The 57,671-nt window shown below is 56.5% G+C and carries 46 protein-coding genes and 1 tRNA gene (2 of these 47 cut by a window edge); 22 read left to right on the top strand and 25 right to left on the bottom strand.

The genetic code is table 11. The annotated features are described in order from the left end of the window. Together menC and menE are read left to right on the top strand one after the other, a co-directional pair. Positions 1 to 792: the 3' portion of an o-succinylbenzoate synthase gene (gene menC, locus AX755_RS20130; protein ID WP_038983967.1), read on the top strand. 174 nt of this gene lie to the left of the window's left edge; only the last 792 of its 966 coding nucleotides appear in the window; its start codon lies off the left edge, out of view; the stop codon is at positions 790 to 792. Continuing rightward, on the top strand, positions 789 to 2,150 hold the full coding sequence (gene menE / locus AX755_RS20125) for an o-succinylbenzoate--CoA ligase (RefSeq protein WP_062857316.1): 1,362 nt from the start codon (positions 789 to 791) through the stop codon (positions 2,148 to 2,150). Before menC ends, menE begins: the two co-directional genes overlap by 4 nt. On the opposite strand, the gene AX755_RS20120 is transcribed toward menE, so the two are convergent. The 3 genes from AX755_RS20120 to AX755_RS20110 are packed head-to-tail and all read right to left on the bottom strand — an operon-like array spanning position 2,151 to position 5,097. After that, positions 2,151 to 3,662, bottom strand: a complete 1,512-nt coding sequence (locus AX755_RS20120; protein WP_062857315.1) for a tripartite tricarboxylate transporter permease — start codon at positions 3,660 to 3,662, stop codon at positions 2,151 to 2,153. It abuts the gene before it with no gap. A gap of 11 nt (positions 3,663 to 3,673) precedes the next feature. Continuing rightward, positions 3,674 to 4,105 carry a tripartite tricarboxylate transporter TctB family protein gene (locus AX755_RS20115; protein WP_013098089.1) on the bottom strand — a complete coding sequence of 144 codons (432 nt, stop codon included), beginning with the start codon at positions 4,103 to 4,105 and terminating at the stop codon, positions 3,674 to 3,676. 11 nt (positions 4,106 to 4,116) lie between these two features. After that, the gene (locus AX755_RS20110) at positions 4,117 to 5,097 is read right to left on the bottom strand and encodes a Bug family tripartite tricarboxylate transporter substrate binding protein (RefSeq protein ID WP_013098088.1); all 981 of its coding nucleotides are present in this window, start codon (positions 5,095 to 5,097) and stop codon (positions 4,117 to 4,119) included. Positions 5,098 to 5,246: 149 nt separating this feature from the next. Here AX755_RS20110 and tctD point away from each other — a divergent pair, with 149 nt between their 5' ends. The 4 genes from tctD (at position 5,247) to AX755_RS20090 (ending at position 9,282) form a co-directional block, all read left to right on the top strand. Continuing rightward, complete coding sequence (tctD, locus tag AX755_RS20105) at positions 5,247 to 5,921, top strand: transcriptional regulator TctD (RefSeq protein WP_013098025.1); 675 nt, start codon at positions 5,247 to 5,249, stop codon at positions 5,919 to 5,921. Then, entirely contained in the window at positions 5,908 to 7,317 is a 1,410-nt protein-coding gene (locus tag AX755_RS20100; protein WP_062857314.1) for a sensor histidine kinase, read from the top strand. The genes tctD and AX755_RS20100 overlap by 14 nt, the downstream gene beginning before the upstream one ends. Positions 7,318 to 7,449: 132 nt before the next feature. Continuing rightward, a complete protein-coding gene (locus tag AX755_RS20095) occupies positions 7,450 to 7,989 on the top strand; it encodes a YfaZ family outer membrane protein (RefSeq protein WP_062857313.1) in 540 nt (179 codons plus the stop codon). Between the two features lie 93 nt (positions 7,990 to 8,082). Further along, on the top strand, positions 8,083 to 9,282 hold the full coding sequence (locus tag AX755_RS20090) for a nicotinamide mononucleotide deamidase-related protein YfaY (RefSeq protein ID WP_058662046.1): 1,200 nt from the start codon (positions 8,083 to 8,085) through the stop codon (positions 9,280 to 9,282). 32 nt (positions 9,283 to 9,314) lie between these two features. On the opposite strand, the gene glpC is transcribed toward AX755_RS20090, so the two are convergent. Genes glpC through glpA form a run of 3 tightly spaced genes read right to left on the bottom strand, consistent with a single transcriptional unit; the run spans position 9,315 to position 13,337 of the window. Further along, positions 9,315 to 10,505 (bottom strand): anaerobic glycerol-3-phosphate dehydrogenase subunit GlpC, encoded by a 1,191-nt coding sequence (glpC, locus tag AX755_RS20085; protein ID WP_020690658.1) that lies wholly within the window; start codon positions 10,503 to 10,505, stop codon positions 9,315 to 9,317. Next, on the bottom strand, positions 10,502 to 11,719 hold the full coding sequence (gene glpB, locus AX755_RS20080) for a glycerol-3-phosphate dehydrogenase subunit GlpB (protein ID WP_040022395.1): 1,218 nt from the start codon (positions 11,717 to 11,719) through the stop codon (positions 10,502 to 10,504). Before glpB ends, glpC begins: the two co-directional genes overlap by 4 nt. After that, positions 11,709 to 13,337, bottom strand: a complete 1,629-nt coding sequence (gene glpA / locus AX755_RS20075) for an anaerobic glycerol-3-phosphate dehydrogenase subunit A (protein WP_013098019.1) — start codon at positions 13,335 to 13,337, stop codon at positions 11,709 to 11,711. Before glpA ends, glpB begins: the two co-directional genes overlap by 11 nt. 255 nt (positions 13,338 to 13,592) lie before the next feature. Between glpA and glpT the strand changes: the two genes are divergently transcribed. Together glpT and glpQ are read left to right on the top strand one after the other, a co-directional pair. After that, positions 13,593 to 14,945: a glycerol-3-phosphate transporter gene (gene glpT / locus AX755_RS20070; RefSeq protein ID WP_013098018.1), complete on the top strand. Its 1,353-nt coding sequence runs from the start codon at positions 13,593 to 13,595 to the stop codon at positions 14,943 to 14,945. 11 nt (positions 14,946 to 14,956) lie between these two features. Next, positions 14,957 to 16,015 carry a glycerophosphodiester phosphodiesterase gene (glpQ, locus tag AX755_RS20065; RefSeq protein ID WP_062857312.1) on the top strand — a complete coding sequence of 353 codons (1,059 nt, stop codon included), beginning with the start codon at positions 14,957 to 14,959 and terminating at the stop codon, positions 16,013 to 16,015. 24 nt (positions 16,016 to 16,039) lie between these two features. Here glpQ and AX755_RS20060 read toward each other — a convergent pair whose 3' ends face one another. The 7 genes from AX755_RS20060 to ubiG all read right to left on the bottom strand — a co-directional run bounded on the left by AX755_RS20060 (position 16,040) and on the right by ubiG (position 25,116). After that, entirely contained in the window at positions 16,040 to 16,969 is a 930-nt protein-coding gene (locus AX755_RS20060; RefSeq protein ID WP_013098016.1) for a LysR family transcriptional regulator, read from the bottom strand. Between the two features lie 31 nt (positions 16,970 to 17,000). Continuing rightward, the gene (locus AX755_RS20055) at positions 17,001 to 18,557 is read right to left on the bottom strand and encodes a GMC family oxidoreductase (protein ID WP_062857311.1); all 1,557 of its coding nucleotides are present in this window, start codon (positions 18,555 to 18,557) and stop codon (positions 17,001 to 17,003) included. Then, the gene (locus AX755_RS20050; RefSeq protein ID WP_062857310.1) at positions 18,451 to 20,142 is read right to left on the bottom strand and encodes a GMC family oxidoreductase; all 1,692 of its coding nucleotides are present in this window, start codon (positions 20,140 to 20,142) and stop codon (positions 18,451 to 18,453) included. The genes AX755_RS20055 and AX755_RS20050 overlap by 107 nt, the downstream gene beginning before the upstream one ends. A gap of 119 nt (positions 20,143 to 20,261) precedes the next feature. Continuing rightward, entirely contained in the window at positions 20,262 to 20,516 is a 255-nt protein-coding gene (gene yfaE, locus AX755_RS20045) for a class I ribonucleotide reductase maintenance protein YfaE (RefSeq protein ID WP_013098013.1), read from the bottom strand. Continuing rightward, entirely contained in the window at positions 20,516 to 21,646 is a 1,131-nt protein-coding gene (nrdB, locus tag AX755_RS20040) for a class Ia ribonucleoside-diphosphate reductase subunit beta (protein WP_062857309.1), read from the bottom strand. Before nrdB ends, yfaE begins: the two co-directional genes overlap by 1 nt. Positions 21,647 to 21,753: 107 nt before the next feature. After that, a complete protein-coding gene (nrdA, locus tag AX755_RS20035) occupies positions 21,754 to 24,039 on the bottom strand; it encodes a class 1a ribonucleoside-diphosphate reductase subunit alpha (RefSeq protein WP_020690664.1) in 2,286 nt (761 codons plus the stop codon). Between the two features lie 348 nt (positions 24,040 to 24,387). Next, positions 24,388 to 25,116, bottom strand: a complete 729-nt coding sequence (gene ubiG, locus AX755_RS20030) for a bifunctional 2-polyprenyl-6-hydroxyphenol methylase/3-demethylubiquinol 3-O-methyltransferase UbiG (protein WP_020690665.1) — start codon at positions 25,114 to 25,116, stop codon at positions 24,388 to 24,390. Positions 25,117 to 25,262: 146 nt separating this feature from the next. On the opposite strand from ubiG, the gene gyrA reads away from it, so the two are divergent. Continuing rightward, on the top strand, positions 25,263 to 27,899 hold the full coding sequence (gyrA, locus tag AX755_RS20025; RefSeq protein ID WP_013098009.1) for a DNA topoisomerase (ATP-hydrolyzing) subunit A: 2,637 nt from the start codon (positions 25,263 to 25,265) through the stop codon (positions 27,897 to 27,899). Positions 27,900 to 28,034: 135 nt separating this feature from the next. Further along, positions 28,035 to 30,881 (top strand): two-component system sensor histidine kinase RcsC, encoded by a 2,847-nt coding sequence (rcsC, locus tag AX755_RS20020; protein WP_048972308.1) that lies wholly within the window; start codon positions 28,035 to 28,037, stop codon positions 30,879 to 30,881. A gap of 88 nt (positions 30,882 to 30,969) precedes the next feature. On the opposite strand, the gene rcsB is transcribed toward rcsC, so the two are convergent. Continuing rightward, the gene (gene rcsB, locus AX755_RS20015) at positions 30,970 to 31,620 is read right to left on the bottom strand and encodes a response regulator transcription factor RcsB (RefSeq protein ID WP_003859405.1); all 651 of its coding nucleotides are present in this window, start codon (positions 31,618 to 31,620) and stop codon (positions 30,970 to 30,972) included. 16 nt (positions 31,621 to 31,636) lie between these two features. After that, the gene (gene rcsD / locus AX755_RS20010; RefSeq protein WP_023619743.1) at positions 31,637 to 34,309 is read right to left on the bottom strand and encodes a phosphotransferase RcsD; all 2,673 of its coding nucleotides are present in this window, start codon (positions 34,307 to 34,309) and stop codon (positions 31,637 to 31,639) included. A gap of 740 nt (positions 34,310 to 35,049) precedes the next feature. On the opposite strand from rcsD, the gene AX755_RS20005 reads away from it, so the two are divergent. The 6 genes from AX755_RS20005 to mgtE all read left to right on the top strand — a co-directional run bounded on the left by AX755_RS20005 (position 35,050) and on the right by mgtE (position 42,421). Next, a complete protein-coding gene (locus AX755_RS20005) occupies positions 35,050 to 36,165 on the top strand; it encodes a porin OmpC (RefSeq protein ID WP_023619744.1) in 1,116 nt (371 codons plus the stop codon). 115 nt (positions 36,166 to 36,280) lie between these two features. Beyond that, positions 36,281 to 37,336 (top strand): FAD:protein FMN transferase ApbE, encoded by a 1,056-nt coding sequence (gene apbE, locus AX755_RS20000; protein WP_013098005.1) that lies wholly within the window; start codon positions 36,281 to 36,283, stop codon positions 37,334 to 37,336. A gap of 72 nt (positions 37,337 to 37,408) precedes the next feature. After that, the gene (gene ada, locus AX755_RS19995) at positions 37,409 to 38,467 is read left to right on the top strand and encodes a bifunctional DNA-binding transcriptional regulator/O6-methylguanine-DNA methyltransferase Ada (RefSeq protein ID WP_062857308.1); all 1,059 of its coding nucleotides are present in this window, start codon (positions 37,409 to 37,411) and stop codon (positions 38,465 to 38,467) included. Beyond that, a complete protein-coding gene (gene alkB / locus AX755_RS19990; protein ID WP_062857307.1) occupies positions 38,467 to 39,123 on the top strand; it encodes a DNA oxidative demethylase AlkB in 657 nt (218 codons plus the stop codon). The genes ada and alkB overlap by 1 nt, the downstream gene beginning before the upstream one ends. Before the next feature lie 69 nt (positions 39,124 to 39,192). After that, positions 39,193 to 40,836: a multidrug ABC transporter permease/ATP-binding protein gene (locus tag AX755_RS19985; RefSeq protein ID WP_062857306.1), complete on the top strand. Its 1,644-nt coding sequence runs from the start codon at positions 39,193 to 39,195 to the stop codon at positions 40,834 to 40,836. 148 nt (positions 40,837 to 40,984) lie between these two features. Further along, a complete protein-coding gene (gene mgtE, locus AX755_RS19980; RefSeq protein ID WP_013098001.1) occupies positions 40,985 to 42,421 on the top strand; it encodes a magnesium transporter in 1,437 nt (478 codons plus the stop codon). Here the strand turns inward: mgtE and AX755_RS19975 are convergent. Further along, complete coding sequence (locus AX755_RS19975) at positions 42,384 to 43,673, bottom strand: SulP family inorganic anion transporter (protein WP_062857305.1); 1,290 nt, start codon at positions 43,671 to 43,673, stop codon at positions 42,384 to 42,386. The genes mgtE and AX755_RS19975 overlap by 38 nt on opposite strands. A 188-nt stretch (positions 43,674 to 43,861) precedes the next feature. Between AX755_RS19975 and mqo the strand changes: the two genes are divergently transcribed. Beyond that, positions 43,862 to 45,511: a malate dehydrogenase (quinone) gene (gene mqo / locus AX755_RS19970; RefSeq protein WP_020690675.1), complete on the top strand. Its 1,650-nt coding sequence runs from the start codon at positions 43,862 to 43,864 to the stop codon at positions 45,509 to 45,511. Between the two features lie 135 nt (positions 45,512 to 45,646). Here mqo and eco read toward each other — a convergent pair whose 3' ends face one another. Further along, positions 45,647 to 46,156, bottom strand: coding sequence for a serine protease inhibitor ecotin (gene eco, locus AX755_RS19965; protein ID WP_029883097.1), 510 nt, complete (start codon positions 46,154 to 46,156; stop codon positions 45,647 to 45,649). Positions 46,157 to 46,358: 202 nt separating this feature from the next. Between eco and AX755_RS19960 the strand changes: the two genes are divergently transcribed. Then, positions 46,359 to 46,619, top strand: a complete 261-nt coding sequence (locus tag AX755_RS19960) for a DUF2534 family protein (RefSeq protein WP_013097997.1) — start codon at positions 46,359 to 46,361, stop codon at positions 46,617 to 46,619. Positions 46,620 to 46,709: 90 nt separating this feature from the next. Here the strand turns inward: AX755_RS19960 and AX755_RS19955 are convergent. From AX755_RS19955 to AX755_RS19945, 3 genes are all read right to left on the bottom strand, one after another. Next, positions 46,710 to 46,786 (bottom strand) — tRNA-Pro (locus tag AX755_RS19955). A 72-nt stretch (positions 46,787 to 46,858) separates the two neighbouring features. Beyond that, complete coding sequence (gene yejM, locus AX755_RS19950; RefSeq protein WP_062857304.1) at positions 46,859 to 48,619, bottom strand: LPS biosynthesis-modulating metalloenzyme YejM; 1,761 nt, start codon at positions 48,617 to 48,619, stop codon at positions 46,859 to 46,861. A 19-nt stretch (positions 48,620 to 48,638) separates the two neighbouring features. Beyond that, complete coding sequence (locus AX755_RS19945) at positions 48,639 to 48,866, bottom strand: YejL family protein (RefSeq protein WP_001135586.1); 228 nt, start codon at positions 48,864 to 48,866, stop codon at positions 48,639 to 48,641. A gap of 134 nt (positions 48,867 to 49,000) precedes the next feature. Here AX755_RS19945 and yejK point away from each other — a divergent pair, with 134 nt between their 5' ends. Then, positions 49,001 to 50,008 carry a nucleoid-associated protein YejK gene (yejK, locus tag AX755_RS19940; protein WP_062857303.1) on the top strand — a complete coding sequence of 336 codons (1,008 nt, stop codon included), beginning with the start codon at positions 49,001 to 49,003 and terminating at the stop codon, positions 50,006 to 50,008. 52 nt (positions 50,009 to 50,060) lie between these two features. Here yejK and rplY read toward each other — a convergent pair whose 3' ends face one another. The 4 genes from rplY to AX755_RS19920 form a co-directional block, all read right to left on the bottom strand. Then, positions 50,061 to 50,345: a 50S ribosomal protein L25 gene (gene rplY / locus AX755_RS19935; protein ID WP_013097994.1), complete on the bottom strand. Its 285-nt coding sequence runs from the start codon at positions 50,343 to 50,345 to the stop codon at positions 50,061 to 50,063. Positions 50,346 to 50,463: 118 nt separating this feature from the next. Further along, positions 50,464 to 51,336: an alpha/beta fold hydrolase gene (locus AX755_RS19930; RefSeq protein ID WP_062857302.1), complete on the bottom strand. Its 873-nt coding sequence runs from the start codon at positions 51,334 to 51,336 to the stop codon at positions 50,464 to 50,466. Positions 51,337 to 51,388: 52 nt separating this feature from the next. After that, a complete protein-coding gene (locus AX755_RS19925; RefSeq protein ID WP_013097992.1) occupies positions 51,389 to 51,982 on the bottom strand; it encodes a TetR/AcrR family transcriptional regulator in 594 nt (197 codons plus the stop codon). A gap of 71 nt (positions 51,983 to 52,053) precedes the next feature. Next, positions 52,054 to 53,811, bottom strand: coding sequence for a DEAD/DEAH box helicase (locus AX755_RS19920; protein WP_062857301.1), 1,758 nt, complete (start codon positions 53,809 to 53,811; stop codon positions 52,054 to 52,056). Between the two features lie 151 nt (positions 53,812 to 53,962). On the opposite strand from AX755_RS19920, the gene rsuA reads away from it, so the two are divergent. From rsuA to AX755_RS19905, 3 genes are all read left to right on the top strand, one after another. Then, positions 53,963 to 54,670, top strand: coding sequence for a 16S rRNA pseudouridine(516) synthase RsuA (gene rsuA, locus AX755_RS19915; RefSeq protein WP_013097990.1), 708 nt, complete (start codon positions 53,963 to 53,965; stop codon positions 54,668 to 54,670). Between the two features lie 15 nt (positions 54,671 to 54,685). Next, entirely contained in the window at positions 54,686 to 55,882 is a 1,197-nt protein-coding gene (locus AX755_RS19910; RefSeq protein WP_013097989.1) for a Bcr/CflA family multidrug efflux MFS transporter, read from the top strand. Positions 55,883 to 56,160: 278 nt separating this feature from the next. Further along, positions 56,161 to 56,505: a YejG family protein gene (locus AX755_RS19905; protein ID WP_013097988.1), complete on the top strand. Its 345-nt coding sequence runs from the start codon at positions 56,161 to 56,163 to the stop codon at positions 56,503 to 56,505. Positions 56,506 to 56,508: 3 nt separating this feature from the next. Here the strand turns inward: AX755_RS19905 and yejF are convergent, their stop codons facing one another. Continuing rightward, positions 56,509 to 57,671: the 3' portion of a microcin C ABC transporter ATP-binding protein YejF gene (gene yejF, locus AX755_RS19900; RefSeq protein WP_062857300.1), read on the bottom strand. 427 nt of this gene lie beyond the right edge of the window; the window shows 1,163 of its 1,590 coding nt (coding positions 428-1,590); the start codon falls outside the window, past its right edge — the gene reads right to left on this strand; the stop codon is at positions 56,509 to 56,511.

The following is a 57,671-nucleotide window of genomic DNA, read 5'->3' as shown; positions in this document are numbered from 1 at the left end:
GCGCAGGCTGCGCTGATGGCATGGGTAGAGGAATGGCGTACAGGCCTGAATCCGCCGCTGCCCGATCTCCCTTCCGCCGCGTTTGGCATCAGCTGCGCGCTCGCGGAGCTCGACGGCAGCCTGCCTGATGAGGCCGATTACCGTGCCGCGCCGCTTTGCACGGGCGATCCGGACGAGCTGTTTGCCTTGCTCAGCGCAATGCCCGGCGAGAAAGTGGCGAAAATCAAAGTCGGTCTTTACGAAGCGGTACGCGACGGCATGGTCGCTAACCTCTTGCTGGAGGCGATCCCCGATCTGCGCCTGCGTCTGGATGCCAATCGCGCCTGGACGCCGCTTAAGGCGCAGCAGTTCGCGAAGTACGTCAACCCGGCGTACCGCAGCCGCATCGCTTTTCTGGAAGAGCCGTGCAAAACCCGTGAGGATTCACGCGCTTTTGCCCGAGAAACCGGCATTGCCATCGCCTGGGATGAAAGCCTGCGCGAGGCGGACTTTGCCTTTAGCGCCGAGCCTGGCGTCAGCGCCGTGGTCATAAAACCGACGCTAACGGGCAGTCTGGCGAAGGTGCGCGAACAGGTGGCGGCAGCGCATGAGGCAGGGCTGACGGCGGTGATCAGCTCCTCCATCGAATCCAGCCTTGGGCTGACGCAGCTGGCGCGCATTGCCGCCTGGTTAACGCCCGACACCATCCCGGGGCTGGATACGTTAAACCTGATGCAAACCCAGCTCATTCGCCCGTGGCCGGGGAGCGCGCTGCCGTGCGCGGGCGTTGAGGCGCTGGAGCCGTTGCAATGAGTTTTAGCGACTGGCCGTGGCGGCACTGGCGCGAGCAGCGTGCTGATAAACCGGCTCTGCGTCTCAACGACGAGGTGCTGAGCTGGCAACAGCTCTGCACCCGTATCGACAATCTGGCTGCAGGGTTTCATCAGCAGGGCGTGGAGGCGGGTGACGGCGTGCTGCTGCTCGCCCATAATCACCCGCAGACCCTGCTGGCATGGCTGGCGCTGCTCCAGTGCGGCGCGCGAATTCTTCCGGTTAATCCCCAGCTCCCGCATCCCCTGCTGGAGGTATTACTTCCTCAGATGACGCTGCGTTTTGCGCTGGTGCTGGACGGTCACTATGACGGGCTCGCCGCGCTTAGCATGCATGCTCCGTCCGGCGAATACCGCGTGGCATGGCAGCCTGAGCGGCTGGCCTCGATGACGCTCACCTCCGGCTCCACCGGGCTGCCGAAAGCGGCCGTTCATACCTGCGGGGCGCATCTTGCCAGCGCTGAGGGCGTCCTCGCGCTGATGCCCTACGGCGAGGATGACGACTGGCTGCTTTCGCTGCCGCTGTTTCATGTCTCCGGGCAGGGGATCTTATGGCGCTGGCTGCAGGCTGGCGCGCGCTTAACCGTACGCGAGAAGCAGCCGCTGGAGCAGGCCTTGCAGGGGTGTACGCATGCCTCGCTGGTGCCAACCCAGCTCTGGCGTCTGCTCAATACCCACCAGCGGATCGCGCTGAAAGCGGTACTGCTGGGCGGGGCCGCCATCCCCGTTGAGTTGACGCAACAGGCGCGCGCGCAGGGTATTTCTACGTTTTGTGGCTATGGCCTGACGGAGTTTGCCTCTACCGTCTGCGCGAAAGAGGCTGACGGTGAGCCGGACGTGGGCAGCGCATTGCCGGGCAGGGAGGTGCAGGTCGTTAACGGTGAAGTGTGGATCAAGGCGCAAAGCATGGCCTCAGGCTACTGGCGCGACTGCGCGTTGCTGCCGCTCACGAATTCAGAGGGCTGGTTTGCCACCCGCGATCGCGGCGAACTGCATGACGGTCGCCTGACGATCCTCGGTCGGATGGATAACCTCTTTTTCAGCGGAGGCGAGGGCATTCAGCCGGAGAGTCTTGAGCGGATTATCGCGACCCATCCGCACATCAGCCAGGTCTTCATTGTTCCGCTGAATGATGCCGAATTTGGTCAGCGTCCGGTAGCGGTGGTGGAGTGTGAACCGGGAACGGATATTACCCGCTTGCCGGAATGGGTACAGGGCAAACTGGCGCGATTTGAGCAGCCCGTGCACTGGCTGGTACTGCCTGCGGAGTTAAAAAATGGCGGGATTAAGATCTCCCGCCAGGCGTTAAAACAGTGGGTGAATGCCCAGCTGTCAGGTTAATTAGCCGACATCGGGCTGCGGCTTACGCTGACGACGCAGCAGGCGCAGCACCGGTGGCACGACCAACACCACAATAGCCAGCGCCAGCAGGATCTTCGCCACATTGCTGTCCCACAGAATGGCGACATCGCCATTGCTGATGGACAGGGCGCGGCGCAGGTTCTGTTCCAGCATCTCACCCAGCACAAAGCCCAGAATCAGCGGCGACATCGGGAAGTGCATTTTACGCAAGATGTAGCCGAACACCCCCAGCACCACCATCAGAATCAGGTCGAAGGTGGTGCTGTGTACCGCATACACCCCCACCGCCGAGACGGCCGCGATTGCGGGTACCAGGAACCACAGCGGAATGGTCAGCATACGGGTGAACAGGCCAATCAGCGGGATGTTCATGACCAGCAACATCACGTTGGCAATCAGCAGTGCCGCAATCAGCCCCCAGACGATGTCCGGCTGTTCGGTGAACATCGCCGGTCCTGGCGTGATGTTATAGAGCGTCAGCGCCCCCATCATCACCGCCGTGGTACCGGAGCCGGGCACGCCGAGCGTCAGCATGGGAATAAACGAGCCACAGGCCGAGGCATTGTTGGCCGCTTCGGGTGCGGCAACGCCGCGAATATCGCCTTTACCAAAGCTGTCGCTGTTACCGCTGATTTTTTTCTCCGTCATGTAGGTGATGGCGCTGGCGATGGTCGCCCCGGCGCCCGGCAGAATACCGACGAAGAAACCGATCACCGACGAACGCAGCGTGGCACCGATACACTGCGCGCCCTCTTTGGCGTTAAAGAGCATCCGGCCGGTTTTACGCACCAGCGTCTGCCCGCTGCTGGTATGTTCCAGCATCAGTAAGATCTCAGAGACAGAGAACAGACCAATCACGACCACGATAAACTGCACGCCGTCGGACAGGTGAACGCTGTCGAAGGTAAAGCGATAGACCCCGGTGTTGGCATCCACGCCGACGGTGGCTAACCCTAAGCCAATCAGCGCAGACAAAAACGATTTCAGTGGGTTTTGCGCCATCATGCTGCCGAGACAGGCAATGGCGAAGACCATCAGGGCAAAATACTCTGCCGGACCAAACGCCAGCGACCACTGGGCCAGCGCAGGCGCAAACAGAATGATGCCGCCAATGGCAATCAGCGAGCCAAAGAACGAACTGACGGCGGAAATAGACAGCGCCACGCCGCCGCGCCCCTGCCGCGCCATCGGGTAACCATCCAGCGCGGTCATAATGGCCGCCGCATCTCCGGGCACGTTGAGCAGTATTGACGAGATTCGGCCGCCATATTCACAGCCGATGTAGACCGTCGCCAGCAGGATCAGCGCTGATTCCGCAGGCAGATGCAGGGCAAACGCCAGCGGGAGCAAAATAGCGACCCCGTTGATGGGCCCAAGCCCAGGCAACAGACCGACGATCGTCCCGACGAAGCAGCCGATCAGGGCGATCACCAGGTTTTCCGGGGTCATCGCCACAGCGAACCCCTGTGAGAGGTAAATCCAGGTATCCATAGCGTGCTCCGTTAATTAAGCCAGGCGCCAAGCGGCAACGTCACATCCAGCAGGCGGTCAAAGGCGTACCACAGGAAAATGCCCATCACCACGCCAGAGATCCCCGCCGCAGGCAGGCTGGCGTTAAACAGCGTGCCGATCACCATCGTCAGGATTGCGGTCGCCACCGGGAAGCCGAGCCATTCAAAGCCCCAGGCATACATCAGCAGCACAATGACCATCACCAGCAGCCGCTGCAAAATGCGCTTAGGCGGCCACTCTACGGTATCCGGGTGGCGTAACAGCATGGCCACCGAGCAAAGCAGCATCAGGCCGACAATGCCCATTGGAAAGGGGCGTGGCCCCACGGGTTCATAGCTGTATTCGCTGTGGATCTGCCAGGCGACGAACATCCCGCCAATACAGAGCAACAACCAGATCCCGGCAAAAATGCGATCGCTCATAGCGCCTCCGGTTATTTGGCCAGGCCAAACGCTTTTGCTTTCTCGCGGTAGTCATTCACCTGTTTTTTGACATACTCGTCCAGCTGCTTACCGTTCAGGTTGAACTCAAACAGCCCGCGCAGATCGCGTTGCTTTTTAAATTCGTCTGTCTGCTGCAATTTGTTAAAGGTGTCGACCCACCACTGGTATTCGGCATCGGTCACTTTTGGCCCGACAAAGAAGCCGCGGATAATCGGCCAGACGAGGTCATAACCCTGCTCTTTTGCAGTCGGCACATTTGCCAGCTGTCCCGGCAGACGGTTTTCGGAGAAGACCGCCAGCACGCGGATTTTATCGCCGCTCAGGTAAGGCACCATTTCACTGAGGTCACCCGAAACTGCCTGCACGTGGTTGCCCATCAGCGCCGTCACCGGTTCACCGCCGCCCTCAAACGCCACGTAACGCATTTTGTGCGGATCCACTTTCGCCTGCTGCGCCAGCAGGGCGGCTTTCATCCAGTCCTGGCTGCCGATGGAGGCGCCTGCACCAATCACCACGCTGTTAGGGTCTTTTTCCATGGCGGTGAGCAAATCTTTCAGGGATTTCCACGGGGAATCTGCTCGCACGGCAATCATGCCGTAGTCGGTACCGACGGTGGCCAGCCAGCGCACGTCATCCACGCCGTAGCGGCCAAACTTGCCCTGGGAGAGGTTAAGCAGCGAGCCGCCGGAGAAGGCCACCACTGTGCCGGCTTCCGCCGGACGTTGCGCGACAATCGCGTTATAGGCTACCGCGCCCACGCCGCCTGGCATGTAGGTCACGCGCATCGGTTTTTCAATGGCCTTCGTCTCCAGCAGGCTGACCTGAATCAGCTTGCAGGTGAGATCGAAACCGCCGCCCGGTTTGGCCGGAGCGATACATTCGGTGCGGGACGGGGCGTCCTGCGCCTGGACAACAGAGGCACTCAACATTAATACGCTTGCAGCAATCGTTGAAAGTAATTGTTTTTTCATCGTTTATCCTCACGCCGGCGATCCGGGGGTACGGGTACGGGTTTTTTTCTGATTATGTGAACCACCTTGTAGCGGTTCCGTTGCGTGATTGTTAAAACAATAACCTTTCATTTCCCTTTCAACGCGACACCAACTTTACAGGATGTGATATGCGTCTCTTACTGGCGGAAGATAATCGTGAGCTGGCTCACTGGCTGGAGAAAGCGCTGGTGCAGGAGGGCTTTGCCGTAGACTGCGTTTCTGACGGGCGCGCGGCCGATCATCTGCTGCAGGGGGAAAACTACGCGGTAGCGATACTGGACATCGGTATGCCCGGTTTTGACGGCCTGGAGGTGGTGCACCGTTTACGTAAACGCGGCCAGACCTTGCCGGTGTTGTTTCTCACCGCACGCAGCAACGTGGCTGATCGGGTAAAAGGCCTGAACGCCGGGGCGGATGATTATCTGCCAAAACCGTTTGAGCTGGAGGAGCTGGACGCCAGGCTTCGCGCCCTGCTGCGCAGAAGCGAGGGGAGAACCCAGGAACGCCAGCGCCTTGGGGAGCTGGAGTATGACGACGACGGTTTTTTCCTGCTGCGCGACGAGCCGCTCTCGCTCACCCCGCGCGAACTGTCGCTGCTGAAGGTGCTGATGCATCGTCGCACCCGCCCCGTTTCCCGGCAGCAGTTGTTCGATCAGGTGTTTAGCCTGAACGACGACGTCAGCCCGGAGAGTCTCGATCTTTACATTCATCGCCTGCGCAAAAAGCTGAGCGGCAGCGGCGTGCGGATCACCACCCTGCGCGGACTGGGCTATGTGCTGGAGTGCGGCGATGAAGTGGGTTAAGCCTCAGTCGCTTTATCTGCAACTGCTGCTTTTTCTCGGCCTGCCGCTGCTGTTGTTGTGGGGATTATCGGCTTTTAACAGTTACGTCAGCGCCCTGCAGGCGGCGACCCAGGCGTACGACCGCACGCTGTTATCTTCGGCGCGTACCGTCTCTGAGCGGCTGGAGGTGCACAACGGCAAGCTGCTGGTTGATGTTCCCTGGGTGGTGCTCGACAGCTTTGAACTGAACATGAACGATCGCCTCTATTACAAGGTGGTTGACCCGGAGGGGAGGGTGATCTCCGGCTATGACGATCTGCCGAACATGCCCCCTTCCACGTCGCGCACCACGCACTATCCCGCGCTGGCCTGGTTTTATCATACCGAGTATCGCGGTCAGGCGATCCGCGTGGCGAAGCTGCTCCAGCCAGTTAACGAAGAAAATGTTTCCGGTATGGCGGAGATCTACGTCGCCGAAACCTTGCAGTCGCGGCGCTATCTGGCCACTCAGCTTCTGTTTTCATCGCTCGTTTCGCAGGGGCTGCTGGTGCTGCTGACGCTGGTCTTAACCGCCTGGCTGCTGCGCCGCGTGCTGCGCCCGATGCGTCAGCTTTCCTCGCTGATGGTGCGCCGTGAGCCAGGGCTGCTGGCCCCACTGCCGGAGCTGCTGCCCTGGTCGGAAACGCGGCTGCTGATCGTGGCCTTTAACCGTTATATCGACAGGTTACGCGGCGTACTTTCCCGCCAGGAGCGCTTCAACGCCGATGCGTCTCATCAGCTCAAAACGCCGCTGGCGGTGCTCAAAACCCAGGTTTCCGTTGCCCTGACGCGAAACGATCCGGCCCTGTGGCAGGAGAGTTTACGTGCCATGAACGTGACGCTGGATAACACCATCGTCCTCACCGAACGGCTGCTGCAACTCTCCACGGTGAGGCGCAAAGAGCAGGGGGATCGCCAGTTTGCGCCGGTGGACCTGGTTCAGGTGGTGCAGAACTGCTGTTTCTCGAGACTGACGCAGGCGCGCAGCAAGGCGATCGATTTGGGTTATGACGGCATTCAGCAACCCGTCTTGATAGACGGTGATGAGGTGCTGCTGGGGGAGCTGTGCGCCAACCTGCTTGAGAACGCGATCAAGTACACCCCGGCAGGCGGCATCGTCACCGTGTTCCTGCACACCGACGCGGGCGGCGTTGAGCTCAGCGTGGAGGATAGCGGGCCCGGCATCGAAGACAGTCAGATTCATCAGGCAGTACTGCCTTTCCATCGGCTGGACAACGTCGGGGACGCCAGCGGATCGGGTATCGGGCTGGCGCTGGCGAGCGATATCGCCCGGCTTCACCGAAGCCACCTGCAGCTTTCCCGCAGTGAGGCACTGGGAGGGCTGAGCGTAAAAATGCGCTTTCTGTTGCTGACGTAAAAAAAAACGCGCGTATCAAATCGTTACAATCTACTTGCCCGCCGCACGCAGAGTGCTTGATCGCCAGGCGTCTCAGGTTAAAATCTCGCGGTTTTTTTGGGACTTTTCTATAAATTGCGCGGGAACACGATAATGAAAAAAGTGGCATTGATGGGCTTAGGCCTGATATTCGTTTCGGCGGGGGCTAACGCCATCAGCTTTAACGGCTCAGCGGGTCAGGATTACACCCACCTGGGCTTTGGCCTGGGTACCGAGACCGCCGGTCTGGCGATGACCGGCGGCTGGACGCATAACGACGACGATGGCGATGCGGCAAGCCTCGGCCTGGGTCTGAATATTCCTCTTGGCCCGTTCCTGGCCACCGTCGGCGGTAAAGGCATCTACACCAACCCGAACGACGGCGACGAAGGGTACGCGGCAGCGGTGGGCGGCGGTCTGCAGTGGAAAATTGGCGACAGCTTCGGCCTGTTTGGTGAGTACTACTACTCTCCGGACTCCCTCTCCAGCGGTATCGACAGCTATGAAGAAGCCAACGCGGGTGCGCGCTGGACCATCATGCGCCCAATTACCATTGAAGCGGGTTATCGTTATCTGAATCTGGCGGGCAAAGACGGCAACCGCGACAACGCGCTGGCTGACGGCCCGTACGTGGGCGTCAGCGCAGGCTTCTAACTCCTCCGGCGCGGCGTCCGTCGCGCCAGTTTCTCTCCTCTCCATGCCGGTGATTGCGCTATAGTGTTTTCACCATATAAGCGGGAGAACACAATGATTAACGTGGAGATGTTATCCACCGGCGACGAAGTGCTGCATGGACAGATTATTGATACCAATGCTGCCTGGCTTGCCGATCTTTTCTTTGAGCAAGGATTACCGTTAACGCGCCGCAATACCGTAGGCGACAATCTTGAGTCGCTGGTGACCGTTCTGCGCGAGCGTAGCGAACACTGCGACGTGCTGATTGTGAACGGTGGGCTCGGCCCCACCAGCGACGATCTCAGCGCGCTGGCTGCCGCGACCGCCAAAGGCGAAGGGCTGGTATTGCACGAGGAGTGGCTGGCCCACATGGAGCGTTTCTTCTCCGAACGTGGCCGCGTGATGGCACCCAGCAACCGCAAACAGGCTGAAATCCCGGCCAGCGCCGAACTGGTCGATAACCCGGTGGGTACCGCCTGCGGTTTCGCCGTTCAACTGAACCGCTGCCTGATGTTCTTCACGCCGGGTGTCCCGTCTGAATTTAAAGTGATGGTCGAACAGCAGATCCTGCCGCGCCTTCGTCAACGTTTTACCCTGCCTGAACCGCCAGTCTGCCTGCGCCTGACCACCTTTGGCCGTTCGGAAAGCGATCTGGCGCAGAGCCTCGATCACCTGCCGCTGCCGCCGGGGGTATCCATGGGCTATCGCTCTTCCATGCCGATCATTGAACTCAAGCTCACCGGGCCTGCCACGCAGAAAGCGGCGATGCTGGCGCTCTGGCCGGAAGTGCAGCGCGTGGCGGGCGAAAGCCTGATTTTCGAGGGTACGGAAGGGCTACCGGCGCAGATTGCGAAGCATCTGCAGTCGCGCCAGCTGAGCGTCACCCTCAGCGAGCAGTTCACCGGCGGCCTGCTGGCGCTGCAACTGTCGCGCGTTAATGCTCCGCTGCTGGCCAGCGAGGTGGTGCCGTTCCAGCAGGAGACGCTGGCGCAGACGGCGCGCTGGGCGTCAGAACGCCGGGTCAACCATTTTGCCGGGCTGGCGCTGTTTGTCGGGGGGATGGATGAGGAATATCTCAACTTTGCGCTGGCTACGCCGGAAGGGACGCATGCCTTAAGAGTCAAAATGAGTATCACCCGCCACAGCCTGGCGGTGCGTCAGGACGTCTGCGCCATGATGGCGCTGAACATGCTGCGTCGCTGGCTGGCAGGTAAAGAGGTGGCCAGCGAGCACGGCTGGATCAACGTGGTGGAATCGCTGTTCGTTGAGTGACCGGTTTGCCGGGGCGGCGGCCCCGGCGATACCTAACCCAGGGCCTTCGCCAGCAACGTGATCGGATGCTCGCAGCGCTTGCTGGTGGACATCTCTATCTGCCACTTGCAGGTTTCGCAGTCGGTCACCACGATATCCGCGCCGCTCTCCTCAATCTGGCGGAACAGCGGCGCGCCAATTGCCTGTGATGTCTCGTAATTTTCACGCTTAAAGCCGTACGTCCCCGCAATGCCGCAGCAGCGCGAATCCAGCACCGTCAGCTCCAGCCCCGGAATTAACCGCAACAGTTCCAGCGTGTAAAGCGCCCAGCCCATTTTTTCCATATGGCACGGCGTGTGGTAGACCACTTTCAGGGGTAAATTTTTCAGCGGTAGCGTCTGCCCGCTGTCCAGCTTGCGCCACAGGAAACGGGTTGCCAGCTCGATATGTTCGCGCAGGCCGGTATTGTCCACGTCCAACAGGTGCGGATACTCATCGCGCAGCGTGAAGGTACAGGTCGAGGAGGTGGCCAGCACCGGAATGCCTTTATCGACGATGGCCTCGCGCAGCGACGAGACGTTGCTTCTGGCCTGTTTGCGCGCTTTATCGGTAAACCCGTTGGCGATCAGCGGCACGCCGCAGCATTTCTCCTTGTTCAGTAACTGCACGCCTGTACCCATGGCGTTCAGCACTTTCAGCAGATCTTTACCCAGCTGCGGATGGTTGTAGTTCACGTAGCAGCCATGGAAGAACGCGACCTGGTCGGCATACCGCGCCTGGTCTGCCGCTACGGATTTGTACCAGCGGCGGAAAGTGCCGTGGGAATATTTGGGCAGACTGCGGTGATGGTCGATCTTAAGCGTGGCATCCAGCAGCTGGCGCACCGGTTTCAGCGAGGTCGCGGCGTTCACCAGCGGGGCAAATGGCGTAGAGACGCTGCCCATCAGATCGGTATGGCTAAGAATGGCATCGCGCAGCGACGGTTTTTGCGTGCTATAGCGTGCCCGGGCGCGCTGAATAATGTCGCCGATTTTCACATCCGACGGACAGGCGACTTCACAACGTTTGCAGTTGATGCAGTATTTCAGCGCGTCATCGTACAGCGCGCCGTCCTTCAGACGCAGGCGCTCGCCGTCCGGCCCGGCCTGTTTCGGCCCGGGATAGCGCGGGTTAACGCCGCTGACCGGGCAGACGGTGGTGCAGACCGTGCATTTGATGCAGCTTTCAAAGCGGGTATCGTTCATTGTTCAGCCTCCGTGCGCTGGCAAATCTGCTCTGCCACATAGAGCGCCGTTATGGCGCAGACGCCGCCGCCGCAGCCCTGGGCGATAGGATCGTATCCGCCCAAAAGCGAGCCGATGGCGTAGAGATTCGGTACTGACTTTCCTGAAAGTTGCGGATGCAGCTGGTTATCCACGATTACGCCGAACTGCTGCCACGGCTGCGGGGCAAAGAAATCGCTCTGATACCAGTCCGCGCGAGAGGCGCTCTGGCGGACGTCCAGCCCCATAATCGCCTCGCGAATGCCGTCCCGGCTGCTCAGCAGACCGTTGCTGAAGAAACTGCCGCTTGCCAGCACCGCGTAACGCGTACGAAGCGGAATATCGTCGTGGTTGCGGGTCCAGATTTCGCTCACCGAGCCGTCAGTCAGGGTGATTTTTTTCACTTCATCACCCGCCATCCACACGCCTCCCTGGGCCACAAACTGGCGCTGAAGCTGGGTATGCAGGCGAATGCCGGGCACCGACGGAGGAAGCGTTGGCAGCAGGCCGAGCGAGCAGGGCAGGCGGTCGGACAGCCAGCGCCACAGCCGGTTGTCCTGTAAGCCAAAGCAGGCGGGCATAAACAGCGCATCGCATCCCTCTGCAAGCGGTTTGAGCGCCTCATACAGCAGCGGCCATTTCTCTTCGTTATCGAGCAAACGGGCAATATTCACCGCGCGGAACTCGCTGGGGTTGTCGCGCAGGACATCCAGCTCAGGAAGGTCAATCTCTGCCGTTTCAGCGTTGACCCCCTGGCGACTGAGCGAGGCCGCTGCCAGATGGGGCTGAAAATCCAGAAAACCGCTAATGCCCACCACCCGCACGCGCGTGGCCTTGAACGGGGCAACGGGGACCTCCTCCGGGCTGAGCCAGGCGGAACGCAGGGTGCCAAGCGGCGTGACGCGCGCGTGGTTTTGCCTGGCGCTCCCCTGCATACGTGCGCCGCAATCAGCCAGCAGCGCCTCGGTCTCCAGGGCAAAGCGGTCAATGTGCTGCGCGCCAGTCAGGTGATAAGGATGCTCTGCCGGCAGTTTTTCGCGGTACGTTTCGTCCACCAGATCCAGCGAGCCCGACGAGAAGTGCAGGGCGCTCTGGCCCCGGGTGATAATGGCGCAGCGCAGTCCCTGCTTCGTGAGTTTGATGCCACAGAGCAGACCCGCCAGCCCGCCGCCGACGATCACCGTATCAAATTTCATCGCGTTGCTCCTTCTCAAGACCGCAAAGCCCCTGGTACACCCAGCGGGTAAATTCGCTTTCACGCAGGGCATCACCCCAGGCGACAGGCTGAATGCCTTTCCAGCGCTCGTTCAGAAAATCGCTGAGCTGATCGAGCGACTGGGTGGCGGTGGTGGTATGAAAACGCTGCAGCAGCCCGGCGGCACGGCAGGCACACAGCTCCCCCTGACAGGTGCCCATCCCGACGCGGGTGCGGCGGCGGAGATCGAGCAGGCTATTCACCGTCAGATTCTCCACCGCGTATTGCACTTCCCCGGCGGTAACGGCCTCGCACTCGCATACCAGACTGCGGCTCAGCCGCCCTTCACCCAGCCAGACCGGTGTTCTGTCGCCATGGCGATAGACAGCCGAACCACGCAGGGGGGCAGGCAGGGAGATAATTTTTTGCAGCGTTTTCTCGGTGGACTGGCGCGAGCCGGGCAGGGGCTGTTCTGCGGTCACGCACGGTTCGCTATTGCCCAGTTTGCGGCAGACAGCATCCGTCGCCCATTCGGCCATCAGGCGGTAGGTCATCAATTTACCGCCGGTGATGGTGATGAAGCCGTCCAGCCCGTCGCGCGCGGCATGGTCAAGCAGCACAATGCCGCGGCTGACATTGCGTCCGCTCGGGTCGTTATCGCTGGCGACAAGCGGGCGCACACCCGCATAGGCGCGCAGGATGCGGGTCTGGGCCATCACCGGCGCCAGTTTTTCTCCTTCGCGCAGCAGGATGTCGACCTCTTCTGCGGTGACCCGATTGTAGTCGATCTCGCTGTAGTCAACGTGGGTGGAGGTGGTCCCGATTAACGAAATGGTATCGCCGGGGACAAGGATGTCTGCGTCAGACGGTTTACGGCAGCGGTTGATGACATGGTTATTAATGCGGTGGTCGAGGATCAGCAGCGAGCCTTTGGCCGGGAACATGCGCACAGATAAATCGGCGTATTCTGCGATGCGTTGCCCCCAGATCCCCGCCGCGTTGACCACCACGGCGGCATACAGCTCGCTGTGTTCGTTGTACTGCGTATCCAGGACCCGCACGCCCACGATGCGATGCCCCTCACGGATAAGCCCGGTGACCTGATGGCCGGTCAGGATCCGCGCGCTGTGCTCGCGGGCATCCAGCATGTTGGCCGCCGTCAGACGAAACGGATCCACGGTGCCGTCCGGGACTTTTACTGCACCCGTCAGTGCCGGATTAACCGAAGGTTCGATGCGGCGTGCAAGGGCCGGGTCAATGGCTTGCGCCTGAATTCCCGCGGCCTGGCAGGCGGTAATGAAAGTTGACTGAAAGGCGAGATCGTCTTCGGGAAGCGTAATAAACAGGCCGTCGGTCGGTTCAATACAGTGGCGGGCGATACGTCGCAGGATCTGATTTTCGGCGATACATTCGCGTGCCGATTCGCCGTCGGTAACGGCGTAGCGGGCGCCGCTGTGCAGCAGGCCATGATTGCGTCCGGTAGCGCCGGTCGCAATATCATGGCGCTCCAGGAGCGTGACGCTCAGCCCTCTGAGCGCACAGTCGCGTGCGATGCCAGCGCCGGTCGCGCCCCCGCCAATGATAATCACATCGCTGTAGCGTGGATCGTGAATTGTCATTGTCATCCCTCTGTGTTCGTTTTTTATCATTTAGCCACATGAAAACTGTGGTTTGTTTGATTTCGAACACAAACGAGCGAAATTCGAAAGTGAAACGTGATTCCATGCGCTTTTTTGCGCATGTTGTCATATTTCTGTAACAATTTGTGCGTTGATTCACAGTAACAATCACCGTGATTTCTTAACATCCCCGCCTTGCTGGAGTTTGGGGCAGTTAAACCCCTGTAAATTCAATACATGGCCACGGAGGCTGTCATGCTCAGTATCTTTAAACCTGCGCCGCACCGGGCGCGTCTGCCTGAGGCAGAAATAGATCCGCTTTACCGCCGCCTGCGCTGGCAAATTTTCCTGGGGATCTTCTTCGGGTATGCGGCGTATTACCTTGTGCGTAAAAACTTTGCCCTCGCCATGCCTTATCTGGTTGAGCAGGGCTTTTCGCGTGGCGATCTCGGGTTCGCGCTGTCGGGGATCTCCATCGCCTACGGCTTTTCGAAATTCATCATGGGATCGGTGTCGGATCGCTCGAATCCGCGCGTGTTCCTGCCAGCCGGTCTGATCCTGGCGGCGGCGGTGATGCTGTTTATGGGTTTTGTGCCATGGGCAACGTCCAGCATCGCCATTATGTTTGTGCTGCTGTTCCTGTGCGGCTGGTTCCAGGGGATGGGATGGCCGCCATGCGGGCGTACCATGGTGCACTGGTGGTCGCAAAAGGAGCGTGGCGGTATCGTGTCGGTGTGGAACTGCGCGCATAACGTGGGTGGTGGCATTCCGCCTCTGCTGTTCCTGCTGGGGATGGCCTGGTTTAACGACTGGCACGCTGCGCTCTATATGCCTGCCTTTGGCGCCATTCTGGTGGCGATTATCGCCTTTGCGCTGATGCGCGATACACCGCAGTCCTGCGGCCTGCCGCCGATTGAGGAGTACAAAAACGACTATCCGGATGATTACAGCGAGAAGCACGAAGAAGAGCTGACGGCAAAGCAGATCTTCATGAAGTACGTGTTGCCGAACAAACTGCTGTGGTACATCGCGGTTGCGAACGTGTTTGTTTACCTGCTGCGTTACGGCATCCTCGACTGGTCACCGACCTACCTGAAAGAGGTGAAGCATTTCGCGCTGGATAAATCCTCCTGGGCCTACTTCCTGTACGAATACGCGGGGATCCCGGGGACGCTGATTTGCGGCTGGATGTCGGACAAAGTATTTAAGGGCAACCGTGGCGCAACGGGCGTCTTCTTTATGACGCTCGTGACCATTGCCACCGTCGTCTACTGGCTCAACCCGCCGGGTAACCCGGGCGTGGATATGACCTGTATGATCGTCATCGGCTTCCTGATTTATGGTCCTGTTATGTTGATCGGTCTGCATGCGCTGGAACTGGCACCGAAAAAAGCAGCCGGTACGGCGGCAGGCTTTACCGGTCTGTTCGGCTACCTGGGCGGTTCGGTCGCGGCGAGCGCCATCGTGGGCTATACCGTTGACTTCTTCGGCTGGGACGGCGGCTTTATGGTGATGATCGGCGGCAGCGTGCTGGCGGTACTGCTGCTGATTGTTGTGATGATCGGTGAAAAACGTCACCACGCGGACGTGCTGGCGCGTCGTCAATAAGGAGCATTGCCATGAAATTAACTCAATTAGCGACCGGTCTGCTGCTGGCGGGCCTGATGACCGGCTCCGCACTGGCGGCGGATAAAATCGTTATTGCTCATCGCGGCGCAAGCGGCTATCTGCCGGAGCATACGCTGCCGGCGAAAGCGATGGCCTACGCGCAGGGGGCCGATTATCTTGAGCAGGATCTGGTGATGACAAAGGACGACCAGCTGGTCGTCCTGCATGACCACTATCTTGATCGCGTGACCGATGTGGCGGAGCGTTTCCCGGACCGCGCCCGTAAAGATGGTCGTTTTTACGCCATCGATTTTACTCTGGATGAAATCCGCTCTCTGAAGTTTACCGAAGGCTTCGAGATTGAAAACGGCAAGAAGGTGCAGGTTTATCCGGGACGTTTCCCGATGGGTAAATCTGACTTCCGTATCCATACCTTCCAGGAAGAGATTGAGTTTGTTCAGGGGCTGAACCACTCGACAGGCAAAAATATCGGTATCTATCCGGAAATTAAAGCCCCGTGGTTCCATCACCAGGAAGGGAAGGATATTGCCGCGAAGACGCTGGAGGTGCTGAAGCAATACGGCTACACCAGCAAGAAGGACAAAGTTTATCTCCAGTGTTTTGACGCCGCAGAACTGAAGCGCATCAAAAGCGAGCTGGAGCCTAAGATGGGGATGGATCTCAATCTGGTCCAGCTGATTGCCTATACCGACTGGAACGAAACCCAGGAGAAGCAGGCAGACGGCAAGTGGGTAAACTACAACTACGACTGGATGTTCAAACCGGGCGCCATGAAGCAGATCGCGCAGTACGCCGACGGGATCGGGCCGGATTACCACATGCTGGTGGCGGAAGGTTCAACCCCGGGCCACGTGAAGCTGACGGCGATGGTAAAAGAGGCACACGCCAGCAAGATGCAGGTGCATCCGTATACGGTGCGTGCTGACCAGTTACCGCCGTACGCCACGGACGTGAATCAGCTTTACGGGGTGTTGTATAAGCAGGCGGACGTAGACGGGTTGTTTACGGATTTCCCGGATAAAGCAGTTTCATTCCTGCATAACAAGTAATACAAGGGGCCGTAAGGCCCTTTTTTATTCGGGCAGTAGGCCGGCCAGCCTTAGCTTTTTTTCCCATTCTGGCTCTGGCCCTAGCTGTTCTGCGACCAGGTTGACCAGCGCCTGGATCACCGGCGAGGCGCGACGCGTCTGGCGATACAGGGCCACAATGTTGCCACCATCCGGTTGCCAGCCGGGTAAAATAATATTCAGTTCTCCGCGCAATATCGCATCAGCACCTAAAAATAACGGCATGACCACAATCCCAAGCCCTGCTTTGGCGGCTTCCAGCAGGCTGAATGCATTATCCGAACGCAGACGATTTCTGACGCGCCAGTTCTGGCGCTGCCCGTTATGCAGTAGCTGCCAGCAACCGCCTGGCGCACGGTGGGTATATAACAGTCCGTCATGCTGCTCCAGCTCAACGGGGTGCACAGGCGTGCCCCGTTGCGCCAGATAGTCCGGGCTCGCGCACAGCCAGGTCAGATTGCGCGCCAGCGTGCGGGCGATGAGCGTAGAGTCCGGGACGAGACCGAGGCGGATGGCGATATCAAAGTCGGGCTGATGCATATTAATCTGCCGATCTTCTGTCGAGATATCGAGAGACAGCCCCGGATGAGCGCCAATAAATCCGGCCAGGATCGTCGACAGATGGGTGGTCATAAAGGTATGCGAGGTGGCGATACGCAGCTCGCCGTGAAGCTCGCTGCGTGAGGGTGCCACGGCTTCTTCCGCCTGTGTGACTTCGTCAAGGATACGCACGCACTCCTGATAAAAAAGCAGACCCGCTTCCGTCAGGCTAAGGCGGGGCCCACGCTCCAGCAAGCTTGCGCCAAGCCGTTTCTCCAGCATCTTGACGCGCTGGCTGACCACCGATTTTGATGTTCCCAGCTTTGCCGCCGCGCCAACAAAGCTTTGCGACTCAACAACCGAAACAAACGTGCTCATCTCCACGAACTTGTTCACACAGGCGCTCCTTTATGGCTTATTCGGTTTACTATGCGCCGTTCAGGGAGCCGGAAAAACGGCTGGCGAGATATTCTGCCGCCATGATCACATCCGGGTTAGTCGCCTGAGAGGGAACGTCCGGGAACAGCGAGGCATCGACGACAAACAGCCCGTTAATGCCGAAGACGTTGCCGCACGCGTCCACGACTGCTGCCGGATCGCTTTCTTTACCCATCGGTGCTGTCGCGCTGAGGTGTAGATTGCTTTTCACCGTCGCACGCTGCTCCTCAGCTATCTGCTGGTCTGTTTTGGCGAGTTTACCGCCTTTAACTGCCGGGACTTCGCCAGTAACCAGTGCCTGCAATGGACCTTCCTGCACCAGTGCCCGGGACAACTTCACCGCTTCGACCATCCGCATGACGTCGCGCTCGTCGCCCAGCAGATTGAGATCGATGCTGGGGGCGAGCAGCGGATTGCGGCTCGTCAGTGTCAGGCGCCCACGGGCACAGGGGCGAGCCACGGTGAAAAAGAGCTGGAAACCCGCCCCGTGTGGAAACAGTCCCGGATCGACGAAGTGGTTATTGCTGATATACAGATCCAGTTCGTCGGCTGCGGCCAGCGAAGATTGCGTCCAGAGCGTTGCACCTATTGGGGGATAGCTGGCATGTTCTGCAGAGGTCGCCAGCATGATCCCGTTCACGGGTTGTTCCTGCAAATTGCGGCCAACGGGGAGATCCTGTTTTAGCGGGATTTCCAGACGGCGTAAATCGTCAGCAGGACCAATGCCGGAGCGTAACAGAATGGCTGGCGTACCGGCCGCACCGGCACAAAGGAACACGCAGTCGGCAGCGATCCGTGTCCCATCCGCAAGCTGTATGCCGTTCACCCGCGAATTGTCTATCAGCGCTTTATCCACAACCGTCATGCCGACAATTGACAGATTCTTGCGCGCCCGAACCTCCGCCGTCAGGTAGACCATGCCAGTGTTTTGCCGGATGCCGTTGACAACATTCAGTGGATAGATGGCGACGCCGTGTTGTTGTTCGCCGTTAATATCGTCAATGGCGGCAAAGCCGTGAGCGCGACAGGCGTGATAAAACGCCTGACTTGCCGGACTGAGTGTCTCCAGCGCAGGTAATCGCACCGGAACGGGACCGTGGCGGCCATGCCAGCGATCGTCGCCATAGTCGGCATTTTCAAGCCGTTTGAACCACGGTAAGACCTTATCAAACGACCAGTCGCTCAGGCCGCGCTTTACCCAGCGGTCAAAATCGAATTTAGGGGCGCGAACAAACGCGCCTGCGTTGATCGTGGAGCCGCCACCGAGCACTTTGGCCCGCAGATGACCAGAGGTATGATCGGTTCCCGTCGCCGCGCCGTGTTCCCAGACGTAATCACCGCCGCCAACAGAGTGACTTTGCGTCAGTTCGTCCGGCCAGCCATCGGGGGCAAAGACGGGGCCGCCCTCCAGCAGCAATACCTGGCAGTCAGGGTTCTCGCTAAGACGTGCGGCGAGAACCGCACCCGCTGAACCACCGCCTGCGACTATGACGTCGTACGATTGTTTCATTATTCTGGCGCTGTTTTCCGGCTTGATGGATACCATTTTTCCTCTCCTCATGAATATCGTTACGCAGCGCATCAGCCAGTTTTTCTGCCATCATGATGATGGTCGGATTGAGGTTGATGAGCGGGATTTCGGGCAAGATCGATGCGTCTATGACCCGTAAGTCATGCAGACCATAGAGGCACCCGTTTTCATCCACCACGGCACAGGGGTCATCAGGGGGCCCCATCGGTGCGGTGGAGCAGGGATGCTGGAGGGTGCTAACCCCCTGCGCCAGAGCCTGGCGAATGTCAGATTCATCATCCCCGACCGAGGCTCCCGGGCTGATTTCGTACTCAATGAGCTGGCGCAGCGGCGGCATATCCGCCAGCAGGCGTGCCAGACGAAAACACTCGACCATCCGGCGCATGTCATCTTCTGTCGTCAGGTGATTAAGCGCTATTTCCGGTGCATCGTGAGGGTCACGGCTCTTCAGGCGGATGTAGCCTGTGGAGCTGCAATGCATGAGTTCCAGCCCGAGGGAGAAGGCGACGCCGGTTGGGCTGATGTCTGCAGGTAACAGATGCGAAGGGGAAATGGCAATGTCCATTTCGCGGGCTGATTTGGCAAAGCTTGAATTCGTCCAGATCTGGGCGGCGACAACCGGATGCTCGTGGCCCTTAAGTTCGGCTTTTCCGGCGAAGTTGATCCAGTAGAAGGCGTGATCCCGCAGACGCTCACCCACCGGGGCCTCTTTCACGACGGGGATAGACAGCGATTCCAGATGGTGGCGTGGGCCGATGCCTGAGCGCAGCAATATCGCGGCGGAACCATAGGCGCCGGCGCTGAGGATTGTCTGGCGGGCAAAGCACTGTTTCCCGTCGGCAAGCTGCACGCCTTTGACCCGGTTCCCCTCAACGATCAGCTTGTCCGTGAGCGCCCCATACACGATGGTCAGGTTCGGGCGCTGGCGCACCTTGCGGGTAAGCCATGCCATTCCGGTATTCACCCGAACGCCGTTAATGATATTCATCGGATTGGGCCCGGCGCCGTTGTTGGCTTCTGGGTGGTTAAAGTCTTCAACCCGCGCAAAACCCAGCTGCCACGCCGCTTCCAGGGTGGCCCGCTGAACTGGGGTGATCTCCTCTAACGTCATCTGATGGATCGGAAGTGGACCTTCACGACCATGATATTTATCCTCACCCAAAGGGTAGGTTTCCATCTTTTTGTAGTAGGGCAGCACATCCTCATATTTCCAGCCCTTGAGCCCTTTTGCCGTGATGCGTTCGAAATCCCAGGGGAGCGCCCGGCAGGCGACGGCGGCGTTAATGGCTGAACTTCCGCCGAGGGTTTTGCCGCGCGGAGTATAGACGGGATCGGGCTGGCTGACCGGGTTGGCGTAATAGCCCCATTCATATCGCTGATCGCCATTCGCCGCGATAATATTGCCGCTGTAAAGCAGTTCCGGATAGCCATCGGGATCAAAAGACGGACCATATTCCAGCAGCAGAACACGTGTCTGCTCATCTTCGCTAAGACGTGCTGCCAGCACTGCCCCGGCAGAGCCCGCGCCAACGATAATAATATCGTAGGGCATCTGCTCAGGGGATGTGGTCATGAACTGTTCTAAGGATAAAACGGACATTGCTGATGGCCTCCTCAGGTGGATATACCGTTAGAGTAAGCGGCATGAGGAGGGGTGAACAGGTGAGGAAAGGCGAATCACGGGTTCGTAAATCACGAACCCGAAAGGAGGGGTTGGCGCTATATTTCTATTTCAATATCACCTTTTGCCCGGCAGCAGCAGGGCAAAATTTCCCCTTCATTGATAAAGGCCAGCGGTTCGGTCAGCCAGTCCACCTGGCCGGTGACCAGGCGGCAGCGGCAGGAGCCGCAATAGCCTTCACGACACTGATACTCTACCGTCACCTGATTCGCCTCAAGGGCTGCCAGCAGGGAAGGGTGCTCTTCCTGGCACAGCACTTCTGTGCCCGAAAGACTCAGCGTTACGCGCGTCATCAGAGCTGGAAATTGCTCAGGTCGTCAGTGTTGACTTCAGAATCAATCTGACCGACCAGGTAAGAACTGACTTCCACTTCTTGTGGCGCCACCTGCACGTTATCGGACACCAGCCAGGTGTTGATCCACGGGATCGGGTTGGAACGCGTCTGGAATGGCAGATCGAGACCGACCGCCTGCATACGGATGTTGGTGATGTACTCAACGTACTGGCACAGAATGTCTTTGTTCAGGCCAATCATGGAGCCGTCGCGGAACAGGTAGTCTGCCCACTCTTTCTCCTGCTGTGCGGCCAGCACGAACAGGTCGTAGCACTCCTGCTTGCACTCTTCAGCGATTTCCGCCATCTCCGGGTCGTCTGTGCCGCTGCGCAACAGGTTCAGCATGTGCTGGGTACCAGTCAGGTGCAGGGCTTCGTCACGGGCGATCAGACGGATGATTTTGGCGTTACCTTCCATCAGCTTGCGCTCGGCAAACGCAAAGGAGCAGGCAAAGCTCACGTAGAAGCGGATGGCTTCCAGGGCGTTAACGCTCATCAGGCACAGGTACAGCTGCTTTTTCAGCGCGCGCAGGTTCACGGTGACGGTTTTGCCGTTCACGTTGTGGGTCCCTTCGCCCAGCAGGTGCCAGTAGCTGGTCATCTCGATCAGCTTGTCGTAGTAGTGGGCAATCCCTTCCGCGCGTTTCTGAATCTGCTCGTTGGTGACGATATCGTCAAACACCACCGCCGGATCGTTAACGATATTGCGGATAATGTGGGTGTAAGAGCGGGAGTGGATCGTCTCCGAGAACGCCCAGGTTTCCACCCAGGTTTCCAGTTCCGGAATGGAGATCAGCGGCAGCAGGGCAACGTTCGGGCTGCGGCCCTGAATGGAGTCCAGCAGCGTCTGGTACTTCAGGTTGCTGATGAAAATGTGTTTTTCATGCTCCGGTAACGCCTGGAAATCGATACGATCGCGGGAAACGTCAACTTCTTCCGGACGCCAGAAGAAGGAGAGTTGCTTTTCAATCAGCTTTTCGAAGATGTCATATTTTTGCTGATCGTAGCGTGCCACATTGACCGGCTGGCCGAAGAACATCGGCTCTTTGAGCTGGTCGTTTTTCGTCTGTGAAAAGGTGGTATATGCCATGAGTGTGTCCTGTGGTGTTATTTTCCCCTCATCCCGGCCCTCTCCCACAGGGAGAGGGGGAAAGAGTTCCCTCTCTCTGTGGGAGAGGGTTAGGATGAGGGGATTTATTAGATCTTACATGCGCCGCTTTCGCAGCCATCATCCTGAATTGACGGTGCCAGATCGTCCTGCGCGTCTTCTGCACCATCACGGGTGTTGTGATAATACAGAGTTTTCACGCCAAATTTGTAGGCGGTGAGCAGGTCTTTCAGCAGTTGCTGCATTGGCACTTTACCAGACGGGAAACGCGTCGGGTCGTAGTTGGTATTGGCAGAGATCGACTGATCGATGAATTTCTGCATGATACCCACCAGCTGCAGATAGCCGTCATTGTTTGGCATTTCCCACAGCAGCTCGTAGTTGTCTTTCAGCAGCTCGTAATCCGGCACCACCTGGCGCAGGATACCGTCTTTCGACGCTTTAATGCTGACGTGACCGCGCGGCGGCTCGATACCGTTGGTGGCGTTAGAGATCTGCGAAGAGGTCTCAGACGGCATCAGGGCAGAGAGCGTGGAGTTGCGCAGGCCGTGAGTCTTAATGGACTCACGCAGTGCTTCCCAGTCCAGATGCAGCGGCGCGTTTGCAATCGCATCCAGGTCTTTCTTGTAGGTGTCGATTGGCAGAATGCCTTTCGCATAGGTGGTTTCGTTAAACCACGGGCATGCGCCTTGCTCTTTCGCCAGCTCGTTAGACGCTTTCAGCAGGTAATACTGGATCGCTTCGAACGTTTCGTGGGTCAGGTTGTTCGCGCTGCCGTCGGAGTAACGCTTACCGTGTTTCGCCAGCCAGTAGGCGAAGTTGATGACGCCGATACCCAGCGTACGACGGCCCATTGCGCCGCGTTTCGCCGCCGGGATTGGGTAATCCTGGTAGTCCAGCAGGGCGTCGAGCGCACGGACGGCCAGCACTGCCAGCTCTTCCAGTTCGTCCAGGCTCTTAATCGCGCCCAGGTTGAACGCAGACAGCGTACACAGCGCGATTTCGCCGTTTTCGTCGTTCACGTCTTCCAGCGGTTTGGTCGGCAGGGCGATCTCCAGGCACAGGTTAGACTGGCGCACTGGCGCAACAACCGGATCAAACGGGCTGTGGGTGTTGCAGTGGTCAACGTTCTGGATGTAGATACGGCCGGTAGAGGCACGTTCCTGCATCATCAGGGAGAACAGATCGACCGCCTTCACGCGCTGTTTACGGATGCTGTCGTCTTTTTCGTATTTTGTGTACAGACGTTCAAACTCGTCCTGATCGGCGAAGAACGCGTCATACAGACCCGGGACATCGGACGGGCTGAACAGGGTAATGTCTTCACCTTTCAGCAGACGGGTGTACATCAGTTTGTTGATCTGTACGCCGTAGTCCATGTGACGCACGCGGTTACCTTCAACACCACGGTTGTTTTTCAGTACCAGCAGGCTTTCGACTTCCAGGTGCCACATTGGGTAGAACAGGGTTGCCGCACCACCGCGCACGCCGCCCTGAGAGCAGGATTTTACTGCGGTCTGGAAGTGCTTGTAGAACGGGATACAACCGGTATGGAAGGCTTCACCGCCGCGAATTGGGCTGCCCAGGGCGCGAATGCGACCGGCGTTGATACCGATACCGGCACGCTGGGAGACGTATTTGACAATCGCGCTGGAGGTCGCGTTGATGGAATCCAGGCTGTCACCGCACTCGATCAGTACGCAGGAGCTGAACTGACGGGTTGGGGTACGCACGCCAGACATAATCGGCGTCGGCAGAGAAATCTTGAACGTAGAGACCGCATCATAGAAACGCTTAACGTATTCCAGACGGGTGTCACGCGGGTAGTTAGAGAACAGGCAGGCGGCTACAAGAATATAGAGGAACTGGGCGCTCTCGTAGATTTCGCCCGTGACACGGTTCTGGACCAGGTATTTGCCTTCGAGCTGTTTCACCGCTGCGTAGGAGAAGTTCATATCACGCCAGTGATCGATAAACCCGTTCATCTGCTCGAACTCTTCTTCCGTATAGTCTTCCAGCAGATGCGTGTCGTATTTACCCAGCTCAACCATTTTCACCACGTGGTCGTAAAGCGCAGGCGGCTCGAACTGGCCGTAGGCTTTTTTACGCAGGTGGAAAATCGCCAGACGTGCAGCGAGGTACTGATAATCCGGCGCTTCGCGGGAGATCAGATCCGCCGCCGCTTTGATGATGGTTTCGTGGATATCAGACGTTTTGATGCCGTCGTAGAACTGAATATGGGAACGCAGTTCAACCTGGGAGATAGATACGTTGTTCAGGCCTTCTGCTGCCCAGTCGAGAACTCGATGGATTTTGTCCAGATTGATACGCTCGGTAGTACCGTCGCGCTTTGTCACCAGCAGACTCTGATTCATGTGGGTTTTACCTGTCCGTGAAATAAAAAAATATCCCCCGTTTATCCACAGATCCGCCTTGTGACTAACTCTGTGGATAAATACTACATATAGGGGGTTTGCGATAAGAGAAACGCTATATGGTGAGTATTCTAGTAAGGATTCTTTTCAGTACAAGGGTTGATTTTGACGTTAAATTGAGGTTGTGAAAGGGTAAAAAAGGCTAAGTCCTCATGCTGTAAGGCCTGGAAGAGATGTCAATAATTAAGAAAAAAAATTCAAAATTTGATCGAGTGCTGATTTCTTCAACGGGAGGTCAGAATTGCGCAACATGATGTCGCGCAATCTTTATAAGAATAATGGATGACGTTAGTCGTTTTTGGCGGTGGTGTGCAACATATAGTTAACATCCACGCCCGGGGCGAGTTTGAATTTATCGGTCAGCGGATTGTAGTGCAGACCGGTGATGTGCTGCTCCTTGAGCCACGTCTGGTCAACCCAGCCCAGTAACTCGGCAGGCTTGATGAATTTCTTCACGTCGTGTGTACCTTTGGGCACCATGCGCAGTACATACTCTGCGCCGACGACGGCCATCAGCCAGGCTTTGCCGTTACGGTTGATGGTGGAGAAGAAGACCTGGCCGCCCGGTTTCACCAGTTTTGCGCAGGCGTTGACGACGGACTGCGGGTCGGGAACGTGCTCCAGCATCTCCATGCAGGTAACCACGTCGTACTGGTGCGCATGTTTTGCCGCGTGTTCCTCAACGGTTTCCTGTACGTACTCCACCTGAATCCCGGACTCCAGCGCATGCAGACGGGCAACCTGCAACGGTTCAAAACCCATATCCAGGCCGGTGACGGTGGCCCCTTCGCGCGCCATGCTCTCTGCCAGGATGCCGCCGCCGCAACCGACATCGAGCACTTTTTTACCGAACAGACCGCCGGAACGCTCCGCGATATAGCCCAGACGCAGCGGGTTGATGCGATGCAGAGGTTTGAACTCACCTTCGAGATCCCACCAGCGGGACGCCACCGCTTCAAATTTGGCAATCTCTTCGTGGTCTACGTTGTGAGCCACCGGGGATTTTTCGGCATTCATGGGCGCTTTTACTCCTTATTTAGCAAGACGAATGAGTATATCAGGCAATCCCTGTGAATAAAGCGTATAGGTTTACCTGTATCACCGCGGCTGTGTTATAATTTGCGACCTTTGAATCCGGGATACAGTAGAGGGATAGCGGTTAGATGAGCGACCTTGCGAGAGAAATTACACCGGTTAACATCGAGGAAGAGCTGAAGAGCTCCTATCTGGACTATGCGATGTCGGTCATTGTTGGCCGTGCGCTGCCGGACGTCCGCGATGGCCTGAAGCCGGTACACCGTCGCGTACTATACGCCATGAACGTATTGGGCAATGACTGGAATAAAGCCTACAAAAAATCTGCCCGTGTCGTTGGTGACGTAATCGGTAAATACCATCCCCATGGTGATTCCGCGGTGTACGACACCATCGTTCGTATGGCGCAGCCTTTCTCGCTGCGTTACATGCTGGTAGATGGTCAGGGTAACTTTGGTTCTATCGACGGCGACTCCGCCGCGGCAATGCGTTATACGGAAATCCGTCTGGCGAAAATTGCCCATGAGCTGATGGCCGACCTGGAAAAAGAGACGGTTGATTTCGTTGATAACTACGATGGCACGGAAAAAATTCCTGACGTCATGCCAACGAAGATCCCTAACCTGCTGGTGAACGGTTCGTCCGGTATCGCCGTAGGGATGGCGACCAACATTCCGCCGCACAACATCACCGAAGTGATCAACGGCTGCCTGGCCTATATCGACGATGAAGACATCAGCATTGAAGGGCTGATGGAACACATCCCGGGCCCGGACTTCCCGACGGCGGCCATCATCAACGGTCGTCGTGGTATTGAAGAAGCGTACCGCACCGGTCGCGGCAAGATTTATATCCGTGCCCGCGCCGAAGTGGAAGCAGATGCCAAAACCGGCCGTGAAACCATCATTGTTCACGAGATCCCGTATCAGGTGAACAAAGCGCGACTGATTGAAAAAATCGCCGAGCTGGTAAAAGAAAAACGTGTTGAAGGCATCAGCGCGCTGCGTGACGAGTCTGATAAAGACGGTATGCGCATCGTGATTGAAATCAAACGTGACGCGGTGGGCGAGGTTGTGCTGAACAACCTGTACTCCCAGACTCAGCTGCAGGTCTCCTTCGGTATCAACATGGTTGCACTGCACCATGGTCAGCCGAAGATCATGAACCTGAAAGAGATCCTGAGCGCGTTTGTCCGTCACCGCCGCGAAGTGGTGACCCGTCGTACCATTTTCGAACTGCGTAAAGCGCGTGACCGTGCCCACATCCTTGAGGCACTGGCTGTGGCGCTGGCCAACATCGACCCGATCATCGAGCTGATCCGTCGCGCGCCAACCCCGGCGGAAGCGAAAACCGCGCTGATTTCCCGTCCGTGGGATCTTGGCAACGTTGCGGCAATGCTGGAGCGTGCCGGTGATGACGCCGCGCGTCCTGAGTGGCTGGAACCTGAATTCGGCGTGCGTGATGGTCAGTACTACCTGACTGAACAGCAGGCCCAGGCGATTCTGGATCTGCGTCTGCAGAAACTGACCGGCCTTGAGCATGAAAAACTGCTCGACGAATATAAAGAGCTGCTGGAGCAGATCGCTGAACTGCTGCACATCCTGGGCAGCGCAGAGCGCCTGATGGAAGTGATCCGCGAAGAGCTGGAGCTGATCCGCGATCAGTTCGGCGATGAGCGTCGCACCGAAATCACCGCCAACTCCGCAGATATCAACATCGAAGACCTGATCAACCAGGAAGACGTTGTTGTGACCCTGTCTCACCAGGGCTACGTGAAGTATCAGCCGTTAACTGACTACGAAGCACAGCGTCGTGGTGGTAAAGGCAAATCTGCGGCACGTATTAAAGAAGAAGACTTTATTGACCGTCTGCTGGTGGCGAACACCCATGACACTATCCTCTGCTTCTCCAGCCGGGGGCGTCTGTACTGGATGAAGGTCTACCAGTTGCCGGAAGCGAGCCGTGGTGCACGTGGTCGTCCGATCGTTAACCTGCTGCCGCTGGAAGCGAACGAACGTATCACTGCCATTCTGCCGGTACGCGAGTACGAAGAGGGCGTGAACGTCTTTATGGCGACCGCCAGCGGTACCGTGAAGAAAACCGCGCTGACCGAGTTCAGCCGTCCACGTTCTGCCGGTATCATCGCGGTGAACCTGAACGAAGGCGATGAGCTGATTGGCGTCGATCTGACTTCAGGCAAAGATGAAGTCATGCTCTTCTCCGCAGCCGGTAAAGTGGTGCGCTTCAAAGAAGACGCCGTCCGCGCAATGGGTCGTACCGCAACGGGCGTTCGCGGTATCAAACTGGCGGGCGAAGACAGCGTCGTTTCTCTGATTATTCCGCGCGGGGAAGGGGCTATCCTGACCGTGACGCAGAATGGTTACGGTAAACGTACCGCGGAAGGGGAATACCCAACCAAGTCGCGTGGCACGCAGGGCGTTATCTCTATCAAGGTGACCGAGCGCAACGGTTCCGTTGTGGGCGCGGTGCAGGTAGACGATGCCGACCAGATCATGATGATCACCGATGCCGGTACGCTGGTGCGTACCCGCGTGTCGGAGATTAGCGTGGTGGGTCGTAATACCCAGGGCGTTATCCTCATCCGTACGGCGGAAGATGAAAACGTGGTGGGGCTGCAACGTGTTGCTGAGCCAGTGGACGACGAAGAGCTCGACTCCATCGACGGTAGCGTCGCGGAAGGTGATGATGATATCGCACCGGAAGTGGACACCGACGATGATGCAGCGGATGACGCTGACGAGTAATGTCTCCTGACGCATAAAGGGCCGGATTCCGGCCCTTTTCTTTTGCAGATGCAGACAAGTCAACGTTGCGACAAGCCGCGTTTACCGCTACCTTAACCACATTCTTTTTGACCCCGACGGCGGAGCCTCGCCCCTTTGAAATACCTCGTCTCCTTTCGAACCACGCTGAAAGTCTCTCGCTATCTGTTTCGGGCGCTGGCGCTCTTGCTTTGGTTACTGGTGGCCTTGTCCTCGGTGTTTTACATCGTCAACGCGCTGCACCAGAAAGAAGCGGAGATCCGTCAGGAATTTAACCTAAGTTCCGATCAGGCCCAGCGCTATATTCAGCGCACCTCCGACGTGATGAAGGAGCTGAAGTACATTGCCGAAAATCGCCTGACGGCGGAAAACGGTATTCTTGCCATCCGCGGCCGTAATGACAAAACCGAAGTACCGGATTTCGAGCCGCTGTTCCCGGATTCCGACTGCTCCGCCATGAGCAATACCTGGCGCGGTTCCCTGGAATCGCTCTCCTGGTTTATGCGCTACTGGCGCGACAACTTCTCCGCCGCCTATGACCTGAACCGCGTGTTCCTGATTGGCAGCGAAAACCTCTGCATGGCCGACTTTGGCCTTCGCGATGTGCCCGTCGAACGTGATGACGCGCTGAAAAGCCTGCATGAACGCATTTTGAAATACCGCAATGCGCCGCAGGACGAGCGCGGGAATAACATCTTCTGGATAAGCCAGGGGCCGCGCATGGGTGTGGGCTATTTCTATGCGCTGACGCCGGTTTATCTGGGCAATCGCCTGCAGGCGCTGCTGGGCATTGAACAGACCATCCGCATGGAAAACTTCTTCACGCCGGGCAGCCTGCCGATGGGAGTGACCATTCTGGATGAGAACGGCCATCCCCTGATTTCACTCACCGGGCCGGATAATCGCCTGAACGTCGATCCGCACTGGATGCAGGAGCGCTCGTGGTTTGGCTATACCTCAGGATTCCGTGAGCTGGTGCTGAAGAAAAGCTTACCGCCATCGTCGTTGAGTATCGTCTATTCCCTGCCGGTGGATATGGTGCTTGAGCGGATCCGTATTCTTATCATGAATGCCATCCTGCTGAACGTGCTGGCCGGTGGCGCGCTGTTTACCCTGGCGCGGATGTATGAGCGGAAGATTTTTATCCCCGCTGAAAGCGATGCCCAGCGTCTGGAGGAACACGAGCAGTTTAACCGTAAGATTGTTGCCTCCGCACCGGTGGGGATCTGTATCCTGCGCACCCAGGACGGCACCAATATCCTCAGTAATGAACTGGCGCATAACTACCTGAACATGCTGACGCACGAGGACCGGCAAAGGCTGACGCAAATTATCTGTGGTCAGCAGGTGAATTTTGTCGACGTGCTGACCAGCACCCACACCAACTTACAGATAAGCTTCGTGCATTCGCGCTATCGCAATGAAAACGTGGCGATTTGCGTGCTGGTGGATGTCTCAGCACGTGTGAAGATGGAAGAGTCTTTGCAGGAGATGGCCCAGGCGGCAGAGCAGGCCAGCCAGTCGAAATCCATGTTCCTTGCCACCGTCAGTCACGAACTGCGTACGCCGCTGTACGGGATTATCGGCAACCTCGATCTGCTGCAAACCAAAGAGCTGCCGAAAGGCGTTGATCGCCTGGTGACGGCGATGAACAACTCCTCAAGCCTGCTGCTGAAAATCATCAGCGACATTCTCGATTTCTCGAAAATTGAGTCCGAGCAGCTGAAAATTGAACCGCGCGAGTTCTCTCCGCGCGAGGTGATGAACCACATCAGCGCCAACTATCTGCCGCTGGTGGTACGTAAACAGCTGGGTCTCTATTGCTTTATTGAGCCAGACGTACCGCTGACGCTGCATGGCGATCCTATGCGTCTGCAGCAGGTCATTTCGAACCTGCTCAGTAACGCCATAAAGTTCACCGACATCGGCTGTATCGTGTTGCATGTGTGCCGGGCAGGGGACTACCTGAGCATTCGCGTGCGGGATACCGGTGTTGGGATCCCGGCGAAGGAAGTGGTTCGTCTGTTTGACCCGTTCTTCCAGGTTGGTACCGGCGTGCAGCGTAACTTCCAGGGGACCGGACTGGGGCTGGCAATTTGTGAGAAGCTCGTCAGCATGATGGACGGCGATATCTCGGTGGATACCGAACCCGGTATGGGCAGCCAGTTCACCATTCGTATTCCGCTCTATTCTGCGCAGTATCCGGCGAAAACGACGGTTGACGGCCTGAGCGATAAGCGCTGCTGGCTGGCGGTGCACAACGCCTCGCTGAATGATTATCTGACGGCACTGCTGAACCACAGCGGCGTGCGGGTTTCCCGTTATGAAGGCCAGACGCCGGACGTGGACGATGTATTGATCACCGATGACACGCTGGCGCAACCGTGGCAGGGAAGGGGCGTGGTGATGTTCTGTCGTCGTCACATCGGTATTCCGGTTGAGCGTGCGCCGGGCGAGTGGGTTCACAGTGTGGCGACTCCACATGAGCTGTTGGGGCTGCTGGCGCGCATCTACAGCGTGGAGCTCGAAGAGAACGATGGCGCGGCGACCCTGCCGTCACCGGAATCGCTGGCGTCGGTGAACGACGATATGATGATTCTGGTCGTGGATGACCATCCGATTAACCGTCGCCTGCTGGCTGACCAGCTGGGCTCGCTGGGTTATCAATGTAAGACCGCTAATGACGGCGTGGATGCGCTGAATGTGCTCAGTAAAAACCATATTGATATCGTTCTCAGCGACGTGAATATGCCCAATATGGACGGCTATCGTCTGACGCAGCGTATCCGCCAGCTTGGTCTGACGTTGCCGGTGGTTGGCGTCACGGCGAATGCGCTGGCGGAAGAGAAACAGCGCTGCCTGGAGTCAGGAATGGACAGCTGTCTGTCGAAACCGGTTACGCTGGACGTATTAAAGCAGACATTGTCGATTTACGCGGATCGCGTGAGAAAAACGCGGACATAAAAAAGGCCCGTAAGGGCCTTTTACTTTTCACCCTCTCCCCGTGGGAGAGGGACGGAGTGAGGGCATCAGAACGCACACCCGTTCTGGATCAATCCTTATCCGTCGCGCTCAGCGTCACGGAGGAGAGATAGTTCAGCAGCGCGATATCGTTGTCCACGCCCAGTTTCATCATGGCTGATTTCTTCTGGCTACTGATGGTTTTAATACTGCGGTTCAGCTTCTTGGCAATCTCGGTCACGAGGAAACCTTCAGCGAACAGACGCAGAACTTCGCTCTCTTTTGGCGACAGGCGTTTGTCACCGTAGCCACCTGCACTGATTTTTTCCAGCAGACGAGAGACGCTCTCAGGGGTGAACTTTTTGCCTTTCTGCAGCGCAGCCAGCGCTTTAGGCAGGTCAGTTGGTGCGCCCTGTTTCAGTACAATCCCTTCGATATCCAGATCCAGCACGGCGCTCAGAATCGCCGGGTTGTTATTCATGGTCAGAACAATGATCGAGATGTCCGGGAAGTGACGTTTAATATATTTGATGAGCGTGATCCCATCACCGTATTTGTCTCCAGGCATGGAGAGATCGGTAATGAGCACGTGTGCATCAAGTTTTGGGAGGTTATTGATCAGTGCTGTAGAGTCTTCAAATTCACCGACTACATTCACCCACTCGATCTGTTCAAGTGATTTGCGAATACCGAACAGTACAATCGGATGGTCATCGGCAATAATTACGTTCATATTGTTCATGTATTAGGCTACCTTGCTACAGCAAGCTTTTGACGTAGGCGTCAATGTCGCTGATGTATTTTTCAATGCCAGAGGCATCTTTCTCACGAATTAGATGTTCCAGCGTTTCACATAACTGCTTGCCGGGAACCAGATTAAGCATGGCAAACACCCCTTTAAGCCGGTGTGCTGTCTGCGCCAGCGCTGCAAAATCATTTGCAGCGGACTCAGTATACAACCGCTTAACATCATCTGGTACTGTATCAACAAAGAGTGAATAATATCCGCTGGCGTGAAGCTCGGCATTTTCATTGCCGCCTAACGGGGATTCCGCTATCTCTTCCTGCGCCAGTTGCTCTTCTATTAGTTGTAGTACAGCTTCCTGCATCGCATTGCTTATATTAAAGTTGACGCGCAGCTGGCCTGGGCCGATTTTTCGCACGCCTGGCTCATCATCGCTTAAAAGCAAGCCGGAGGCAGTAAGATTAGACGGATTATCAGTTAAAAACAGATCAAATTCTTGACTTGAGAGTCTTTCATCCGGCGTGATGCAAGCCGCACCCCAGTTTTCCAGCAGGCGTACCACGATATTGCGGATCTCGTTCGAGGTCACATCCACCATCACAACCACATCGTCCAGCAGGCGTTCTTCATCTTCTTCCTGAGGATTGGCGGCCATTTTTACGTGCAGCGAATAACGGGTGCCAAGCGATTCACGGGCTTTAATGTTCAGATGGCCGCCAAGCTTACGCGCCAGCTGATCGCACAGCCAGAAGGTCAGGGCATTGGCCTTACCGTAGCGATCGCTTTGGGTATCGTTCAGGAACGGGAAGTGCAGATTATCAATCTCACTGGTTGTAACGCCTTCACCGGTATCGAGGATACGGAACGTCAGACGATCCTCCGCGGACTCGTCGGTATTGACCTCAAGCGTAATTTTGCCAATTTGCGTGGTGGTGACGGCGTACTGAATAATCATCAGCAGAATTCTACGCAGCGCCTCACGATCGCCGTGACGTTCGTCGTTGGCCGGAAGATGGTTGTTGATCAGCAGCTGCAGACCTTTGCGCTTAATCACCGGCAGAACTTCCGGCACTACTTCGTCAATCAGATCCTGAATCGAGAAGAGGGTCGGCGTGCCTTTCCAGAAGTCGTTCTCGAGCATGTTCGCGAGCTGGATCTCATCCACCATCCGCACCAGCGAATCCGCCTGGCTTGCCAGCTGTTGGCTTTCAGGCGTGCTCAACGCCGCTGCCTGCGTCGCCAGCGTTCTTAATGGCTGTTTGAAGGCATCACCAATATTTTGCATAAACGCGGCGCGACCCTGCTGATTTTTCTCATACAGTCTTTGCGCCTGCTTCAGTTTTTTGTTCACCAGTACTTCGCGATCCTGATCGCGAATAATGAAGATCTGCGTGCGGGAGGCGACCTGGCTGCGGAACTGACGGATCTCGTACAGTTCATTATTGATGGTGGCCTGAATCACCCCCTGATGTTGATCCGCCATGGTGGTGATGTTCTGCAGGTTAAGATGCGGCAGCAGATGGTCGGCAATTTTATTGCTCATCACCGTGCGGTTGGCTTCCTGGTCGTGAACCAGCACACCCAGCGGCAGTACTGAGATGATTTCTTCATTCAGGGCACGTAATACGCGCAATTCATTACTGGTTCCGGCCGGGACCGTTGAGGCATCGCTCTGACGCCCGGGCTGGAAACGGAACGTACTGTAGCCAAAGAGCGCCAGCGCCAGTAGCCCAATATTCAGTAGCAGCGGTAACAGGATATTTTGCAGGGTGTCGAGCAGCAGCGTGCCAAACGGCACCTGCCACACCAGGCGCATACCGGTTGAGTTCAGCGAAGAGGCAATTTCAATCTTCGAGCCGTTAAAGGAGATAGAAACGCTTTCTGCGGCCTCTTTGTCCGAGGCGGCACGCATGTTCTGGGTACTGCTGTCCGGCTCCAGGCGGAAGCTGTCGAGCGGCATATCCGGCGGGATCAGATCGTTAATCGGCAGATCGAACGCCACAACCGTCGCCAGATGTCCTGGCTGGTTAAAGGTGGTGCGCAGGGTAAAGTAATGGCCATTTTGCCAGGCCAGACGGCGCAGGGAAGAGAAACTTTCGCGTTCATCAAGGGCGTTCGCCTGCTGCAGCATTTCTGCCCGGCGGGAATCGACAATGCTGCCCACGGTCGTCTCTTTAAAACCCGAGGAGAGATCTTTAAGCGGCAGGGTCGAGATCAGGATCATGCTGTTATCCTGACCGTTCAGATAGTACATCGACCATGGCACCGTCTCGGCACCCCAGAGGGTATCCAGATAGGTTGAAATGCGCTGCGTCATCTCAAGCGTCGCGCTGTCGTGCGAGCCGAAAATAAGCGCTTCCGTTTTGCGCTGCGGCTTTTCCAGGTAGTAAACGTCCTGCTTCAGTCGCGTTTCCTGCAGCCCTTCGCCTGAGGACGTCGCCGGGGCGGCCGCGATATTGTCGTAAATCTGCCAGGTGGCGTAGCGCCAGGTGTCAATGCGCTTGTGCACGGCATGCGTGATATCAACGACCTGATAGCTCTTATCCTTCAGCCAGGCGTTCACCGCGCTCTGAACCATAACCCCCATCGTGACCAACAGCACAACGATCAAAAGAAGAAAGAAACGGGTGATGCTCCCGGGGAGAAGGGAGAATTTGCTCGGGGCGGTAGTTTCAGTCTGACTCATTGATATGTTTAACCCGTAATGGCCGTGCTTTATGGCGATAGGGCAGTATAAAGGGTAATAACTGAATTTCCAGCCTCATAGCCTTTGAACACGCGACTTTTTCCTCTGTGAGTACTACTGAATGGTCTGTATTAAATGTGTACATACTCCAGGTGAATGTACAGATTACGCTCGATATCAGACAGAGAATAGCACGAATAAACAAGAAATTATGTTTTGTTGCGTTGCGTTTTATGCGGAAGGGGTTTCAGGCGAATTTAGTTAATAGTCGTTATGATTTCTGTGCGGTAGCACAAAAAAAGAATAATTACGTAAAGAAAGGTAAAAAAAAACCGAATGCGAAGCATTCGGTTGAATTAGGGATAAACAGACATTCAAAGCTGAATGACGGTAATAAATAAAGTTAATGATGATAGCGAGAGTTATTTTAGTGATTACGCACGATCTTGTTTTGTCATTCAGTTCTGTAATTTTCTTTATCGCAACCGATTGATTTGTATGGGCATATATTTTCGCTTGATTATTAGTGCTAATTTTCTAAGCGCTTTGTGCTTTGTAAAAGTTCCTTGATGTTTACAAATGAAACATCTTGATAGTGAAATGAAACATTTTCAAAGTTTTCGTATCATATTCCTGTTGGATTATTCTGTAATTTTGAGGAGAATGAAATTGCCGACTGGTTAAGAGGGTTAACCGGTAAGCAGTGGTAATAATAAGGCATATAACAGAGGGTTAATAAAATGAAAGTTAAAGTACTGTCCCTCCTGGTACCAGCACTGCTGGTAGCAGGCGCAGCAAATGCGGCTGAAATTTATAACAAAGACGGCAACAAATTAGATCTGTACGGCAAAGTCGATGGTCTGCACTATTTCTCTGATGACGACGGTCAGGATGGCGACCAGACCTACATGCGTCTTGGCTTCAAAGGCGAAACTCAGGTTAACGATCAACTGACCGGTTACGGCCAGTGGGAATACCAGATTCAGGGTAACACGACTGAAAGCGACAACCAGGCCTGGACGCGTGTGGCGTTCGCGGGTCTGAAATTCGCTGACGCGGGTTCATTCGATTATGGTCGTAACTATGGCGTGATCTACGACGTAACCTCCTGGACTGACGTTCTGCCAGAATTCGGCGGCGACACTTATGGTTCAGATAACTTCCTGCAATCCCGTGCTAACGGTGTAGCAACTTACCGTAACCAGGACTTCTTCGGTCTGGTTGATGGCCTGAACTTTGCTCTGCAGTATCAGGGGAAAAACGGCAGCGTAAGCGGTGAAAACGACACCGGCCGCAGCACCCTGAAACAGAACGGTGACGGTTACGGTGCGTCCCTGACCTATAACCTGGGTGAAGGCTTCAGCATCGGTGGTGCAATGTCTTCTTCCAAACGTACTGCTGACCAGAACAACACCGCTAACCCTGCGCTGAAAGGCGAAGGCGATCGCGCTGAAGTCTATTCTGGTGGTCTGAAATACGACGCCAACAACATCTACCTGGCGGCGCAATACTCCCAGACCTACAACGCAACCCGTTTCGGCAACTCTCAGAGCAGCAGCGATATTTACGGCTTTGCTAACAAAGCGCAGAACTTCGAAGTGGTTGCTCAGTACCAGTTCGACTTCGGCCTGCGTCCTTCCGTGGCATACCTGCAGTCCAAAGGTAAGGACATTGAAGGTTACGGCGATCAGGATCTGCTGAAATATGTTGATGTTGGTGCGACTTACTACTTCAACAAAAACATGTCTACCTACGTGGACTACAAAATCAACCTGCTGGATGACAAAGAGTTCACCCGTAACGCAGGTATCAGCACTGACGATATCGTAGCACTGGGTCTGGTTTACCAGTTCTAATCGCTTTTCAGTGTAACAAAGGGGCCGGCTGGCCCCTTTTTATTGCCTTTTTTAAGGCCTTTCAATTCCCGCGTTTTGGTGTACTCTTGCCGCCCTGGCATGAGGATAATAATGAATGGACATGACTTTTTTACGCGCCAGCGTCCTGGCAACCTTTTTTTTCCTGACCGCATGTGACTCTTCCACGCCTGTGGCACACACCGACGCGCCAGCGGCGACGGTGCTGGAAGGCAAAACGATGGGGACATTCTGGCGCGTCAGCGTAATGAACCTTGATAAAGCACGCGCAGAAGAACTCCGCGGCAAAATTCAGTCTCAGCTGGATGCCGACGATCAGCTGCTATCCACCTACAAAAACGACTCGGCGCTGATGCGCTTTAACCTCTCTACCAGCACGTCCCTGTGGCCGGTGAGCGAGGAGATGGCCGATATCGTGACCGAATCGATGCGCGTGGGCTATAAAACCCACGGTGCGATGGACGTGACCGTGGGGCCGTTAGTTAACCTCTGGGGATTCGGACCAAATAAGCAACCGGTGACCACCCCCGATCAGGCGGCCATTGACGACGCCCGCGCCCGGACAGGGCTTCAGCACCTGACGGTGATCAACCAGTACGGGCAGCAGTATCTGCAAAAAGACATCCCCGATCTGTTTGTTGACCTGTCGACAGTCGGGGAAGGTTATGCGGCGGATCATCTGGCCGCACTGATGGCTCAGGAAGGCATCCCGCGTTATCTGGTCTCCGTGGGGGGCGCATTGGTCAGCCGGGGGATGAACGCCAGCGGCAAACCGTGGCGTGTGGCGATTCAAAAACCGACCGACCAGCAAAATGCGGTGCAGGCGATTGTCGATATTAACGGCCACGGCATCAGCACCTCCGGCAGCTACCGTAACTATTACGAGCTCGACGGGAAGCGGATCTCGCATGTCATTGACCCCCAGACCGGGCGACCCATTACGCATAATCTGGTCTCGGTTACGGTGATTGCCCCGACGGCGCTGGAAGCCGATGCCTGGGATACCGGGTTAATGGTGCTCGGTACTGAGAAAGCCAAAGAGGTGGTTCGCCAGCAAGGGCTGGCGGTCTATATGATCACCAAAGAGGCCGACGGCTTTAAGACCTGGAGTTCACCGCAGTTCGACAGCTTCCTGGTGAGCGAAAAGAATTAAAAAGCAAGGTTGCGGGTTTTTGATTGCTGGCGCTCAGGCAAGCTGTAGGTATGCTTGTAAGAGGAGCCGATGATGAAAAACCCGACCTATATGACCGATGAGGATCGCTGGCAGGCTGTGCTGGCCCGCGATCCGCGTGCTGACGAACAATTTGTCTTTGCCGTCCAGACGACAGGGATCGTATGTCGTCCGTCCTGTCGCGCCCGACACGCGCTGCGTAAAAATGTCCACTTTTACCCCGATGTGCACCATGCTGTTCAGGCTGGGTTTCGGCCGTGCAAGCGCTGCCGACCGGACAAACGCGACCCGCAGGAAGAGAAGCTGGCAAAAGTGGAGCGCGCCTGCCGCCTGCTGGAGCAGGATCCCGCGTTAACGCTGGAAATGCTGGCGCAGCAGGTTGCCATGAGTCCTTTCCATTTTCACCGCCTGTTTAAATCCGTAACCGGGATGACGCCAAAAGCCTGGCAGCAGGCGGCGCGGGGACAGCGCCTGCGCAATGCGCTTGCCCACGGGGATAAAATAACCGATGCCGTGCTGGCGGCAGGGTTCCCGGACAGCAGCAGCTACTATCGTAAAGCCAATGACGCGCTGGGCATGACGGCAAAGCAGTACCGTAAAGGGGATGTCGCAGTGCGCTATGCCATCAGCGAGTGTGCCTTAGGCCGCTGTCTGGTGGGCGAAAGCGAGCGGGGGATCTGCGCAATATTGCTGGGCGATGATGATGCCAAAGTCACCCAGGAGATTTTGTCGCTGTTTCCGGACGCTGAACGCGCGCCGCTGGAAGGCGAATTTGCCCGACGTATTGCTCAGGTTATCCATACCATCGATAACCGTGGCGTGCCGCTGGCTCTGCCGCTGGATATTCGCGGAACCGCTTTCCAGCAGCTGGTCTGGCAGGCCCTGCGCAATATTCCCTGCGGTGAAACAGCCAGCTACCAGCAGGTGGCGCAGGCGATTGGCAAACCTGGCGCGGTACGTGCGGTGGCCGCAGCGTGTGCCGCAAATAAACTGGCGATCGTCATCCCTTGCCATCGTGTTGTACGCCAGGACGGAGCGCTTTCGGGCTATCGCTGGGGGACGGAACGAAAGGCGCTATTATTGAAACGTGAGTCCAGGAATCAGGAGGGATAATGCTCGATCTCTTTGCGGATGCAGAACCCTGGCAGGAGCCGCTAGCGCCTGGCGCAGTGATCCTGCGCCGGTTTGCACTCTCCCGGGCCTCGGCGCTGCTGGCCGGGATCCAGGACGTCGCGGCCGTTTCGCCATTCCGACATATGGTGACGCCTGGCGGCTACACCATGTCGGTGGCGATGACCAACTGCGGTACGGCAGGATGGGCAACCAACGAACGGGGCTATCTCTATACCCCGGACGATCCCGTCACCGGCAAGCCCTGGCCGCCCATGCCTGCGGTTTTTCAGGCGCTCTGCCATGATGCCGCCGTCGAGGCCACCTATCCCGATTTTCAACCGGATGCCTGTCTTATCAACCGCTATGGCGTTGGGGCGAAACTCTCGCTGCATCAGGATAAAGATGAACCCGATCTGCGTGCGCCGATCGTCTCGGTATCCCTGGGTCTGCCCGCCATATTCCAGTTCGGCGGATTACGCCGCAACGATCCTCTCCAGCGTCTGATGCTGGAGCATGGGGATGTGGTGGTGTGGGGCAGGGAGTCGCGGCTCTATTACCACGGCATTCAGCCACTGAAGCCTGGCGTCCATCCGCAGACGGGCGAGTTCCGCTTTAACCTGACTTTTCGCCAGACCGCGCCAGGCAAACAAAAATAAGAATTATTCTTGATGTAAACGCAGGGCAGTTTACACTGCTGGCTGATTTTTATTGTCCGGATTGCCTGCATGCAACTACTTCTTCTTGTCTGGCGTCAGTATCGCTGGCCCTTTATTGCGGTAATGGCGCTAAGCCTTGCCAGCGCCGCATTAGGTATTGGTCTTATCGCCTTCATCAACGTGCGTTTGATCGAAATGGTCGACACCTCGCTGTCCGTTCTGCCGGAATTTCTGGGGCTATTATTGCTGCTGATGGCGGTCACGCTGGGTTCCCAGCTGGCGCTGACGGCCCTCGGGCATCATTTCGTCTTCCGCCTGCGCAGCGAGTTTATCAAGCGGATCCTGGATACCCAGGTGGAGCGCGTCGAGCAGCTCGGCAGTGCCTCTTTGCTGGCGGGACTGACCAGCGACGTGCGCGCCATCACCATTGCGTTTGTCCGTCTGCCGGAGCTGGTGCAGGGCATTATCCTGACCGTTGGCTCGGCGGCCTATCTCGCCTGGCTCTCCAGCAAGATGCTGGCCGTTACGGCACTGTGGATTACTATCACCATCTGGGGTGGTTTTCTGCTGGTTTCCCGCGTCTACAAACACATGGCGGTACTGCGTGAAACCGAGGACAAACTCTATAACGATTACCAGACGGTACTGGAAGGGCGTAAAGAGCTGACCCTGAACCGCGAGCGTGCCGAGCATATCTTCAACAACCTCTACATCCCGGACGCGCGTGAATACCGGCACCATATTATCCGTGCCGATACCTTCCACCTGAGCGCGGTTAACTGGTCGAACATTATGATGCTGGGCGCGATTGGCCTGGTCTTCTGGATGGCCAACAGCCTGGGCTGGGCCGATACCAATGTAGCGGCAACTTACTCCCTGACGCTGCTGTTTTTGCGCACACCGCTGCTCTCTGCCGTCGGCGCATTGCCCACCTTGCTGAGCGCGCAGGTGGCGTTTAATAAGCTCAAAAAGTTCGACCTTGCGCCGTTCAAAGCCGAGTTCCCGCGCCCTCAGGCCTTCCCGAACTGGCAAACGCTGGAACTGCGTAACGTCACATTCCGCTACCAGGACAACGCCTTTTCCGTGGGGCCGGTCAATCTGACGATTCATCGCGGCGAACTGCTGTTTCTCATTGGCGGTAACGGCAGCGGGAAATCGACGCTGGCGATGTTGCTGACGGGGTTATATCAGCCGCAATCGGGTGACATTCTGCTGGATGGCCGCGCGCTCAGCGCAGAGAAGCCTGAGGATTATCGCAAGCTGTTCTCGGCGGTATTCACCGATGTCTGGCTCTTCGACCAGCTGCTGGGGCCGGAAGGGCAACAGGCTAACCCGGCGCTGCTGGAGAAGTGGCTGGCGCATCTGCAGATGTCGCACAAGCTTGAGCTGCAGGACGGCAAGATCCTCAACCTGAAGCTCTCGAAAGGCCAGAAAAAGCGCGTGGCGCTGCTGCTGGCCCTGGCGGAAGAGCGCGACATCATTCTGCTGGACGAATGGGCAGCGGATCAGGACCCGCATTTCCGCCGCGAGTTCTACCAGGTGCTGCTGCCGCTGATGCAGGCGATGGGCAAAACCATCTTTGCCATCAGCCATGACGATCACTACTTCATTCACGCCGACCGGCTGCTGGAGATGCGTGACGGCAAGCTGAGCGAGCTGACCGGTGAGGAGCGCGATGCGGCGTCTCGCGATGCGGTGGCGCGCACGGCTTGAAGCCCTCATCCTAACCCTCTCCCACAGGGAGAGGGGATAAATCGTGCATGTTATGCCGATTTTTTCTCCATCCCGCCCCGTTGTTTATTCTTATTTACATATCTCCGCGCTATGCTTAAAGCCAACTTATTTCATGGATTTATGATTAATGTCGGTTTTAAAGAAAAACAGTGCCAGGCAGCGCGACCAGGAACGTGCGCGTCTCATCTGGCTCCTCACGACGGATAAAGCGGTCACCTCTGCGTTACTGGGCAAACTGACCCTGGCTGAGCAATATGATGTCGGCACGCTGGCCGACGATATTGCTGAGGTAGGTGCGCTGGTTGCTCATTTACCTCCGCCGGATCTGGCGGATACTCTGGAAGCCCTCCCCTCGGAAGAGCGTCACGCCCTGTGGCGGCTGGTGCAGGATCACGAGCGCGGGCAGGTGTTGCTGGAAGCCTCTGAAAACGTCTGGGACGATCTCATTGATGAGATGAGCGACCGGGATATCCTCGATGCCCTGCAGACGCTGGACATTGACGAGCAGATTTACCTCGTTCAGCACCTGCCGCGAAACCTGACCGGGCGACTGCTGGCTTCGCTGCCTGCGGAAGAGCGGGCACGCGTGCGTCAGGTGATGCACTATGACAAACACAGCGTGGGCGCCATTATGGAGTTTGGCGTCATCATGGTGCGCCCGGATGTAACTCTCGGTACGGTGCAGCGCTATCTGCGTCGCCTGGGCAGCATGCCGGACAACACCGATAAACTGTTCGTCACCTCCCGGGATAAAACCCTGCTTGGCGAGCTGGAGCTTAAAACGATCCTGCTCAACAGCACCCAGCGGCGGGTGAGTGAGGTGATGGAAACCGAGCCGATGGTCTTCTCCCCGGAAGACGACGCGGAAAAAGCGGCCCGTACCTTCGAACGTGACGACCTTGTGAGCGCGGCGGTCGTCGATTCTGTGGGTAAACTGATGGGGCGTCTGACCATCGATGAGATCGTTGACGTGGTCTACGAAGAGACCGATAACGATTTACGTGCGCTCGGCGGGATCAGCGCCGAAGATGACGTCCACGCCTCCGTCGGCAAGGCGGTGAAAACCCGCTGGGCATGGCTCGCCATTAACCTCTGCACTGCATTTATCGCCTCCCGGGTGATCGACGGCTTTGAACACACCATTTCACAACTGGTCGCGCTGGCCTCGCTGATGCCGATTGTGGCCGGTATTGGCGGCAACACCGGCAACCAGACCATTACCATGATCGTCCGTGCACTGGCGCTGGAGAACATTCAGCCGGGTAACTTCGCCTTCCTGATCTTCAGGGAGATGGGGGTGGCACTGATTAACGGCCTGGTGTGGGGCGGCATTATGGGCGGCATTACCTGGTGGCTGTACGATGATATGGCGTTAGGCGGGGTGATGATGCTGGCGATGGTGCTGAATCTGCTGGTGGCCTCCATGATGGGGGTCATTATCCCCCTGACGATGACCAAACTGGGGCGCGACCCCGCGGTGGGGTCGAGCGTGATGATTACCGCCATCACCGATACCGGCGGTTTCTTTATTTTTCTTGGGCTTGCAACGATTTTTCTTCTTTAAGCCGACGCTTGAGCCGGGCGGGAAGCAATACCATCACAATAATCCCGCCCAGCACGCCAATGGCCAGGTTACCGGTTGAAACCGTTGCTGCAACGGTAATCAGCATCACAACCGTTTCGGCAATGGGCGCACTTTTTAACGTGGCAGGCTGAAGGCTGTGCCAGTTAAACGTTTTGATGGCAACAATCGCCATGATCCCGGCCAGAACGGCCATAGGGATTTTTGCCATCACCTCACTGAGGGCGGTGACCAGCACCAGCAGCACCATGCCCGCTGCAAAAGTTGAGACGCGACTGCGACCTTTGCCCATCTCCACGTTGACAATGGTTTGTCCGATCATGGCACAGCCCGCGATCCCGCCGTACAACCCGGCAAGAATATTCCCTGCGCCCAGACCAATACTTTCACGGCGTTTGCTGGACGTCGTCGCGGTCAGTTCATCCACCAGTTTTGCCGTCAGCAGTGATTCCAGCAGGCCGACAAAAGCGATACTCAGCGCGCATGGCCAGATGATGCTGAGCGTTTCCATGTTCAGCGGAACGAGCAGCTGCGTCATCCCTGGCAAACCACTGCTCATAGAACCTTCATCCCCCACCGTCGGGAGAACCTGTCCGCTGGTAACGGTGAACAGGGTGAGCAGTACAATCGCAATAAGCGGTGACGGGATGCTTTTAACAAAGCGCGGCACCCACAGCACAATCAGCAGCGTCAGCACGAACAGGCCCACAATCAGCGGGCTGCGGCTCCAGAAGTGGGGAACCTGTGCGAAGAAAATTAACAATCCCAGCGCATTTACGAAACCGGTCATCACCGACTGGGGAATAAAGCGCATCAGGCGCGCCATTCCGAACACGCCAAACAGAATCTGGATTATCCCCGCCATCAGGACCGCCGGCAGGATGTACTGCACGCCGTGCTGATGCACCATCGGGCCAATCACCAGCGCGACGGAGCCCGCAGCTGCTGTGACCATCGCACGACGACCGCCGAACGCTGAAAGGGTCAGACACAGCACCACAGAGGCAATCAGGCTGACCTTTGGGTCAACGCCTGCGACCACGGAAAAGGAGATCACCTCAGGAATGAGGGCCAGAGCGGTAATTACGCCTGCCAGCGTTTCGCGTAGCAGCAGTTGAGGGGAACGCAGCACCGTGGCGACCTGGTCTTCACGGGAAAGAGAAGCATGGGGTAATGACATAACAATTCGCAGATTAGGGCGGGCTTCCGTGCGCGCGATCACAAAGTGCAGCATAGTAACCAGAAATAACGCGCCTTGCCAGTTTCATCCGGCAATCCCACACAAACAATCCATCATTAAATTTCACAATTACAATAATTTCGTAACCTTTAAACAATATTTAAAAGTTGCTACCGTTCCCCCCGCAGCTTTTTTCACCTGCAATTTCCACGCTTCAAGCACTACTCAACTAAGGCAAAATTATGAAAAAAATGACTGCCATGCTCTTTTCTCTGGCCGTGGGGCTGAACACCGTCTCCATGGCGGCGAAAGCTGACGCACCAAAAGAGCAGGAAACGGACGTCCTTTTAATTGGCGGCGGCATCATGAGCGCCACGCTGGGAACCTATCTGCAAGAGCTTCAGCCGGACTGGTCAATGACCATGGTCGAGCGCCTCGATGGCGTGGCGCAGGAAAGCTCAAACGGCTGGAATAACGCCGGTACCGGACATTCGGCACTCATGGAACTGAACTATACGCCGCAGAAAAAGGACGGTTCCATTAGTATCGAGAAGGCGGTAGAGATCAACGAAGCATTCCAGATTTCTCGCCAGTTCTGGTCTCACCAGGTGAACAGCGGCGTGTTGCACGATCCGCACTCCTTCATCAACACCGTGCCGCACATGAGCTTTGTGTGGGGCGAGCAGAACGTGAACTTCCTGCGCGCGCGCTACGCGGCGCTGCAGCAGAGCACGCTGTTCCGCGGCATGAAATATTCTGAAGATCACGCGCAGATCAAAGAGTGGGCACCGCTGGTGATGGAAGGTCGTGACCCGAACCAGAAGGTGGCGGCAACCCGTACTGAGATTGGTACTGACGTCAACTATGGCGAAATCACCCGTCAGCTGGTGGCTTCTCTGAAGAAAAAAGAGAACTTCAATCTGCAGCTCAGCACCGAAGTGCGTGGCTTTAAGCGCAACGCTGACAACAGCTGGAGCGTGACCGTTGCCGATCTGAAAAACAACGAAGCCGAGCACGTTATCAAGGCAAAGTTTGTCTTTATTGGTGCGGGCGGTGCGGCGCTGAAACTGCTGCAGGAGTCCGGTATTCCGGAAGCGGACGACTACGCGGGCTTCCCGGTGGGTGGTCAGTTCCTGGTGTCGGAAAACCCGGAAGTGGTGAACCGTCATCTGGCAAAAGTGTATGGTCAGGCCTCCGTTGGGGCGCCGCCAATGTCCGTTCCACACATCGATACCCGTATGCTTGACGGTAAGCGTGTGGTGCTGTTCGGGCCGTTTGCAACCTTCTCCACTAAGTTCCTGAAAAACGGCTCGTTGTGGGATCTGCTGAGCGCAACCACCACCTCAAACGTGAAGCCAATGATGGATGTCGGGCTGGATAACTTCGATCTGGTGAAATACCTGATTAGCCAGGTGATGCTTTCTGATGAAGAACGCTTCGAGGCGCTGAAAGAGTACTATCCGCAGGCGAAGAAAGAAGACTGGCGTCTGTGGCAGGCGGGTCAGCGCGTACAGATCATCAAACGCGATCCGAAAGAGGGCGGTGTGCTGCGTCTGGGTACCGAAGTGGTAAGCGATAAAGACGGCACTATTGCCGCCCTGCTGGGGGCTTCCCCTGGCGCCTCTACCGCTGCACCTATCATGCTGCACCTGATGGAAAAAGTGTTTAAAGATAAAGTCGCCACGCCGGAATGGCAGGCGAAGCTGAAAACGATTATTCCATCCTACGGTACGAAGCTGAACGGTAACGTGGACGCGACGGAGCAGGAGCTGGAATACACCAGCCGCGTGCTGCAATTGCAATACGTTAAGCCGCAGGCTGCTGATGCTGCACCAAAAGCGGAGCTGAAGCCGCAGGCAGAAAACAAACCGGTGGCGGATATCGCGCTGTAAGGTAAAAGCAAAACGGTAACATCCGTTACCGTTTTTAGTGTTTTCTCTCTCTCCCACCGGGAGAGGGTTGGAATGAGGGCACCAGAGCACACCCATTCCGGGTCGGGTAAGGCGAAGCCGCCACCCGACTTATTCTTAACGTACTACCGCTTGTCCGATATTTTCATCCGCCTTCCACACGCGATATTTCACTTCCACGTTTTCCGGCGTATACACCACGATTGGCAGTTTGCTGTTGTAGCGTAACAGGCTGTTATCACCCAGATACGCGGTCACGAATTTCTTCTCTTTCTTGCCATCCGGGCAGGCCATCATGGTGGAAACCGGTGACGTCACTTTATCAAAGATAAAGTAGTCGTAGCCCCAGCCTTCCAGCGTTTTGCTTTCCAGCTGTCCGCCGAGACGATGCTGGTTGCAATCCACTTCCAGCGTCTGGCCGATCAACAGTTCCACTTTGAAATTCGCTTCATTTTGCTGAGCCGGTAACTGGATCACCTGACGCTTCATGCCTTTTTCCGCTTGCGGATAAGGCGCGATTTTTTCCAGAGGTTGTACCTTCTGGCTTTCAGTTGCGAAGGCGCTGGTGCTGACGCACGCGGCGGCGATCAGGGCAAGGGCAAATTTAGGTGCGTTTTTCACAGTCATTCCTTTATGTCAAAACCATCCTGATGAGATTAGCATAACGCCCATGAATGATTAGCGTGATTTACTTACATTTTCAATAAAAGCAGTGTAATGAGCTAATGTAGTGCCATTTTTGTGGTGGTTTGTACTTCTGTGGAGTCTGGCGACAGATCGTGTTATTTTAAGGCATACATAATGTTATTCATCTGTAAAGGGAAGAGAGATGATTCGTGCAAAACTGAAAACACCTGAAGGCCGTAAGTTCCTCCTGGCGCTGCTGGTTGTGTTTATGATTGCGGCCGCGTGCGTGGGCCGGGCAACCATTGTCGGCGTCATCGAACAGTACAACATTCCACTCTCTGCGTGGACGACCAGCATGTATGTCCTGCAGTCGGCGATGATCTTCGTTTACAGCCTGGTGTTCACCGTCCTGCTTGCCATTCCGCTGGGTATTTTCTTCCTTGGCGGGCGCGACAAGCACTAAGCGTTCACTTGCGATCTCAAAAGCCAGCCTGCGGGTTGGCTTTTTTTGTGCACAAAAAAACCAGCCATATGGCTGGTTTTTAAATAGTTTTGGTCGGCACGAGAGGATTTGAACCTCCGACCCCCGACACCCCATGACGGTGCGCTACCAGGCTGCGCTACGTGCCGACGCATGAAATGAATACTACTCGATTCCGTTTTGAATGCAAGGGAATCTGAGGCTAACTGGTTTATAATTAATCAGTTAGCGATAAACCGTTTCTCATCCGTCAGAACCTGTAGCAGCAGATTCAACTGCGGTTTCTGGTCTTTCAGCCGTTCACCCTGCAGATTATACGTCTGATAGTTTCCGTTATTGTTCAATACCAGCGTCAGCATTGGCGTGGTGACCGCCAGCGTATCATTGCCCGCTGCCGTGACCCAGTTGTGGCGACGCGTGGCGCTGAAGAGATCCTGCCCCTGTGAATACTCATTTGCCGGTGTACTGACGTGCAGCAGTCGTTGCATCAGCGTGGTCATCACATCTTTATGTTCGGTGAGCATGTTAATGCGCTGAGCGGGGGTGCCCGGCCAGTGGATCACCAGCGGAACATGCAGATTCGGCCGCGACCAGCTCATACTCTTCGCTTCGTCGCCCAGCGGTACGCCGTGGGCTGCCGTCACGATCACCACGGTGTTTTCGAGCTTGCCGGATTCGCGTAAGGCATCAAGCACGCGGCTAATCTGGTCATCAACATTGCCTGCTGCACGGCTGTAGCGGCGCGCAAAGCCTTTCTGATTGCTGTCATCGAGCGTGGTGCCATTAAAGGCAACCCATGAGAACCAGCGATTATCTTCCTGCGCATAACGCTGCAGCCAGTTAATCCACTGACTGGCGGTCTGCTCGTCCGACTGGCTTTCTGCGGCTGGCAGGGAGAAATCAGACAGCAGCGCCTGACGGTACAGCGCGCTGTTAAAGCCATCTGAGGAGAACAACCCTAACTGATATCCCTGCTGATTGAGCCCGGTGATTAGCGCTGCAGGAATGCGCGCAGAAAGCACGCCGTCCATGTAGGCGGCTGAAATGCCATAGAACAGACCAAAAATGCCCGCATCGGCGGTGTTGCCGGAGCTCATATGCTGGGTGAACGTCACGTTCTTGCTGGCGAACTCGGCCAGCGCGGGCATCTGCTTCTCGTAACGGGAGTAGTTCAGACCATCGACGGTGATCAGCAGGACGTTCTGCCCGCGTCCCATATCGCGATAGCGCAAATCGCTCAGCGGATACTGCACGCTAACCGCTTCCGGATTCCCTTGCTCAATCAGACGACGCTGGTACTCCTGTGCGTCCAGCAGACCGTGCTTCTCAAGGAAACGACGCGCCGTCATTGGATAAGAGAGCGGCAGGTTCGCCCGCTGCATGGTGATCGGGCGATAGAAGTTCGCATCCGCCCAGATATACATGATGTGCGAACTGATAAAGGAGATGAAAAAGATCGCGGCCACCGGTTTCGCGTAATGGCGTCGGCGGGTCAGGCTGCGCAGTTTTTGCCAGCTCCAGGTGGCAAACAGCATCTCTATCAGAAGGATCACCGGGACGCTGATAAACATCAGCTGCCAGTCACGGGCCGTTTCGCTCTGATCGGGGTTAATCACCAGCTCCCAGACGATGGGATTGAGATGCAGGTGGAAGCGGGTGAACACTTCACTGTCGATAAGCAGCAGCGTCATCCCTGCCGTTGCAAGGATGGCGGATAAAAATCGCATCAGACGCTGCGACATGACGATAAACGTCAGCGGGAAGAGGATCAGCAGATAGGTGGCGAAAACCAAAAAGCTAAAGTGCCCTACAACGCTTATCCAGGAGTAAATACGCCCGGTTAGCGTCGTCGGCCAGTCTGCGACAAACAGATAACGACAGCCGATAAGCGTCGCCAGCAGAATGTTGAACAGGGCAAACCAGTGCCCCCAGCTGACCATCTGGGAGACTTTTTCACGGTAGCGCTGACGATTCGTCACCATAAACTGTTGTTCGTTTCCCTTAATGGGCCTGGTCGTCGCTAACGGAAGACTGTAAAGCCTGGGCGAAAGATTTGGCGATCGCCTGACGCTGAGCCGGAGCAACGCTGGTATTGATAAGGTTGGTGACCATATTTCCCAAAACCATCAGGGAGAGATCGGTCGGTGTTTTATGTTTTTCCAGTACGTTGACCAGCTCACTGAGCAATTGTTCAACGTGTTCATCACTGTAGCGGGAATGTTGTGGCATAAATCAAAATCAGTTTGTTGATGAAAGGGCAACATATTACCGTAGCAACAGCTTTTTTTCCCCTTTTTTATCAGTTGTTGCACACATGTCCTGGTGGTGGTTGAATACCGCCCGGTCTAAAAGGAGAGTTTATCATGAGTCTGGAAATCAACCAGATTGCCTTGCACCAGCTTATCAAGCGTGATGAGCAAACCCTTGAAGTGGTGCTGCGCGATTCGTTACTGGAACCCACGGCAACCGTTGTGGAAATGATGGCGGAACTGCACCGCGTCTACAGTGCAAAAAATAAAGCCTATGGTCTGTTCAGCGACGAGAGTGAACTGGCTGATAGCCTGCGCCTGCAACGTCAGGGTGAAGAAGATTTCCTGGCGTTTAGCCGCGCGGCAACCGGACGTCTGCGCGACGAACTGGCAAAATACCCGTTTGCCGACGGCGGTATCGTTCTGTTCTGCCACTATCGCTACCTGGCGGTCGAGTATCTGCTGGTCACCGTGCTGAACAATTTAAGCAGTATGCGCGTGAATGAGCAGCTGGATATCAGCTCCACCCATTATCTGGATATCAACCATGCGGATATCGTTGCGCGTATTGATTTGACCGAGTGGGAAACCAATCCGGAGTCGACGCGCTACCTGACCTTCCTCAAAGGGCGTGTTGGCCGTAAAGTGGCCGATTTCTTTATGGACTTCCTCGGTGCCAGCGAAGGTCTCAACGCCAAAGCGCAGAACAAAGGGCTGTTGCAGGCGGTGGATGACTTCACGGCGGAAGCGCAGCTCGATAAATCTGAGCGCCAGAACGTGCGTCAGCAGGTTTACAGCTACTGCAACGAACAGCTGCAGGCGGGGGAAGAGATTGAGCTGGAGTCGCTGTCAAAAGAGCTGACCGGCGTCAGTGAAGTCAGTTTCCAGGATTTTACCGCTGAGAAAGGGTATGAGCTGGAAGAGAGCTTCCCGGCGGATCGCAGTACGCTGCGTCAGTTAACCAAATTTGCCGGAAGCGGCGGCGGGTTAACCATCAACTTTGATGCCATGCTGCTGGGGGAACGTATCTTCTGGGATCCGGCCACCGACACGCTGACCATTAAAGGTACGCCACCCAACCTGCGCGATCAGCTGCAGCGTCGCACCGCTGGCGGTAAATAACCGCCATAAAAAAACCCCGCCGAAGCGGGGCTTTTTTTCGACATGTTTGCGATTACGCGCGAACGAAGTCGATGTGAGTCAGTTTTGGCTTGAACGCGTGACGCTGAACAGCCTGAACTTTCACTTTTTCTTCTTTACCGCCAACAACGATGGTCAGAACTTCGCTGTAGAATTCAGCTTTGGTCTGCATGTTCCATACTTTGTCGTGATCCAGTTCGATAGAAACTGGAGCAGCTTCGCCACCGTAAACGATAGCCGGGAACTTGTTAGCGGTACGCAGGCGGCGGCTCGCACCCTTACCCTGCACGTTACGTACTTCTGCTTCGATAGTGAACATTGATTTCTCTCTGTATTTAAAACCCTACTACAGGCGACCCAGCAGCAGGTGAGTGTTCTGCTTTGCGGATGCAAAAGCGGGCGGCATTATAGCCCCCAATCCACCTCAGGGCAATGAATTAATCCCCACTAAAAAAACCGCTTAGGGCGTCGGCGACGGCCTGAGGCTGCTCTTCTGGCTGAAAATGGCCGCAACGGGGGATCACGTACCCGTCAACGCGTTCTGCAAACGCCCTCAGCGGCGAGGCCATATCAGGAATCGAACCCTGATCGGCACTGAGTGCCAGAACAGGAACAGAGAGTGTACCCCGTTCGCTAAGCGTCCGGTTTTGCGCAGCGGAGAGGGCGGCAGCGCGATAGTAAGCCAGCCCTGCGCGTAAGCCACCTTCGCGCGTAAAAATGCGCAGATACTCGTCAAGATCTGCCTCGCTGAAGGTGAGGGGATTCGCCGCTTTGCGACGCAGAAACCACTCCAGATAGCCACGCTCTTTGCCCCTGATGAGGAATTCAGGCAGGTCTGCAATTACGTGAAAGGCAAAATGCCAGGTGCGCCAGGCGCGGTCCGCGGTGACGGGGAGGGCATCGGGTAAGGTAATACCCGGAATGCCGGCGTCCAGCAGCGCCAGCTTTATCACCTCATCGCTGTACATCGCCGCATAAGGCCAGGCAACCCAGGCTCCCACGTCGTGACCGGCCAGATAGTAGCGATGCACGCCAAGCTGGGTCAGCAGTTCATGAACATGGCTGGCGAGGGTGTGGGTGTCATACCCCTCTGACGGACAATCGGTATCACCCTGTCCGGGTAAGTCCGGGGCGATGACATGATAACGCTCGGCCAGCAAAGGGATAACATGGCGCCAGGCGTACCAGCTTTCGGGGAAACCTGCCAGCAGGACAACCGTCTGCGCGTGCTGTTCTCCGGCGGTGACGTAGTGCGTGCGGATGCCATTGATGAGCGTGAAGTGGTGCTGCGGGGCGATGGGCATGGTCATAACGATCTCCGGAATAATAGGAAATAATCGTTTCCTAATTGGTTAAAAAAACTCAGCCGAGCAGGCTGAGTGCCGCGTTAACGGCGCTATTGATTTCGTCCTCAGACAGGCCTTTTTTGCCGATCACGCGGTAACCCTGCAGCAGCGCGAAAAGATTACGTGCCGTTTGCTCCGTGGGCAGCGCGCGGGAAAGGCTACCGTCCCGCTGGCCTTCCTGAACCAGTTCGAGCAACAGCTGCTCGGTACGCTGCATGGCGGCTTTGATGTACTGCGCGGTTGCCTCATCAAAAACCGCCAGCTCAGTCGCGCTGGCGACCACCAGACAGCCGCGTATGCCCTCTGGACCGTGGCTGCTCTCGGCGTAGAAACGTAACACCGCCGCGATTTTATCTCGCCCGCTGCGTGCCGCCTCGGTACGCTGGCGCAGGGCGGCGCTGCGCGTCCGGGTGTAACGGTCGAACGCCGCGAGAAACAGGCCATTCTTGCTGCCAAAGGCTTTATACAGGCTTCCCGCCGTAAGGCCCGTCGCGTCACTCAGCTCTTTGATTGAGGTAGCATGATAGCCGCGCTCGCGGAAAACGAGCAGGGCGCTGTCGATGGCAGCGTCGGTGTCAAATTCACGCGGGCGACCGGGAAGACGTGACATGAGTGAGTCCTGTTGCAATACGATAATGCATAATAGGAAACAATCGTTTCCTATTCAAGGCCTGCCTGTCGTTAACGCAGTTCGTTGGCCCGACGAAAACGGCCTTCATAGTCAAAAACCTTTTCACGGACTTGCCAGTACTGGCCTTTCTTGCGGGCGACAACAAAATCCGGATGGCGCAGCAGCACCTGCTGATGCACGATATCCGCTACGGTTATCCAGCGCAGCGGTACGCCCGGTGTGCGGGTATGCGGGCGGATAAAGAGCTGTTCGAAAGCCGTGCGCTGAGCCGGAGTGTGCACCCGGAAGCGCTCGCTGACATCGGCACCGTCCTCATCGTAATAGGTGATTTTCAGCCATTCGCCTTTTTCATCCGCTCCCGGTTGCAGCGCCATGCCAGAGCAGCGCAGCACCAGGGCATCCTTTAACTTCAGCGCGGCCTTCAGCATGTCATCAGGGTCGACCAGAACCGTGTCACATTCGCGGCAGCGGCGGGCGGCAATATCATTTTCAGCGTTGCACTGGGGGCAGTTTTTAAAGCGGAAACGGAAATCGCACTGCTCGCGATGCCCTTCATCATCTTCAAACCAGCCCTGACAGCGGCGGCCAAAATGTTCGATCAGCGTACCGTCAGCCGTCGTCTTGCCCCAAAAGGTGTTGGCAAAGCCACAGGCAGGACAGAAGACCTGTACCGGCACGTTGTCACTTTTTCCTTTCGGGGTACCCACTTCAGGCGAGTAGAGATCGTGCGGGTTACCGGCGTAATCCAGGATCAGGCAGTCGGTTTTACCGGGAGCCAGACGCAGACCGCGGCCAACGATTTGCTGATACAGGCTGACCGATTCGGTCGGACGCAGAATAGCAATCAGGTCGACGTGGGGGGCATCAAACCCGGTGGTGAGTACCGAGACGTTTACCAGATAGCGAAACTGCTGTGCTTTAAACGCCTCAATCAGGCTGTCGCGCTCCGGGCCGGGCGTCTCGCCGGTGATCAGCGCCGCGTCGCCAGCGGGCAGTAAGCGGGTGATTTCGCGCGCATGCTCAACGGTGGCGGCAAAAATCATTACCCCTTTGCGCGTTTCAGCGAACTCTTCAATCTGGCTGATAATGTGCGGAGTGATGCGCTTTTGCTTTTTCAGCTCCTGGTTCAAATCCGCTTCGCTAAATAAACCATTGCTCTGCGCCTGTAAGCGGCTGAAATCGTACTGGACGACCGGCATATCCAGCCGTTCAGGCGGGGTCAGGTAGCCGTGTTTAATCATATAGCGCAGCGGAAGTTCATAGATACAGTCGCTGAACAGCGCCTTCTCATCCCCTCGCACCATACCGTGATAATGAAAGCGGTAAATCCAGCCTTTACCCAGGCGAAACGGGGTTGCCGTCAGGCCCAGCAGGCGTAAGTGAGGGTTCACCTCTTTCAGGTGAGTGAGGATTTGCTGATACTGGCTATCGTCGTCATCACTGATGCGATGGCACTCGTCGACAATCAGCAGCGAAAATTCGCTGCGAAACAGCTCAAGGTTGCGGGCAACAGACTGCACGCTGCCGAACACCACTTTGCCGTGGCTCTCTTTCCGCTTTAGCCCGGCGGCGAAGATATCGGCCTCCAGACCAAGCGCGCAATACTTGGCATGGTTTTGCGCAACCAGCTCTTTGACGTGCGCCAGCACCAGCACGCGGCCGCGCGCCAGGCGGGCAAGTTCGGCGATCACCAGGCTTTTGCCTGCGCCAGTCGGGAGCACAATGGCCGCGGGCTCACGGTGTTTGCGAAACCAGGCCAGGGTGGCGTCTACGGCTTCCTGCTGATAGGGGCGAAGTGTAAAAGTCATGGGGTCTCTGTATCGTTATTCCGCATATAGTATGCCACGAAACTTTTTCCCTTGAGTGGCGCTACCAGACCATTATACTGAACCGTTCCTGACTGCTTCTTTTTCGGACGCATTGTCCGACTTCCAGCACCATTAAGGCTAAAAAGATTTCATGCGACTTGATAAGTTTATCGCTCAGCAACTCGGCGTAAGCCGTGCTATTGCCGGGCGCGAGATCCGCGCCAGCCGCGTTACCGTGGATGGCGACATTGTGAGAGACAGCGCGTTCAAACTGCAACCTGACCATCAGGTGGAGTATGACGGCAACCCGCTCACCCAGCAGCACGGCCCGCGCTATTTCATGCTCAATAAGCCGGAAGGCTACGTCTGTTCTACGGACGATCCGGATCACCCGACGGTGCTCTATTTCCTCGACGAACCGGTTGCGCACAAGCTGCATGCGGCTGGCCGCCTCGATATCGACACCACGGGGCTGGTGCTGATGACCGATGACGGTCAGTGGTCCCACCGCATTACCTCTCCGCGTCATCACTGTGAAAAAACCTATCTGGTGACGCTGGAATCGCCGGTGGCAGATGACACGGCAGAACAATTTGCCAAAGGCGTTCAGCTGCATAATGAAAAAGACCTCACCAAACCGGCGGTGCTGGAAGTCATTACCCCGACCGAAGTCCGTCTGACCATCAGCGAAGGGCGTTATCATCAGGTGAAACGTATGTTCGCCGCGGTGGGTAACCACGTTGTGGGTCTGCATCGTGAACGTATTGGGGCAATTGAACTCGATCCCGATCTGGCGCCTGGCGAATATCGCCCGCTGACGGAAGAAGAGATCGCCAGCGTCGGTCTGCCCTCGCATTAATTTCAGGAGAACCCTGTGACCACCAGGCCACACTCGTCTTTCAAAATTGTGTTCATTCTTGGCCTGCTGGCCATGTTAATGCCGCTGTCGATTGATATGTATCTGCCTGCGCTGCCGGTGATTTCGGCGCAGTTTGGCGTACCGGCAGGCAGCGCACAGATGACGCTCAGCACCTATATTCTCGGTTTTGCCCTTGGCCAGCTGTTTTATGGCCCGATGGCCGACAGCCTCGGGCGTAAGCCGGTTATTCTGGGCGGAACGCTGATCTTTGCAGCCGCAGCCGTGGCCTGTGCGCTGGCACAGAGTATCGATCAGCTGATCGTGATGCGTTTATTCCACGGCCTCGCGGCGGCGGCGGCAAGCGTGGTGATTAACGCCCTGATGCGTGATATCTACCCGAAAGAAGAGTTCTCCCGCATGATGTCATTTGTCATGCTGGTGACCACCATTGCGCCGCTGGTGGCGCCGATGGCCGGTGGCGCGGTGCTGGTATGGTTCAGCTGGCATGCCATTTTCTGGATCCTGGCGCTTGCCGCACTGCTGGCCTCGGCGATGATTTTCTTCTTTATTGATGAAACGTTAGCCGTCGAGCGCCGCCAGAAATTCCACATCCGTACCACAATGGGGAATTTTGCCTCGCTGTTCCGCCACAAGCGCGTGCTGAGCTACATGCTGGCAAGCGGCTTCAGCTTTGCCGGGATGTTCTCCTTCCTGAGCGCCGGGCCATTTGTCTATATTGAGCTGAACCACGTTTCCCCTCAGCACTTTGGGTATTACTTTGCGCTGAACATTGTGTTCCTGTTCATCATGACCATCATCAACAGCCGCTTTGTTCGCCGGATTGGAGCACTGAATATGTTCCGTGCCGGGTTGTGGATCCAGTTTGTGATGGCTATCTGGCTGGTGGTCAGCGCGTTTTTCGGCGTGGGCTTCTGGGCGCTGGTGGTGGGGGTTGCCGCTTTTGTTGGCTGCGTCTCGATGATCTCATCCAATGCGATGGCGGTTATCCTTGATGAGTTCCCGCATATGGCTGGCACCGCCTCATCGCTGGCGGGGACGTTCCGCTTCGGGATTGGTGCCGTGGTGGGGGCGTTACTCTCAATGGCGACCTTTAACACGGCCTGGCCAATGCTGTGGGCGATGGCGTTTTGTGCCACCAGCTCCATTCTCTTCTGTCTTTACGCCAGCCGACCGCGAAAAGCCGCTCATTAATCTGCACATCAGGCCCGATACGGGCCTTTTTGTTGACCCATATCAACCAAACTTGCGTTCGTTTACCCTGTGTTTGTTTCTTTTATGTAAAATCTATTTGTGTAAAAAGTCACATCATTGTATTTAAAAAGGTTGAGTTAGATCGCAGAAACGGGTACATATAGCGCCGACGCGAGCCTGGATACCGATAAAAAAGCGCTGAATAGTGCAGGTTGGCGATGATGTGTTACTATAAATGTAAATAAATTGTGAAGTAAATTTGCTTCCGGGGATCGAACGTGAATACATTACAACTCTCCATAGTCCATCGCTTGCCCCAGAGCTATCGCTGGTCGGCGGGTTTTGCAGGTTCGAAAGTTGAACCGATTCCGCAAAACGTTGCAGGTTGCGAGAATTGTCTGGTCGCGCTCAAACTGCTTAGCCCGAGCGACGAAGATGCATGGCCGGTAATGGAACGCTTAAGCCAGGCGCTGTCGGATATCGAAGTGGACAGCTCCGTACTGGAGTGTGAAGGCGAGCCGTGCCTGTTTGTTAAAAGTCAGGATGAATTTGCCGCAACCTGCCGCCTGAAAAACTTTGGCGTGGCCATTGCTGAGCCTTTCTCGGGCCAGTATCCCTTCTGAGTGCTAGTCTGCCGATAACAGCTGGCGCGTGTAGCTCTGCGTCGGTGCAGTAAATACGCGCTGGCACTCACCTTGCTCGACCACTTCTCCCTGCCGTAGCACAATCACCTGATGGCATAACGCCCGCACTACCTGTAGATCGTGGCTGATAAAGATATAGGCCAGCCGGTGCTTTTCCTGTAACCCTTTTAACAGGGTCAGGATCTGTGCCTGCACGGTCCTGTCCAGCGAGGAGGTCGGTTCATCCAGGATGATCAGCTCAGGTTTGAGGATCAGCGCGCGGGCAATGGCGATACGCTGGCGCTGTCCGCCAGAAAATTCAGCCGGGTAGCGGTGGCGCGTCTCGGGATCTAACCCTACCTCTGCCATCACACGCCTGACCTCATTTTCACGTTGCAGAGCCGTCAGGGTAGGCTGATGGACGCGCAATCCTTCTTCGATGATCTGCAAAATACTCAGCCTTGGATTGAGCGAGGAGTTGGGATCCTGAAACACCACCTGCATGCGGGGACGTACCGGCAGCATCTGCCGACGGTTCCAGCGGTGCAGCGGCATGCCGTCAAACAGGATCTCGCCCTGCGAGGCAATTAAACGCAGCAGTGCCAGGCCGGTGGTGCTTTTGCCTGAACCCGACTCGCCCACCAGCCCCAGCGACTCACCCGGGCGCAGTGAAAAACGGATGTTCTTCAGCACGACGTTCTGGTCGACCACGCGGCGCAGAATACCTTTACGGATGGGGAAGGAGACAGACAGCCCATCGACGTTCAACAACGGCGCGCTGTCCCCCTGAAGAGGCACAGGATCGCCTGAGGGTTCACTGTCGAGCAGCCGCTGCGTATAGGGGTGCTGAGGCGCGTTCAGCAGTGCGGCGGCGGTGTTCTGCTCTAGACAGCGTCCGTTTTGCATTACAGCGACGCTGTCGGCCAGCTTTTTCACTATGCTCAGGTTATGGGTGATAAACAGCAGACTCATGTTCAGCTCGCTACGTAGCTCCCGCAGCAGCTGCAAAATTTGCGCCTGCACCGTGACGTCCAGCGCGGTGGTGGGCTCATCGGCGATCAGCAGTTCCGGGCGCGTCAGTAGCGCCATGGCAATCATCACACGTTGACGTTCACCGCCGGAAAGCTGATGCGGGAAATCGCTCAGCCGTTTTGCCGCGTTGCGGA

The sequence above is a fragment of the Enterobacter sp. SENG-6 genome (assembly GCF_001605945.1).
Lineage (GTDB): Bacteria > Pseudomonadota > Gammaproteobacteria > Enterobacterales > Enterobacteriaceae > Enterobacter > Enterobacter cloacae.
This window is presented reverse-complemented; position numbering and strand designations above follow the sequence as displayed.

Bases quoted from the DNA above. Each gene is read 5' to 3' on its own strand.
- menE (WP_062857316.1), top strand. From the start codon at position 789: ATGAGTTTTAGCGACTGGCCGTGGCGGCACTGGCGCGAGCAGCGTGCT.
- AX755_RS20120 (WP_062857315.1), bottom strand. From the start codon at position 3,662: ATGGATACCTGGATTTACCTCTCACAGGGGTTCGCTGTGGCGATGACC.
- AX755_RS20115 (WP_013098089.1), bottom strand. From the start codon at position 4,105: ATGAGCGATCGCATTTTTGCCGGGATCTGGTTGTTGCTCTGTATTGGC.
- AX755_RS20110 (WP_013098088.1), bottom strand. From the start codon at position 5,097: ATGAAAAAACAATTACTTTCAACGATTGCTGCAAGCGTATTAATGTTG.
- tctD (WP_013098025.1), top strand. From the start codon at position 5,247: ATGCGTCTCTTACTGGCGGAAGATAATCGTGAGCTGGCTCACTGGCTG.
- AX755_RS20100 (WP_062857314.1), top strand. From the start codon at position 5,908: ATGAAGTGGGTTAAGCCTCAGTCGCTTTATCTGCAACTGCTGCTTTTT.
- AX755_RS20095 (WP_062857313.1), top strand. From the start codon at position 7,450: ATGAAAAAAGTGGCATTGATGGGCTTAGGCCTGATATTCGTTTCGGCG.
- AX755_RS20090 (WP_058662046.1), top strand. From the start codon at position 8,083: ATGATTAACGTGGAGATGTTATCCACCGGCGACGAAGTGCTGCATGGA.
- glpC (WP_020690658.1), bottom strand. From the start codon at position 10,505: ATGAACGATACCCGCTTTGAAAGCTGCATCAAATGCACGGTCTGCACC.
- glpB (WP_040022395.1), bottom strand. From the start codon at position 11,719: ATGAAATTTGATACGGTGATCGTCGGCGGCGGGCTGGCGGGTCTGCTC.
- glpA (WP_013098019.1), bottom strand. From the start codon at position 13,337: ATGACAATTCACGATCCACGCTACAGCGATGTGATTATCATTGGCGGG.
- glpT (WP_013098018.1), top strand. From the start codon at position 13,593: ATGCTCAGTATCTTTAAACCTGCGCCGCACCGGGCGCGTCTGCCTGAG.
- glpQ (WP_062857312.1), top strand. From the start codon at position 14,957: ATGAAATTAACTCAATTAGCGACCGGTCTGCTGCTGGCGGGCCTGATG.
- AX755_RS20055 (WP_062857311.1), bottom strand. From the start codon at position 18,557: ATGGTATCCATCAAGCCGGAAAACAGCGCCAGAATAATGAAACAATCG.
- AX755_RS20050 (WP_062857310.1), bottom strand. From the start codon at position 20,142: ATGTCCGTTTTATCCTTAGAACAGTTCATGACCACATCCCCTGAGCAG.
- yfaE (WP_013098013.1), bottom strand. From the start codon at position 20,516: ATGACGCGCGTAACGCTGAGTCTTTCGGGCACAGAAGTGCTGTGCCAG.
- nrdB (WP_062857309.1), bottom strand. From the start codon at position 21,646: ATGGCATATACCACCTTTTCACAGACGAAAAACGACCAGCTCAAAGAG.
- nrdA (WP_020690664.1), bottom strand. From the start codon at position 24,039: ATGAATCAGAGTCTGCTGGTGACAAAGCGCGACGGTACTACCGAGCGT.
- ubiG (WP_020690665.1), bottom strand. From the start codon at position 25,116: ATGAATGCCGAAAAATCCCCGGTGGCTCACAACGTAGACCACGAAGAG.
- gyrA (WP_013098009.1), top strand. From the start codon at position 25,263: ATGAGCGACCTTGCGAGAGAAATTACACCGGTTAACATCGAGGAAGAG.
- rcsB (WP_003859405.1), bottom strand. From the start codon at position 31,620: ATGAACAATATGAACGTAATTATTGCCGATGACCATCCGATTGTACTG.
- rcsD (WP_023619743.1), bottom strand. From the start codon at position 34,309: ATGAGTCAGACTGAAACTACCGCCCCGAGCAAATTCTCCCTTCTCCCC.
- AX755_RS20005 (WP_023619744.1), top strand. From the start codon at position 35,050: ATGAAAGTTAAAGTACTGTCCCTCCTGGTACCAGCACTGCTGGTAGCA.
- apbE (WP_013098005.1), top strand. From the start codon at position 36,281: ATGGACATGACTTTTTTACGCGCCAGCGTCCTGGCAACCTTTTTTTTC.
- ada (WP_062857308.1), top strand. From the start codon at position 37,409: ATGAAAAACCCGACCTATATGACCGATGAGGATCGCTGGCAGGCTGTG.
- alkB (WP_062857307.1), top strand. From the start codon at position 38,467: ATGCTCGATCTCTTTGCGGATGCAGAACCCTGGCAGGAGCCGCTAGCG.
- AX755_RS19985 (WP_062857306.1), top strand. From the start codon at position 39,193: ATGCAACTACTTCTTCTTGTCTGGCGTCAGTATCGCTGGCCCTTTATT.
- mgtE (WP_013098001.1), top strand. From the start codon at position 40,985: ATGTCGGTTTTAAAGAAAAACAGTGCCAGGCAGCGCGACCAGGAACGT.
- AX755_RS19975 (WP_062857305.1), bottom strand. From the start codon at position 43,673: ATGCTGCACTTTGTGATCGCGCGCACGGAAGCCCGCCCTAATCTGCGA.
- mqo (WP_020690675.1), top strand. From the start codon at position 43,862: ATGAAAAAAATGACTGCCATGCTCTTTTCTCTGGCCGTGGGGCTGAAC.
- eco (WP_029883097.1), bottom strand. From the start codon at position 46,156: ATGACTGTGAAAAACGCACCTAAATTTGCCCTTGCCCTGATCGCCGCC.
- AX755_RS19960 (WP_013097997.1), top strand. From the start codon at position 46,359: ATGATTCGTGCAAAACTGAAAACACCTGAAGGCCGTAAGTTCCTCCTG.
- yejM (WP_062857304.1), bottom strand. From the start codon at position 48,619: ATGGTGACGAATCGTCAGCGCTACCGTGAAAAAGTCTCCCAGATGGTC.
- AX755_RS19945 (WP_001135586.1), bottom strand. From the start codon at position 48,866: ATGCCACAACATTCCCGCTACAGTGATGAACACGTTGAACAATTGCTC.
- yejK (WP_062857303.1), top strand. From the start codon at position 49,001: ATGAGTCTGGAAATCAACCAGATTGCCTTGCACCAGCTTATCAAGCGT.
- rplY (WP_013097994.1), bottom strand. From the start codon at position 50,345: ATGTTCACTATCGAAGCAGAAGTACGTAACGTGCAGGGTAAGGGTGCG.
- AX755_RS19930 (WP_062857302.1), bottom strand. From the start codon at position 51,336: ATGACCATGCCCATCGCCCCGCAGCACCACTTCACGCTCATCAATGGC.
- AX755_RS19925 (WP_013097992.1), bottom strand. From the start codon at position 51,982: ATGTCACGTCTTCCCGGTCGCCCGCGTGAATTTGACACCGACGCTGCC.
- AX755_RS19920 (WP_062857301.1), bottom strand. From the start codon at position 53,811: ATGACTTTTACACTTCGCCCCTATCAGCAGGAAGCCGTAGACGCCACC.
- rsuA (WP_013097990.1), top strand. From the start codon at position 53,963: ATGCGACTTGATAAGTTTATCGCTCAGCAACTCGGCGTAAGCCGTGCT.